The sequence below is a fragment of the Flavobacterium sp. ov086 genome, from assembly GCF_900187965.1.
Lineage (GTDB): Bacteria > Bacteroidota > Bacteroidia > Flavobacteriales > Flavobacteriaceae > Flavobacterium.
Map to the genome: position 1 here is coordinate 1 of NZ_FZNL01000020.1, position 57671 is coordinate 57671.

Below are 57671 nucleotides of genomic sequence, written 5' to 3' on the forward strand. Positions count from 1 at the left end.
CAGACCAAGGCTGGCAATACCAAATGAATCATTACCAACTTTTATTAAAACAAAAAGGAATCAAACAAAGCATGTCAAGAAAAGGAAACTGCCTAGATAATGCAATTATTGAAAACTTCTTTGGAATATTAAAATCTGAAATGTTTTATACCCAAAAATTTAAATCAATAGAACAATTAAAAAAAGAAATTAATAAGTATATAATATATTACAATAACGAAAGAATTAAATCAAATTTAAACAAAATGAGCCCGATAAAATATCGAGCTCATTATTATCAAACTTAATTATAAATTTGTCTAAACTTTTGGGTGCAGTCTATAAGAGAATTGGCTTTTTTATTTATAACTAGTAAATTTGCCGCTATGAATGATAACTTTATAAATGAATATTTTGGAATAGGAATACAAAATGGTAAAACACCTGAAAATTTGGGTGTCTTGTGGCGCTCGGCTCAAAACTTAGGCGCTACTTTTATATTTACCATAGGTAATCGATATGCCAAACAAGCTTGTGATACTCATGATGCAGTAAAGGCGATTCCTTATTTCCATTATGATACTTTTGAAGCTTTTTTTGAAAACTTACCAAAGGGAGCAAGATTAGTTGGTATTGAATTAGATGATAAAGCTGTTGATTTGGAAACCTTTGAACACCCAAGACGTTGTGTTTATTTATTAGGAGCAGAAGATCATGGTTTATCCAAAAAAGTAATGGATAAATGCCATCATTTAGTAAAATTCAAATCAGAAAAGAGCTTAAATGTGGCCGTTGCAGGAACTATTATTATGTACGACAGAAACTTGTCTAAACCACGTTCTTAAAGTAAAATCTTAGTTATTACAGTAAATATTCTTCAAAAAAAATGCGGTGATTATATAATTTTTTCACCGCATTTGTTATTTAGAGTTTACAATTTTTAGATGTTGGCATTTTTATAATAAAATACCGTTTTGTAATGTTTGCTCATTCCACTATTTCCCAATACAGAAATTAGCAGCCCAGTGTTTACAGGGGTTTCAGATTTTGAGGTACAAATAAGATACTAATCCGAACAAAACATCACAAAATAAAAACAAACAAACTTTTTATCTATTATCTCAATTAAAGTTCAACTTTTGTTAATTTGTGATAACATCTTTTCTAAGAACACATTAGACCAGTGGTTACTGCAAAAATATAAAATTTAAGTAATAAAAGACAATGTTTTTTAATGATATTTTATGAGCCACCGCTTTCATTTACCAATTTCCCTTCAAGCCTTCTTTTAGTGCACTATTGTATTTTTCTAAGTCAAAGCTATATAAGTCAGGTGCTTTATGAGCACCACCTTTACGTGATTCATCTAGTTTTGTCAAGATGTCGTAACGCAAAAATTTTCTATAAAAATTCCCTCGATTAAGTTTTTTACCTAAAATGGCTTCATATAATTTTTGAAGTTCAGGCATTGTAAATTTTTCCGGTAAAAGGTTATAGCCAATTGGATGATTATTTAATTGTTCACGTAACGTAAGAAGCGCTTTTTCAAAAATTACTCCGTGATCCATCATAAAGGGTTGTAAATTATCAATAGGTTGCCACTGACAGGCAGTTGAAAAATCATCGACAATTAAATTTACTTTTGGGTAATCTACAAGGGCGTAATAGCCTATAGAAACAAAACGCTGTTTATTCCATAAAGTATCTGGATATTCCTTAAAAAAATCTTCTGAACGGTTTAAGTTTCCAAAAGTATAAAATTGTTGTAGGTAAATATTTTCATTACCCGTTCTGTCTTTTAAGATACGAATTGCTGCATCATCTACATTTTCATCTTTTTGTACATATCCTCCTGGAAGACCCCATAGGTCTTGATCTTTCATTTTGATTGTTAGTACTTTAAGAGAAGTTTCGTGAAAACTAAAAATAGCACAATCTATAGAAAGTGTTGGGATATATTTTTCCCATGACTCTTCAGATCGTTTCTCTAGTATTTTTTTTAATTCCATTAGATATAATTATCCTCAAATTTAGTCTTTTGATATTTATGTGTCAACTTAATTAAATTTTTTCTGACATTTTTGTATTCATTCAAAATAAAAAAAATAGGCTTCTATTTCTTTTCTTACATCTGATTTTTATCTCTTACAAAATTTAAGGTAAAATAATTTTTCTCACTGATTTCAATACTTTCCGCAAACGTGATAGCAACTTTTTTGTGCAATTTTTTATATACAAGGATATAATCTATTTGTTGATTTTATCGAATTTATTGTCTGATATAAATACGATTATGAAATTTTTTAATGGAATTATTTGTTGATATGAGAAATAGTATTTAATATTGCTTCACAATGAAGCAATGAATTTTAATACAGACTTAACTAACTAACCACTCATGAAAAAATTATTGATTTCAGCAATTTGTATGACTCTTTATCCAACTTTTGAAGGTTTTTCTCAAGAGGAAAAAAAGCAACAAAAAGCTGTAGATTCGACTAAAACTAAAATTGTAGAAACAGACACTAAAGAAGAAAAAAACAGGAATGTCATGCTTAATGCGGCCAATAATACAGGGCCGCGTGACGTAAATATTGGTTTACCATCAACAGTTGGAGGAATTACAATTCAGGAAAATGATTTACCTGTTGTGTATTATTTTTGGCCAGAGTTGCCAAACAGAACCTGGAGACAAAGCAAAAGTTTAGGGCGCACAGGTTTATTAAAAATTGGAGAAGCAGCAATAACTACAGGCGATTTAGGTTTTGCAGTGAACTCCTATACAAGATTAGGAACGGACAAATTAGAAGTCAACGGTAATTTCTCCGGATCAAGTTTCGGATGGATGAAAGGCGATTTGAATGTTTCTGGTCCACTAAGCAAAGGTTGGTCTTACACTATGGGCGCTTATGCTAATTTTGATCCGAACTCTTTTGATCTAAAATTTGCCAAATATTCAGATCGAACTCAAATTTACAGAGCTGGATTAACCAAGAAATTTAATAACGGAAAAGGTCAAATTAGCTTTTTGTATAAATATGCAAACTCAGCTTCTTTAACCAATTATGCCGTTTTTAGATACAAAGAAGGTGGAAAAGTGGAAGAATACAATGATTTTAAAATTGGACGTGATTCGTATATCGTAAATGACGGAACATTGAAATTTAAAGACATTCTTAGCGGCGAAACTAAATTTGCCGATATGGGCGGAAGCGATGCCGCAACGACTTCTCACACCTTTGATCTCTTAGGAAATTATGATTTGGCAAACGACTGGAAATTTACTTTCTCAACTCGTTTTAGAACTTCAAAAGCTTCGCAGTTAATTGCAATTCCACTTAGTATTTTTCAGGGAACTGCAGCAGATAATTTTACTTACGACGCAACAGGTCAGCCTTATGTAGGCAACGTAAACTCAATGTTGGCGATGTATACAGACGGAACGCCAACAACAAGCGTATTGTCTCGATTTGAAATTAAAAAGAATGTAGAGAAACACAAATGGAGATTTGGATTGTTAGAGTACTACTACAATGTTGATGAGTTTACTTCGAGCCGTTCGTTCTTTAATCAAACAGTAAGTGCAAATCCGGATAAATTGGTTCGTAATACTCCGGGTGGAACTTCAAATACAGATGCCGACGGATTTTACAATTACAATGTTGGTGGTGAATACCACAATGGTTTCGAGAATAAATTATCAGGATATTTCTCTGATAACTGGACCGTTTCTGATCGTTTGACTTTGGCTTATGGTGTTAATTTAAGATATCACAAACTAAAAGGAGATTATTATCAAACGCCTAGAACGCCAAATATCGTATTTGATCCAAGTCAGAAATCATACTTCGATAACAACTGGTTTCATTTAGGAGGTTCTATAAATGCCGTTTATAAAGTAACAAAAAGCGCCGGAGTTTTGGCAGATTTCACGTATACTGAAAAAAATGGTCAGTTAGAAAGTTATTCAGGAGCTGCAGTGCCTAATTTATCTAAAACAAAAAGTCCTTTAGCCGCATTTGGATTGTACTACAATCAGGAAAAATTTAGCCTTGTTTCGCAGGCAACTTATTTAACGAGAAATAATTATCAGGCTAGATTAAACCTGGTAAACCCTGCAAATGCAAGTCAATCAGAAGTAGCAACTGTTTTTTATGATATCCAGACTCTGGGCTGGACTACAGACATTGTGGCAACTCCTTTTAAAGGGTTTAACCTTCATTACCTGATTACTTTTCAGGATCCTGTTTATAAGAATTATGATTTCTCTGCTTTTGGAAATAATTATTCTTATAACGATAAAAACGTTCTGGAAATTTCTAAAGTATTGATGGAAATTGATCCAAGTTATACTTACAAAGATTTCAAGGTTTGGGCAAGTTTCCGTTATTTCAGTAAACAATATGCAAACCTTACAAATGCTTTGTATTTTGCGCCAAGATGGGAAACTTTTGGAGGTGTAAACTATAAAATCAATGACCATTTTGATATTGGTTTAACGGCAGTAAACTTCTTAAACCAAACTGGTGCCAAAGGAACAATCAACGGAGCAGAGTTAATTACAGATGCTTCGGCTTATTACGACAAGCTTTTGGTGGGTTCTTACATTCGACCATTTACTCTAGAAGCATCTCTAAATTTTAGATTTTAATTTTACATATAATGAAAAAAACAATCATAACAGCCGGTTTCGCTTTTTTGATAAGTGTTGCAGTACAAGCACAACAAGAAAATTTTACCATAGTTAAGAATAATAAAGGTGCCGATTTGGGATATTCTCCCGAATCCGGTATCAAAATCCTGACCGTTAATGGAAAGAAATTTAAAGATTTAAACAAAAACGGGAAGCTGGATAAGTATGAAAATTGGCGCCTTTCGGCAGATGAAAGAGCCAAAGATCTAGCCTCGCAAATGACAGTAGAACAAATTGCGGGATTAATGTTATACAGTCGTCATCAGGCTTTACCGGCTGGTGTTGCAGGTTATAATGCAGGAACTTACAACGGAAAAATATTCCCGGAAAGTAATGCCAAAGCTTATGATTTAACAGATCAGCAAAAAGCATTTTTGAAAGAAGATAATCTTCGTCATGTATTAATTACAAAAATACAAAGTCCGGAAGTTGCCGCTTTATGGAACAACCAAATGCAGGCTTTTGTAGAAGGAATTGGACTCGGAATTCCGAGTAATACAAGTACAGATCCGCGACATACAGCCAATGTAACATCAGAATTTAACGGTGGAGCAGGAGGAGAAATTTCGATGTGGCCTGATGGTTTAGGAATGGCATCAACCTTTGACCCAAAAATTGTAGAACAGTTTGGACAAATTGCTGCCAAAGAATATCGTGCGCTGGGAATTGCAACGGCTTTATCGCCACAAATCGATTTGGGATCTGAACCAAGATGGTATAGAATTTCAATGACTTTCGGAGAAAGCCCGGCTTTAACTCGTGATATGGGAAGAGCTTACATCGACGGATTTCAAACTTCTTACGGAAAAGATGAAATCAAAGACGGCTGGGGTTACAAAAGTGTAAATGCTATGGTAAAACACTGGCCAAGTGGTGGAGCTGAAGAAGGTGGACGTGACGGACACTGGGCGTACGGAAAATTTGCTGTATATCCAGGAAATAATTTGCAGCAACATATTGATCCTTTTGTAAATGGTGCTTTCAAATTAAAAGGAAAAACAAGCAAAGCTTCGGCTGTAATGCCATATTACACGATCACTTTTGATCAGGATAAAAAATACAATGAAAACGTTGCTAATGGTTATAGCAAATACATTATTACTGATTTACTAAGAGATAAATACGGTTATGATGGCGTAGTTTGTACAGATTGGCTTGTTACTGGAGACGAAGGAAAAACACCTAATTTATTTGCAGGAAAACCGTGGGGAGTGGAGAATCTTTCGATTGTAGAAAGACATTACAAAGCCATAGTTGCCGGAGTAGATCAGTTTGGTGGTAATAATGATAAAAAGCCAGTTCTAGAAGCGTATCAAATGGGAATCAAAGAATTTGGTGAGCCCTTTATGAGAGCACGTTTTGAAAGATCGGCGGTTCGATTATTAAAAAATATTTTTAGAGTCGGACTTTTCGAAAATCCGTATTTGAATATTGCCGAAACAAAAGCAATTGTTGGAAATCCTGAGTTTATGAAAGCAGGTTATGATGCGCAGTTAAAATCGGTTGTATTGCTGAAAAATAAAGCATCAGTTTTGCCTTTGAAGGAAAAGAAAACCGTTTTTATTCCGAAGATTTACACCGCTTCAACCAAAGATTGGTGGGGAGTTGCGAGTCAGCCAAAATTAGATTATCCAGTGAATTTAGAATTGGTAAAAAAATATTATAATGTAACCGAAGATCCGTCAAAAGCTGATTTTGCGATTGTTTTTGTAACAAGTCCACAAAGTTTAGAGGGCGGTTATGATTTGAAAGACAGACAAAACGGAAGCAACGGTTATGTGCCAATTTCACTTCAATACGGAACTTATACAGCAACTGAAGCCAGAGCAAAAAGTATCGCTGCTGGAGATCAGGTTATTGACCCGACAATTAAAGACAGAACGTACAAAAATAAAACAGTTACTGTAGCCAATACAATGGATTTGAGAACAATTCTCGATACGAAAGACATGATGAACGGAAAACCGGTTATTGTTTCGGTTACAGCTTCAAAACCAATGATTTTTAATGAATTTGAAAAACAGGTTGATGGTATTGTTTTGAATTTTGGAGTTTCTTCGCAAGCTGTTTTAGATATTATCTCAGGAAAAACAGAACCTTCAGGATTACTACCTGTTCAGATGCCAGCCAATATGGAAACTGTCGAAAAACAATTTGAAGATGTTCCTTACGATATGATTCCACATAAAGACAGCGAAGGAAATGTTTATGATTTCGCTTACGGATTAAACTGGAAAGGTGTTATAAAAGATGCGAGAACTGAAACATACAAGAAGCAGTAGTTTTTAATTTCACAAAGACAATAAAGCGCAAAGCTTTTTTACTTGCGTTGCCATTACATTCAACAATAAACCACAAACAGATGAAAAATAAACTGACCTTATTATTTGCCTGCTTTATGATATTTAGCAGTACCTTAAAAGCCCAGGAAACGATAAAACTATACACTGGAAAAGCACCGGGATCTGAGAACTGGACACAAAAAGAAGCTCAAATGTACTCAGATCTTTTTAAGACAGAAGTAGTTTACAATGTGACAGATCCATCATTGTTAGTTTTCCAAGTTCCAAAAGGAGTAAAAAATACAGGAACTGCAATTGTTATCGCTCCAGGCGGAGGCTTTCAAAGTTTGTCAATTAATAGAGAAGGAAAAGAACTGGCAGAAATTTTAAGTCAAAAAGGAATCACAGCTTTTGTTTTAAAATACCGTTTGAATAAAACGGAGAGCAATGATCCAGCAAGAGAAATGATGGATAAATTGAAAGACAGAGCTGCATTTGAAAAAAACTCTTTAGCTACTATAAAACTTGCTGCACAAGATGGTAAAAAAGCTCTTAAATATGTTCGTGACAATGCTTCAAAATACGGAATCGATACTAAAAAAGTGGGTATAATTGGATTTTCTGCAGGAAGTACCGTGGCAATGGAAACAGTTTTGGATAATAAAGCAGACCAGCTACCGGATTTTGTAGCCAATATTTATGGAGGTCCAAGAGAAGATCTTTTGAAGCTAGCAACACCAGAAAAAAAGATTCCAATGTTTGTGTGCGCTGCAAGCGATGACCAGTTAAAATTGGCTCCAAGAAGTATTCAAATGTATACTAAATGGCTTGAAGCCGGACAAAGTGTCGAATTGCATATGTACTCAAAAGGTGGACATGGTTTTGGAACAGGAAAACAAAATTTACCCGTTGATTCATGGGAAATCCGCTTTGAAGAATGGCTGACACTACAAGGATTTCTAAACTAAAAACCAAGACTTTTTAAACTATCTATATTATGAAACAAAAAATTATAAAAACTGCGAGAGTATCACTTTTGACCGCTTTAGTACTTTCGAATTTATCTTGGAATACAATTCCAAATGATGAAACTAATCCACCGCTTTTAACTGTTAAAGGGTTTAAATTTTTTGATTTAAACAGGAATGGGAAATTAGATCTTTGGGAAGATACACGTCTTTCAACAGATCAAAGAATTGATGCCATCATCAAAGAAATGACCAATGCAGAAAAGGTAGAACTGCTTATAGGAACCGGAATGCCAGGAATCGAAGTTTTGACTGGTCCGGTTGGAGATTCTAAACAAGGTTTAGTTCCCGGAGCTGCTGGAGGAACTGCTGCCTTTGAGCGTTTCGGAATTCCTGCAACTGTTGTAGCCGATGGTCCCGCTGGTTTGAGAATTGCGCCAACGAGAGATAACGATACTAAAACGTATTATGCAACGGCATTTCCGGTTGGAACCGCTTTGGCTTCAACGTGGAATAAAACGCTTTTGGAAGAAGTTGGAAAAGCAATGGGAAATGAGGTAAAAGAATATGGTGTTGACGTTTTATTAGCGCCGGCTTTAAACATCCACAGAAATCCTTTAAACGGAAGAAACTTCGAATATTATTCTGAAGATCCATTGATTTCTGGAAAAACAGCAGCAGCGATTGTCAACGGAATTCAGTCTCAGGGAGTAGGAACTTCAATCAAGCACTTTGCAGTGAATAATGAAGAAACCAATCGTTTGACGATCAATGCTCACGTTTCAGAAAGAGCTATTAGAGAAATCTATTTGAAAGGTTTTGAAATTACGGTTAAAGAATCACAGCCTTGGACCATAATGTCTTCCTATAATAAACTCAATGGCGAATATACTTCAGCCAGAAAAGATTTACTGACTGAAGTTTTGAGAAACGAATGGGGTTTTAAGGGAATTGTAATGACCGACTGGTTTGGAGGTTTTCCAGGTTTTGAAACAATTTCAAAAGGCTCAAATTCTGATGTTGTACAGCAAATGATTGCCGGAAACGACCTTTTAATGCCAGGAATTCCAGTTCAGAAAAAAGCATTATTAGAAGCTTTAAATTCAGGTAAATTATCTCAGGAAGTTGCCAATACAAATGCAAAAAGAATTTTAGAATATATTTTCCGTACACCAACTTTTGCAAAATATAAATACAGCGATAAACCCAACTTAACTAAAAACGCTGAAGTAACAAGAAATGCTGCGGCAGAAGGAATGGTTTTGCTTAGAAATGAAAATAATGCATTGCCTTTTGCTAACAAACAGAAAGAAGTTTCGTTATTTGGTGTTACTTCTTACGCTTGGATTACTGGTGGAACAGGAAGTGGAAGTGTGAATAATAAACATACAGTTTCTCTTTTGGAAGGTCTGACAGCCTCTGGTTATAAATTAGACAAAGAATTGGTTGATCTTTATAAACCTTATGCTGAAAAAGAGGTTGCTGCTGAAAAAGAAAATAGAAAAGCTAAAGGAATTTTAGCTTTACCTCAAAGGCTATCAGAAATGAAAATGGATGATGCTTTTATTGCCAGAAAAGCAGCAAGTTCTGAAATTGCTTTTGTGACTTTAGGAAGAAATTCCGGAGAAGGCGGGGATAGAGTTGTAGATAATGATTTTAACATGGCAAATGAAGAAATTGAAATGCTGGATAAAATTTCGAAAGCTTTTCATGCAAAAGGGAAAAAAGTCGTAGCTATTTTAAATATTGGTGGTGTAATCGAAACAGCATCATGGAAAGATAAAGTGGATGCTATTTTACTAGCGTGGCAACCTGGTCAGGAAGGTGGACATTCTGTTGCTGATGTAGTTTCAGGAAAAATAAATCCATCAGGAAAACTAACCATGACTTTTCCGATGAAATATTCGGATACATCTTCGGCAAAAAACTTTCCGGGAATTCCTGTTGATAATCCAAAAGAAGTTACCTATGAAGAAGGTGTTTATGTTGGATACCGTTATTTTAATACCTTCAACATTAAACCCTCTTACGAATTTGGTTTTGGAATTTCGTATACTACATTTGATTATTCTGATGTAAAATTAAGTTCTCCAACTTTCAATGATAAAATGACAGTTTCAGTAACAGTGAAAAATACAGGAAAAACTGCAGGAAAAGAAGTTGTTCAATTATATCTTTCAGCTCCATCAAAATCTATTGATAAACCAAAAGAAGAATTAAAAGCTTTTGAAAAAACTAAAGAATTGAAACCAGGTGAAAGTCAAACTATACAATTGAATTTATCTCCAAAAGATTTGGCTTCATTCTTAGAGAGCAAAAGTGCGTGGATTGCTGAAACAGGAGCCTATAAAGTTTTGATTGGGTCTTCCTCTTTAAATATTAAAAAGACTGCTGAATTTTCCGTGCTAAATGAAATTACGGTTGAAAAAGTAAAGAAATCTTTTGAATTAGATTCAAAGTTTACAGAGCTAAAACCTTAAGAATTTAGTTAATGAATGTTAGTAAAAAAGCCTTCAAAATATATATTTTTTGAAGGCTTTTTTTATTTAATGTTTTCCGTTTCCGTTTCCATGACCATGACCATTTCCATGGCCATGATTACCATTATCTTTCCCTTCTTTGTTATTTCCTCTACCTGGTTTTTGTCCATAAGTTTTCTGAGGTTTTCCTTTGTAACCTTTACCATATTTTACTTTATGAACTTTATAATTATCATAAGGTCGATCTCCTCTATAATCAGTCAGTACTACTTTGTACTCATTATATAGATCATAGTTTCTATATCTAGAAGGTAATGATCTTGTTCTGACCCATCTTCCGTTATTCAAATAAATATAATATGATGCACTAACATCATAATAGGTTTCAAGATCCGGTAAATAGTAATAACGAGCATCATTATAACCTACAGGCCCCCATGAGGGTGGAGTGCCAATATTAACATTTACAGATACCTGAGCTTGAGAGTAACTAAAAGAAAGGAACAAGATTCCTATCAAAAAATATTTTGTAGTTTTCATGATTTTACTTTTTAATTCATTTAATGTATTTGGATAAAACAAAAAACGTGCCTAAAGTTTTAATCTTTTATAATAGGCTGATGGAATGTAAACCCCAATATCTACATAAAAAAGAGAAATTGAACCTAAGATCAATCCTATAAGATATGTTATCTATATAATTGAGATGTGTTTTAAATTAAGTAAATTGCAACCCATTAAATTACTTTTATAATGTCCAATTTTGAAGCATTTTTCGATTACATTCAAGAAATATCAGGCAAACTGTTATCAGAAGATGATAAGCATTTATTGACAACACATTTCAAACCCAGAAAACTTCGAAGACGGCAATACTTTTTACAGGAAGGAGACGTATGCAAATATATCGGGTTTATTGTGAAAGGATCCGCCAGGACCTTTACAGTAGATGAAAAAGGACGTGAACATATATTAAAATTGTCTATGGAAAATTGGTGGCTGACAGATTTTGAAAGCTTCTACCTATTAACGCCGAGCCGATTCAATATTGAAGCGCTGGAGGAATTGGAAATCCTTCAATCAACCAACGTGGAAATTGAGGATTTTCTTAAGCATATCCCTGCCTTTTTAGCGATGTCGAACGTAATCAGTCAAAACAACACCATTGCAGCTCAGAAAAGAATGCAGGCTATTAACTATTCAGCTGAAGAGCGCTATGAAGAATTGGTTAAAAGTTATCCTTATTTTCTACAGCGGTTTCCGCAAAATATGATTGCTTCTTATTTGGGATTATCATCTGAAACCTTGAGCAGGATAAAGAAAAACGCTTCAAAATAAATCTTTCAGCTATTTCATACTTCGCTATCACTACGCCCGTTAAATTTAATAGCCCAGGAATCTTCTTTCCCTGAATATAAATATTCTATTGATCAATGTCTGGATTACAAGGTAATTTGTAGATTACTTCCGCCAGGTACCCCAATTCGGTTACGCCAACTTTGCACCTTTTTGTATCGAAAACTACTGAACGTTGAAATTTATGCCCTTGTGATCCTCTGGAGGCCTGCATTTTTATTTATATTTTTTTTTATAGGTTGCTGTCTTGTAATTAGTTAATGTATTTATTTGATTTACTTCACCAATTTGAATTGACATTTATCATGTGTAATTAGTGATCCATGTCAAGATGTAGTTCGTTATGATGTCGCAACTTTGAATGTGCTTCAGAAGGGAAAAAACATGAAGGGCTTCAATATAATTAATAAAAATCATGAGAAAATTAGAAAACAAGGTAGCGGTAGTTACTGGCGCTTCCAAAGGAATAGGTGCAGCCATCGCTAAACACTTTGCAGCAGCAGGCGCAAAGGTTGTTGTAAATTATGCTTCCAGTAAAGAAGGGGCAGATAAAGTAGTTAAAGAGATAATCGATAATGGTGGTATAGCCATTGCGGTACAGGCAGATGTATCGAAAGAAGCTGATGTAACCAGATTGTTTAAAGAAACCGAGAAGTCTTTTGGCACGCTCGATATTTTGGTAAATAATGCGGTATCTCAGGGATATGCACCAATTGAACTCATTTCGGTAGTAGACTTCCACCAAAGTTTTAACGTTAATGTGCTGGGGCCAATCCTAACTATCCAGGCAGCTCTGAAACTTTTTGGAGATAAAGGAGGAAACATCATTAATATCAGTTCGGGTGCAAGTAAGTATCCGTTGCAAAATGCCTCTTTATACTCTTCAACTAAAGCTGCACTGGACGCCTTCACAATTGCTTTATCTAAGGAGTTGGGTGTTAAAAACGTTCGTATCAATTCTATTTTGCCGGGTGCTACCGAAACGGAGGGGGCAGTAAGCGCGGGTGTTACCGTGGGCAGTGAGTATGAAAAGATGTTTGTCGAAAAAACACCGCTTGGCCGTAGAGGACAACCCGCAGATATTGCCAAAGCGGCAGTATTTCTGGCTTCCAATGACGCGGCCTGGATCACGGGAGAGCAAATTTCCGTTTCGGGCGGTATGTATGGTTTTTAAAGTCATACCAAAAATGAAGTCAATATGATATTATCTCCAGGAGGAAGATAATTTGAAATAAGAAAGCTGAACGCATTAATGTGCTCAGCTTTTTGCTTTGTTTGACCTTAAGAGATTCAGGTACCAGTTTCAAGTTTTTAAATTATTAGGAAATAAGGGAGTTACTTAACAGCAGATTGGTTATAGTACAGATGATTCACCGAGTAACAAGTACAAAATTCTTGATTGTCGTATCTTCAGCTTATTAAGTGCATATCTCAAGTACAATTAGCTGCTTTCTTTGGTGTACCCCCGATTTAAGCAAATAGTGAAACTAGCGGAACAATGTTCTTCGAAATACTTAATCTAGATCAAGACTATTTCTTAAACTAAGTCATTGGAATATGGCTATCCATGGTCGGATATTTGTTTCTACAAATTATAGTTAACATTAAATAGAAATAGTTATGACACGAAAATCACAAGTTGCAGTTATCGGCCTGGGAAACATCGGAGCTGCAATTGTCACAAATCTGACAAAAGGAAAACGTTCAGTTATTGTTGCTGATAGAACAATTGAAAAAGCGAACCAGCTTTCTCAGAGATTAGGCAGTCTAGTGCAGCCAGCAACTATTGCTGATGCAATTAAACAAGCAGACATTGTTGTATTAGCTATTTATTTTGATCCAATCAAAGAGTTTTTTAAAACTTATGCAACAGAATTACAAGGTAAAATTATTGTAGATCCTTCCAATCCAATTGCTCCTGATGAAAATGGTGGTTTCAAAAAAATAATTGGTGTAGACGAATCAGCAGGACAAATACTCTCTACATTATTACCTTATGAGGCAAAATTGGCGAAAGCATTAGGAACATTAGGAGCAGAATCCCTTGCAAGTGCTTCTTTTCAGACACCTGAAAAAGCAGTGGAGTTTTATGCTACTGATGATAGTAGTATTAATAATAAAATTGAAGAACTAATTCGTGATAATGGTTTTGAACCATTAAGGATTGGAGGTCTTAATCAATCAATCCGTTTAGAAGTTTTTGGTGATCTTCATCAGTTTGGAGCTTTAGGAAAAACGGTTACTCTTGCTGAAGCAAAAAATATAATTAATAACATCTAATGAAAACAATTAAATTTTTAATGATTCTAAGCTTTACGGTAGGCTTAGGAAATCAATCCTTCTCACAAACTTCAACCGTTGGAACAATTAAACAAAATGAACTTAAACAGAATGAAAATATGAAAACTCCAAAAGAAACAGTAGAACTTTTTTTAGCTAATACAACCAATCCGGATGTTATAAAATCAGTAGTTGATCCGAACGCTACATACATTTCATTAAATTTCAATAACCCGGAATTACAAAAAGTTCTTCCTTGGACAGGAACACATCACGAAGGGGCAAAAGCTTTTATTGACACTTTTGCAGGTGTAAATGAATTTTGGACTATTCAAGATTTCGCAGTGCAAGACATATTCTCTGAAGGTGAAAAGGTAGCTGTTTTTGGAACTTTTACTTATACATCAAGAACTCTTAACAAGAAAGTAACGTCACCTTTCTCAATACTTGCCAAAGTTAAAGATGGAAAGATTTATCATTTTATGTTCATGGAAGATACATTCGCTACAGCTGGTACTTTCAGAATTACTCCTGCGGGTACATTTCACAGTGATCCAAAAGGCAAAGAATTTAAATCATAATTAAATTCACTAGAAATGAATATTTTTCACAGACACAGAAGGCAAAAATTGTAATAAGATAAAAAAAAATAAAAAATGAACAATGAAAAAGGGATTACAAGAAAACTGATATCAAAAGACGGTACCGAAATAGGTTATACTAAATTTGGCGAGGGACCCTCAATTGTAATTTGTCATGGTTCTTATACTGTACAAGAAGATTGGTTTGCTTTTGCAAATGAACTTGCAACAACACATACCGTATATGTTTACGACAGAAGAGGCAGAGGTCAAAGTATGGATACAGCAAAATATTCTCATGATAAAGAAGTAGATGATTTAGCGGCCATGGTAGTTTTAGCAGGAGTAGGTACTTCCATATTAGGGCATAGTTTTGGAGGTGGGGTCGTTTTAGCCTATATGATTCGTGATGGCTTCAGAGGAAAGGTGATAATGTATGAACCGATGAATTCTATTTTGCGTGAAGTAAGTGGTGGTTATTTACAAGAACTAAAAGCTTTAGTGAATAGAGGTGATTTAGATGCTGCTACATTTCTTGCTCAAACCAAATTAGTTGGCCTGCCAGCAGCTGGAGTAGAAACGTTTCGAAGTAGTCCCTATTGGTCTTCCTTTACTAAATATACGCCGATTTTTGTAAGGGAAGCTGAGGCATTGGATAACTTGAAGCCGACTGTCATAGATGCGGAAAAAATAAAAGCAAAAACTTGGCTGTTACTAGGTGATCAATCATGGGCGTCATTAAGAATCGCATCGGCAGGTGTGGTATCTATTATAAAAGGGCTTACGGTTTATCCCATAGTCGGACAACATCATATGGCTTTTTCTGAAAAGCCGTCTTTACTCAAGGATTTGGTAATTAGGTGCTTATCTGAAAAATTTTAATACGGAAAAAGGAAAAACATATATTTTTAAAGCAAAATAATAAATTACAATAAAATGATTTTTTAAATGGCCTTCATTCTTTCTTGCAACAATGCGAGTTATACATTGATTTTTAAGCAGTTGGATAAAAAGTGCGGGCCATTTTTTTATTAAAAGTAAGTACAATCAGTTATGTGTTTTTTTTATCGTGGTCTTCAGCTGGACGAATAATCATTCTAAGGTATTGATCTTTGGATATATATGCACTGATCCAACTAAAGAAGGTTTTTGTTTTATTTCGGAAATTAATAAGTGATAACAAGTGTACAAATAGCCACATTAGCCAGGCAGTTATCCCCTTAAAATGTAAATTTGGATTTGGCAAGTCAGCCACAGCCTTATTTCGTCCTATAATTGCCATTGATCCTTTATCATTATAATGAAAAGGTTTTTGCTCTTCTCTTTTAAGTTCAGCAATAATATTGCTTGCTAAAAGTTTTCCCTGCTGAATGGCTACCTGTGCAAGTTGTGGATGACCGTTAGGAAATGCAGGATCAGTTGCTTGATAAGAAGTGTCTCCGATGGCATAAATATTAGCAGTACCAATTACTTTATTATAGGAATCAACAAGCAATCGTTGTCCTCTTCCGTAATGTTCACTGGTAAGGCCTTTGAATACACTTGCTGTAACACCAGCTGTCCAAATAAGATTTTTTGTTTCGATAGTACTGTCATCTGCTAAGAAGACAGTATCATTGCTAAAATCTTTTACTAGCTGGTTGAGTTTTATTTGTATCCCCATTTTAGCGAGTGAATTGTAGGTATACTGCTGAGATGATTTACTCATTGGGGCCAGTAAAGTAGGTAGGCCATCTAAAATATAAATGTCAAATGGAAGTTCTTTGAGTTCGGGATAGTCTTTTGCAAAAATATTTTGTCGCAGTCCTCCGAGCATACCCGCGATTTCTACACCAGTTGGGCCACCTCCGGCAATTACTACTGTAGTAAGTTTTTTGCGCTCCAAGGGATCTTCAGTTCTTGTGGCAAGTTCAAATCGTTCAAGTAACGTATTTTTAAGATATATTGCATCAGCTATGGTCTTCATAGGCAATGCGTTTTTCGTTATATTCTCATTGCCAAAAAAATTGCTTTTTGTTCCTGTAGCAATAATTAGTTTATCATAGACAAGTTCTCCGGTTGTGAGCACCACAGTATTTATATCGGTCTTTATTTCAAGTAGTTCTCCCATATGAAAAGTGAAATTGGAATAACCTCTAAAATATTTTCTATAAGGATAACTTATATTTGAAACATCTAAAAATCCTGTAGCCACTTGGTATAACAATGGGGGGAAGAAGTTATAGTTATTTCGGTCTACTAAAGTAATGTGCAAACTTTTATTTTCTTTTAAAAGAGCTTTTGCGGTATTGATACCGGCAAAACCGCCACCGATAATGATAATGTTTTTTGTTTTCATAAAAATAGTATTATTGAAGAATTGGCATTACAGTATTTGCACTGCCTCATTTTTTTGGTTCTGATTCAATTTACAAGTACAAATTTCGGATTAAAGAATCTGTCTAAAAATGAACAGGATCAATAATTAAAATTGATCTAGATTAACTTTTGAAATATTTTTGAGGTTCTTAATAGGTTGTATTAGTATTGTTTTTTTTAGTATTAAAAGATATTTATCATTGATGTTGTAACGGTATATTAGTTCTTTACAGGTAGAAATGTTTCTTATATAATTAGTTGGTCTTAAACTTGTTTAAGTATTTTTCTTAAACAAGTTTAAGTGTCAATTTCATATTTTATCTTCAAATTTGTTTAATACTATGTTATGCTTTAGAAGAGAGATTCTGAATTGATCCTTTTTATAGTTATTATAAAATTGCCGTAATACACTTGTATAGACCATCTTTTAATAAAATGAACTTTGGAAGATAATACTGCCGCTACAGATACACTTATTAATTATTTTAATACTTTTTTTGCACTTACTGCTGAAGAGAAAGAACTTGTAGTTTCGTCCTTTCAATTACGTCGTTATCGTAAACATCAGTATGTATTACAGGAAGGGAACAATTGCCAGCATTTTAACTTTGTATTGCAGGGATGTTTGCGAATGTACCAGATCGATACTAGGGGAAATATTCACATTTTGCAGTTTGCTATAGAGCAGTGGTGGGTCAATGATTTGCATAGTTTTCATAAAAATATTGCTTCAAATCTTAATATTGATGCTCTGGAGGACACCCAGATATTACAAATTACCTATCAAAACCTTATTGACCTCTATGAAAAGGCACCTCGATTCAATCAGATTTTCAGGGTACTTACAGAGAATGCTTATATAGGTATTCAAAAACGACTATTGCTCAATATAAGCTCGACTGCAGAAGAGCGCTACATTCATTTCGCTACTACTTATCCCTATCTTCTTAACCGTATTTCACAGGTTCAAATTGCCGGTTATCTTGGTGTAACTCCTGAGTTTTTAAGTAGATTGAGAAAAAAAACAATAAAGTAAAGAGACAAAATCTTAATCTAGATCAATTTAATTTCTTGATTTGAATCATAGGCTTGTGAGAGCCCGGTTGCAGAACTTTGTCATTATAAAATTTTTAATAATCTGATTATTATTTTATCAATATAAAGTATTTATTAAGGTTACTTCAGGACAAAGAGTATTCTATAAATTTGAAGAGCTCTTGATTATACGTTTTTGAGATTAAACTTAAATGCGATGTTTTTATGTGGGTAAAGTAATTTGAATATAGAGATATTATTGATTAAAGATGCAATACTTAAATGGAAAATAAAAGATGAATGCAATTTTGATGGTACATTATAAAATAAGTACTAATGATTCGGATACCTTTGAAATATGGAAGGAAAAAATGGATTCTGTGATTCGTTCTTTTAATGGGTATTTAAGCACAACGGTTCTATACCCCATTAATAACAATGATCATCATTACATCATATTACGGTTTGATTCTCGTGAAAAAGCACAGCAATGGATGCAATCGGATTTCAGGCGTATTATGCTGGAAGATTCAGATACTACTTGGATGACAGAGAAGGAAGAAGTTGTACAGCAATGGAATAATTTCTGGTATAGCAATTTTAAAGAGGTGAAAAAATGGAAGCAGTGGACGATAACCTTCATTGCTGTGTACCCAATTACTTTAATAATGCCCATCTTGGTCCAATACCTGTCATTTTTTTGGGAAGGTATTGTTACTGCTGTGCTTATCTCAGGATGTATGAATTTTATTTTAATGCCCTACATAGTTAAAGCATTTAAAAATTGGCTATCAAATTAAATTAAGAGGGATAAACTAGAGCAAAAACTTATTTTTTATTCTGGGAAGCTTAAATTTATTGTTCAATTAGTTCTACAGATTTAACTTCTCCGTTATCATTTTTATATGTCAAATTGAGCTTAGAATTTTTATAAAAGTCTTCTAAAAAGAGAATACAATCATTCTCAGGAGTTCTGGTTGTAAGGTCTTGGTTATTGATTTTTAGGATCTGAAATCCATTTTTTAATCCAATTTTTTCAGCTTGGGTATTGGTCCAAACAATACCAATTGAATAAAAAGTTTCTTCGGTTGTATCTTTAAAACCAAAGGTTCGCTGATTTTCATAATTTTGAATTTGTTTAAAAGGAACAAAGTAAAAAACTTTATTGATAAAATCCAGTGTAATTGTTCCATATTGGGCAAGTTGCATTCCAATTGCATTTTTTGTTTTTTCTGATTGAATTGTAATTATATTATTAATTTGGGCATCGCCAAATTTTATTTGATTGATTAAAACCCTATTCTTTTTTTCAGGTTCTATCTTGCCATTTATACCAATTGATGTTACTCCAAAACCTTCATTTAGGATCTTTGCAGTACCTTTTTTAATAACCTTGTCCAATATTTTACTCGAGAGGCTTATAAATTTGTCTGCACCACTATCAAAAAGTGCTTCAAAACTTATTTCATTGCTTAAGTTTATTTTTATATAAGGCTTTCCTATTTGATTTATTGAAATTGGGGTTTGGTAAGGATTCTGCAAGGCTAGTTTTTGTAAGTTGTCAGTTAAAACAATCTCTTTCTTTTTCAGATCAATATTGACGATACAATTTCTAAACAAATTACTTCCCACTATGCCATCAATATTAAGGCAATTTAGGGGATAACTTTTTTGAGTATTAATTACAAGGGAAGGAATATCTTGAAATGTTAGCTTGCCTATTTGTAATTTTTTTACACTCACTATTTTTGAATCACTTGATTTTCCGTTTACATCATCTACAGCTGCAGAACCAAGTTTTATATAATTCATAGTGCTTTGTATTTCTTCTGAAATTACCAGTACTGAACCTGTATCGAATATGAATCGTTTATCTACACCATTTACTTTAACAGCAATAATTATTTTATTTTTTACAAACTCAAAAGGAATAGTATCACAGAAATTTTTCTGTAAAATAGTACCATTTTTAAAATCTGATTTTTGACCAAAACTAACGGTTACCATAAGTAAAGAAACAATGAGCAGAAAGATTTGTTTACAATTCATAATTGATGTTGATTTAATTCTAGAGAAGCTTCTTCAAAATTACACAAATAGTGATGCGAGTTGATAAAATTATAGGTTTGAATATTTTTTTCTACTGAACTAAAATTGATACTTCGCGTAGAACTCAATTTTCAGTGTTGTTTCATTGTGTCAAATTATTTAGATTCAAGAGAGATAATTTGTCCTATAGTTGTTGTTACATCATAGACATAAACATTTTTCAAATCTTGAGATTCATTTAAATTATTGTGTAAAATGGGAGTTGGTATTTTAGGTACGCTGAAAAACGGATTACTATTCTCAGATGTATTAGCAACTTCTTTTATAGATACATTGTAAGATTTAAGAGGGACATAACTTCGTATACGACAATTACCTCCTAAAAGTGATTTTACTTTAAGGTTTTTAAGTGTTCCATTGTTCCAAGTCATATCAATGATTTCAAAACCTCCTCTGGCACGCAATCCTTTGACCTGTCCATTTTTCCATTGCTCTGGCAAGGCGGGAAGAAGATGAATAGCACCATCGTGGCTCTGTAAAAGCATCTCTGAAATACCCGAAACAAATCCAAAATTTCCATCAATCTGAAATGGAGGGCAGGCATCCATTAGATTAGGATAGGTTCCACCAGCCTCAGAGTCTTCACCCGCAACAGGTAGTTTTGCAGGGGTAATTTGGTTTTTGATCAATTTTAGTGCATGGTCGCCATCGAGTAATCTTGCCCAAAGATTTATCTTCCAATTCATGGACCATCCCGTGGATGGATCTCCCCGATGCAATAGTGATGTTTTTGCTGCACCAAAGAGTTCTGGTGTTCTGTAGGGAGAAATTTGGTTTGAAGGGAATAATCCATACAAATGAGACACATGTCTGTGATGGTCATCGGGATTGTCCCAATCCTCGAGCCATTCCTGTAATTGGCCAAATCGACCAATTTGCATTGGAGCTAGTTTGTCTCGTGTAAGGAGCAAAGTATTTACAAATTCATTATCCTTACCAAGTATTTTAGCTGTATTAATTGTTTTAGAAAAAAGATCGAATATAAGTTGATTATCCATCGTAGCACCTGCTGTAATAACCTTCCACTGCTTTCTTACTGAATAAGGTGCATTTTCAGGAGAAACAGAGGGTGAGATTACAAGCCATTTGTGAGTGGGTTCTTCTACAAGAAAATCAAGGTAGAAGAGGCAGGCTTCTTTAAGGGTTGGATAAACCGATTTTAGGAATTTTTTATCTCCATTGTAGGCATATTTTTCCCAGAGGTGCTGAGAAAGCCACGCAGAACCCATTGGCCATATACCAGTGGGACCATCTATGGCTCCGGTTGAACGCCAAATATCAGTATTGTGATGTGCCACCCAGCCGTTGCAGTTATACATGGAGCGGGCTGTTTGTCTCCCAGTTATAGAAAGGTCTTTTATCATATCCATTAAGGGTTGATGCATTTCTGCTAAATTGGTTACCTCGGCCGGCCAGTAGTTCATTTCTGTATTAATGTTAATGGTGTATTTACTATCCCATGCAGGAAAAAGCTCGTTGTTCCAAAGACCTTGTAAAGTGCTGGGTTGCCCCCCAGGCTCAGAGGAGGATATTAATAAATACCTTCCAAACTGAAAATATAAAGCAACGAGTTGTGGATCATCAGTAGATGTAAATTCTTTTACTCTTTGATCTATGGGTTTGGTAGTTTGCTCAGTGGTACCCAAATCTAAGGCTACTCGGCCAAATAAATTGGAATAGTATGCAATATGATCACTCTTGAGTTTTTGATAATCTTTTTTGAGCGCGAGTGCCAAGAATTTTTCTGCTTTTTGAGACGCATTATTGGAAAGATCATTGTAAGACTTAAAATTAGTACCAATAGAAATATATAGTATAGCAGAATCGGCATTAGAAACTTCCAGAGTAGTACCCGATACGTCAACTTTTCCTCCTTTTGAAATTATTTTCAGACGTGTTTCAAATGCAACTTTTCCTTCTATTGTCTCGTGATTAGATGTAATACCCGACATGCCGATTTGATCATTGGCGTACGTTTTATAATTTATGGGAGAATCCCTGTTAGTGAAGGCACTAAAATTTAAAGTTCCAGGAGTAGAAGCAATGATATGCATAACAATTACCTGATCTGTAAATGAGGTAAAGGTTTCGGTAGTATAAGTATTCTCACCAATTTTATAAGATGCAAGAGCCACAGCATTATCCAAACTGAGTTGACGTTTGTAATGGGTATAATTTTCATGACCCGGAAAGTGAAGATGTAATTCACCAGCCGTTTGATAAGGCATACCATGTGCTTTTTGGGTAATCATTTTTTGGCAGGCAAGTTCTTCAGCCCGAGCAAAATCCCCTTTAAAAATAAGCTCCCTGATTTTCTCCAGAGATCCTAGCATTAGCGTATTATCATTACGATAGGGCCCACCGCCCCAAATAGTCCCCTCATTGAGCTGGATTGTTTGATTTACTGGATCGCCGTATAACATTGCTCCGAGTCTTCCATTGCCTAATGGAAGCGCTTCAAACCAATTAACTGCGGGTGTATTATAGCGAAGTATATTATCATGATACTGTGCCAGTACAGGGGAAATTGAAAAGAAAAGAGGCAAAAATAGGAGAAAGGTGGTTAGACTTACCGATTGCAATTTTGGTAAAAGCAATACATTATAGGAATGAAATTTTAGTAGCAGACTCATAATTATATATAATGGTTAGAATGACTACAAGTATACGTTTTTTTTAAATATTGCTTGAGTCGAAATTCAGTTTTAAATGACAAATAAGTAATGTTTTCAGAGTTATTCGTTTGATTAAGTGATGTTTCGGAATTTTGACAGATTAAAATCAGAAAAGGCTGTCCGGAAATTGACAACCTTTAATGACTAATAAAATAAAAATAAAATTAAACTAATTATTCTCCGGTATATCCGGATCCATAATTACTTCAACGCTGCTGGAACTATCCAAGACATGCTTACTTAATTGCTGAATAGTTTTTTGATTAATTTTTGAAATTAAATTTTTATAATCAGAGTCCTGCATATTGGGTATTTGATTCATACTGATATTATAAATGATACTTCCCCAATAGGCGTTGGTCTTGATTGATTCTTCCCTGTTTTTTATAATGGCTTTTTTGATATCTTCCAAGTCACTGGCACTGGCTGGTTTTGATTTAAGATCGTCGAGTTCTTTGTAGACAATCTGCATTAGTTTGTGTTGTTTCTCTGGATTACAGTCAAAACTAAGGCTAAGATCATAACGGGAGCTAGGAAGTGTTTGTAGGCTTCCTTTAACAGTTACACCGTAACTTCCTCCTTCTTCCTCACGAATGGTCTGCAGAAAACGTTTTGATAACAGTTCTCCGATGATATACATTCCGATGGCATTTTCTTCACTATACTGTATTTTTCCCGTTAAATGTAAATAGGCAGTACTTTTAGGTGTTTGCATTTTGCGTTTAAAATGAACCACTGTTTTACCCTTTTTAGGCTCGAGATTATGATCTGTAAAGGATGAGGTGACCGTAAGATCAGACGGGATATTTCCAATGTATTTTTGTATTAATCCAAGAGCAGACTCCGGGATGTTTCCAACAAAAACAAAAGTGAAATTGGCAGCATTTCTAATGCGGTCTCTGTAGATTTTTTCTGCTTTTTGTAAATTGATATTCTCAAGGAATTTTTTATTAAAAATGAAGGTACGCGGGTTGTGATTTGAATTAGCCAAAGCTACAGTATCGTTAAATGCATTATCGTTATCCTCTTTGAGATTTTCCAAACGATTTTTATATTGTGTTTTTAAGATATCATAGATATTAACATCAAAACGGGGCGCTTGAAAAGAAAGATAAAGCAATTGTAGCATGGTCTCGAAATCTTGTCCATTTGAACTTCCCTGGAATCCTTGGGTGTTCTCTGTAATATAGGGACTTACTTTTGCTACTTTGCCAGTTAGTTTTTCCTTTAAAGCGGTTGTATCAAAATTACTAAGTCCGGAAGATCTTGCAAGGGTAGTTGCAATTTCAGCAGAGGCTAAATCTTCCTGTTTTACTAAAGATTTACCTCCTTTGCCAAAAGCGGTAAAAAGGACCTGATCTGGAGAATAATTTGTTGGAAGAATGATTATTTTAGCTCCATTCTCCAGTATATATCCTTTTGCATCGGCTAGCTCAGGGACGTTGAAATTTTCTTTAATTCTAACTGGCTTTAGCTCTTTTTGTATTAAAGGATCATTATTGACCTCTTTTTTATAAGGGGCTAAAGGCATCGTTTCTACCTTTTTCATCACATCGATAACGGCTTGTTTTGTAGGGAACTCATTTTTGTCTTTGTCAGAACCCGTAACTAAAACTACCTGATTAGTGTTTTGTTGTATTGTTTTTAGGTAGTTGTTTAATTCTTCTAATGATAAATTTTTTATAATTCCCACTACAAGATTATAATCATCCTCAGGACTAAGAAAAGGTTTTGCCTTTAAAAAGTACCCCGTTAGTTTATCGGCCCAGCTATCGCTGTCTACCTTGTCTTTATTTTTAAGAAAGTCATCATAAGAACTTATAAAATCTTTTTTAATACGGTCTAATTCTGCCGGAACTGCGCCGTATCTTTTCAAACGTTCCGCTTCGGTATAGACCTCTTCAAAAGACTCTAACAGCTGGTCTTTTTGAGCTGTAGCCGAGAGGTTGAAAGAGGTGTTTAATCTTGAAATCGGTTCAAAATAAGCTTTTAGATTCAGGCTTGATTTTTGATTTTTCAGCAATAGCTCTTTTAAGCGGCTGTTAAGTATACTGGTATAAAAAGAGTTCATTACATTTTTTCGGGTAAGGATTGAATCTTTAACCATTGGCTCATCGAGCACATATTGTAATGTGATCTGTGTATTTACTGCTTCTTTATCGCTTGCGGTTCCAAAATACAATTCATTATGTTTAGGGATATCGTAGTACTTGCGCGGCGTTGCTTTTTTTGCCAAAGGTATATTCGAGAATATGGTTTTAATCCTTTCCTCCATAGCTTTAACGTCAATATCTCCCACTATAATTACGGCTTGTAAATCAGGTCTGTACCATTTTTTATAGTAGTTTCTAAGTTCTGGATATTTGAAATTATTAATGATATTCAAATCACCAATAACATCTCGTTTACTGTATTTTGATCCTTTGTATAAGATTTGGTCCGTTTGGTTTTTTAAACGAAAACCGCTGGTTCTTCTTGTTCTCCATTCTTCTGTGATGACACCTCTTTCAGCATCAATTTCTTCGTTGCTAAGCGAAAGAGAGCCAGACCAATCGTGCAATACCCAAAGCGTAGAATCAATGAGTTTTTCATTGTTTACCGGAACACCACTGATATTATAAACGGTTTCATCCTGGGCGGTATAGGCGTTGATGTCTTTTCCAAAACTCACTCCGTTTTTTTCCAGCATTTTAATGATTCCTTTACCTTTAAAATGTTCTGTTCCGTTAAAGGCCATATGTTCGAGAAAATGAGCAAGTCCATTTTGGTTGTCTTCTTCTAATATGGCACCCACATTTTGAACAAAATAAAAACTCGCCCTGTCCTTTGGTTCCTCGTTATGGAGAATGTAATACGTTAATCCGTTTTTAAGTTTGCCTGTAGTAACATTTTTATCTAAGGCAATGGTGGTTTTGAACTGAGAAAACATAACGTGACAAGATAAGATCATCATCGCGTTTATGATTTGCTTTTTATGTGAATTATACATGTTTCTTGTATTTGTTATCTTCTGTTTCTTCTAATGAGTATAAAAGCTCCACTTAGGATGATCAGTAAAGGGAAAATGCCAATGAATATAATTTTACTGAAAAAAATCTGGTTTGCATTTACTGTTATAAGGTTGTCAACACTTTTGGGACGTGTTGTATCAATTGGAAACTCGTAATTACTGAACCATCTAAAAATGTCGGTAACAAATTGAAAGGTACCCGAACCGCCACGGCTGAGTTCAGCATTCCCCATTAAATCAGCGTCCCCTGAAAGAATTATTTTCTGCGTTTTTCCTTTAATATTTCTAGTGAGCGCAGTCACGAGTGGGACCCCAGTTAAAGAGGATTCTTTTTTGAGTTCTTCAGGTATGGTATTAATACCCAAAGGCGCTTCCCAGGCGGGTAAATTATTGGTTTGTAATAATGTTGTTACTTTAAAATTGGTTATCGAATCGATTTTAATTCCACTGGCACCTAAAAGCGGAATCGGATTATCATTTTTATTTAATTTTATGATGCTTGTATCGATGGCTTTTGCCATTTGGGTTACCAAATAATCAGGGGCATTTTCTGCACTTTGCTGTACTATGGATTGTTTGGTAAAACTAACGCCTAATTTTTGTGTGATCTTTGCCAAAGCGCTGTTGGTTTCAGGTTCTGCCAGAATCATTACGTTTTTTCCCTGATCAATATAGTTGTTGATACGATTAATTGCCCCTTGACTTAATTCCGTTTTAGGGTCAGCGATAATTAAAACAGAGGTCTCCTCAGGAATATTCTGTGCATTGATATCTATTGAGGAAACATCAAATCCCTGATTGATTAAAGAATATCGGAACGATATTTCATTAAAGCCTGTCTTATAGTTTTTATCTCCCTTTTTATCTATACTGCGCTCCATATTTCCTGTGGCAAACACAATTTGTACAGGAGACACAACAAGGCGTTTTAATGAGGCAGAAATTTCTTTTTCCATTGGTATTTTAAACATATCGTCAAAAATCCTCAGGAATGTTTTCTTACCATTGTACTCAACGATTCTCACGACTCTGTTTTGTTCCGGTTTTAAATTGATTATTTTGCTGATTTCTGCCGGTGTATATAATTTTTTTAGCTTTAGGTCTTGTGTTTCCACCATTTTCTGAGCAAGCTGTTTGTCATTTAATCCCGGATTTTGATTGTATAGTTCGACATTATTGGAACTATCATAATAATACACATAATCCATTTTAATTTGAGGCAGAAAACGCGAGTACTTTTCAAAACTTGAAATATCCTGGTTCTGCGAGACTGGAAGCCCTAAAAAATAGTTTACATCCAAGAGGTTAACATAGGTAGTTATGGTTATTGGCCCCTCTATTTTTTTTACGACTTCAAGGCTGTTTTGTGTGAGTGTTCTGCTTTTTGTATGGGTCATATCACAATAAAAAGTCAGCGGGGCCCTTGAGGTTATATAGCCCAGTGCCAAAACCAAACTTACCAGGGCCGTATATTTTAAAACACGTTTAGAAGTGGTCTGTGCATCTCTTCCGGTTTGCAGTTTATAAATGCTCAGTCCAATGAAAAGACTGCTTACCAAAATAAAATAAAATACATCTTTACTTATGATAAGTCCTTCGATCATTTCGTTAGCACGACCGGCAATAGAAAGGAAATAAGTAATATCTTTTACATAATCGACACCCTGCCATAAGGTTCCAATGAAATTTAAACCCGCCAAAACAACCAAAGTACTGATTGCCGCTACGACTTGATAGGAGGTAAGACAAGACATGAAAAGCCCTATTGCGGCATAGGTACAAATTAATAAATACAATCCAATAAGGCCCGAGAGAACAAATTTTATGTCTAAGTTGTCAATAGAGAAGTAGGCATAAAGTGCCAGAATGCCCAGAATACCCATAAATAAAAGACAATAACTGGCAATGGCTAAAAACTTTCCCAGTACAATATCTTTAATTTTTATAGGAGAAGAGAGTAAGAGTTTGATTGAACCACTGTTTATTTCTCGGCTTATCAGTCCCATTGTCAAAAGTGGGACATAGAGGTATAAATAATTTTGCATCTCAGTGTAGAGCCCGCTAAAACCTGAAAAAACAGTCTGTGATAAATTCTCTAAGGTCATCCCCAGTTTTTGGGCTTTTTCGAAACGTTCGATCGAATCGAAGAATTTCCAGCTCGACTGGATGGAAAAAATAACTAAAACTACCCATGCAACAGGGGAGTAAAACATGGTGCTCAGTTCTGTTTTAGCTAATCTATATATTGTTTTCATTTATTTTTTTTTAGAGTAGAGTTTTTAGAAGGTGCTTTTTTAGATAATTGTGCAAAAATTTCATCCAGAGATACTTTTTCGAATTGAATTTCACGCAACTTCCAGTTGTTATAAACACTAAGGGCTACTATTTTTTCAGCAATTTCCTGTGTACCGGTAAAGGTGATCTGTATTTTATTTGAAGTAAGAAATACAGCATCTGTAACTTCAGGGATATCTCTTATTGTTCTGATCTGAGGAGGGGCTTCAAATCTTACCGTTAGTGTATTTGCCTGAATATAATTATTAAAAGCCTCAAGGGTATCGGCAAAAACCATATGTCCATTTTCAATCATTCTGATATCCTGGCACGTAGCCTGAACCTCAGAGAGAATATGCGAGGAGAATATTACGGCTTTATCTTTAGAGATTTTTTTAATTAAGTTTCGAACTTCTAATATCTGATTGGGATCCAATCCGTTGGTTGGCTCATCGAGTACCACTAGTTTTGGCTCATGAATAATTGCCTGGGCAATACCTACACGTTGCCTGTAACCTCCTGAGAGGTTTCTAATGAGACGGTTGCTAAAATGTGCAATTCCACATTGCTCTTTTGCTTTTTCAACGGCATATTTTAAATCTTCTTTTTTTACAAGACGTAATTGGGCACAGTGAATTAAATATTCATTTACAGTTAAATCCAGATGTAAAGGCGGTGTTTGCGGTAAAAAACCAATAAGTTTTTTAGCCTCTACCGGATTTTCCTTTAAATTAATTCCATCGATAAAAATATTGCCTTTGGTTTGGTTTAAAACCCCGCACAGAATATTCATCGTTGTAGATTTTCCTGCTCCGTTTGATCCTAATAATCCTAATATTCTATTTTCTTTGATTTCAAAACTTATATTTTGTATTGCCCAATCCTTGCTGTATTGATGTGACAAATCCTCAACTCTTACAATTGTTGTTTCCATAGTGAATTTTAAAACCTCAAGAATGTTTTTTCACTGAAAAAACATTCTTGGGTTATTTTTTATTTAGTATCCTGTATTTTGGCGCAAAAAGGGATTAGAACGTATAGCAGCATCGGGTATAGGGTACAGACTGTCTGTGGCGCTCCATACTTTACCCGGTACTGTTGCAAGTACCTGATCTATTGTACCGCTTCTTTTAAGATCCAGCCATCTATGGCCAAACTCGGCAAAAAGCTCACGTTGTCTCTCAGTGGCAATTAAGACTAATAATTGATCTGGGCTTGCCTGGGTAGTTGAAGGTAATAAAGCCCTGTTGCGGATTACATTGATATCTTGTTGGGCTCCGGTAATATCATTTAATTTCACCCTGGCCTCTGCTCTTATCAGGTAAAGCTCTGCTAAGCGCAGGACTGTTGAGCGTTCTACTGGGGCTGAATCATAAGCATTTTTGTATTTTCTAGGAGCTAAATAAGTATTTCCATCTTCGGCTTCTATACTCATAGTCCAGTTGTCTTTTCTGGCATCACCTTCTTCAAAGAGCGTATTTCCGTTTCTTAGTAAATAGGTTCCTGCATCTGTAAATACAACACTTCCTTCGTATGAATAATCTACATTAAAATAAGGTATTTGCCATATAGCCTCATCATTATCGGCAACAAAGGGACTGTTAGTGTCTGTTAGCCCGGTAATCATTTTATAAGTTCCACTCTGGCTGATAACGGCTGAGGCACTAGTTGCGGCATCACTCCATTTACCAAGATAAAGATTTACTCTGGCCAGTAAAGTTTCTGCAGCCCATTTGGTAGCTCTGATTCTTTGTGATTTATAATTGTCATAATCATCAGGAAGGTCAGCGGAGGCCTCTTTCAGATCCGTTACAATCTGATTGTAAACCTCAGTTTGAATTGTGCGTGGAGCCAGTGCACTTTGATCTACATTTGTAGTTAAAATCAAAGGAACATCTCCCCATAAATTAGTCAGATAAAAATAGCAGTAGGCTCTTAGGAATTTACCCTCAGCAATCCACTGTTTGCTTTTAACGGCGCTGAGTGTTTTACTCTGGCTAACTCCCTCAATAACACTATTGGCATTGTAGATGGTTTTGTAAAAACTGCCCCACATCGTATTGATGTTTCCGTCTTCTGAAGGGATTTCATTTGAGGTGTAGACTTCAGAGAGAAGTGAACTAGGGAGTAGCTCATCTGAGGTTTGCCCCAGAACAGTATGTAAAGAGGCGTAATAGGTGTCGGTTACCATACTTTGATAAATTCCGTTTACAGCAGCTTCAGCAGTAGGATCAGAAGCATATACAGTTGAGGAAGATAATTCATTACTAGGAAGGTCAACCTCAAGCATAGAATCGCAGCTTGTAAGCCCTGCCAAAAGTAAAAACGACAAGATAAATTTATATGTTATATAATTATTTTTCATGTTCTTTTAGATTTAAAATGTAAACTGAGTTCCAAGGGTTATTGTGCGCATTGGAGGTAAAACGATACCTTGAGTTTCCGGGTCAAAACCTTTATATTTTGTAAAAGTCACTAAGTTTTGTCCTTGCAGGGAAAGTCGAACGTTTTGGATGAAATTACGAGTAGTTTGATCCAGGGGAATGGTATAAGAGGCACTTACATTTTTTAATTTGATGTAAGAAGCATCAACTATAGTAGCGTTTGATCCGGCGTAGTTTGCAAAACTAGGAAGGTAGTTTGACTGCAGGGTATGACCTTGGGCCAGGTATTCATTATATTCATCCACCTGATAATTGGCAATACCATATGGATATCCTGGCTGTAGAGCAGTAAATGACATTAGGTTTCTGCCGTTTTGTTTTACAAATTGGAATAAAAAGTCCAAAGAGAATGCTTTATAACTGATTGAGTTTTGCAATCCTCCATAGTATTTAGGATAAGAAGCTCCAAAATATTGGCGGTCCCCATTTCCTGTCTGAGCAAAACCCGAAGAGATTCTTCCATCACCATTAGCATCTGTAAATTGCGAAACGCCATTGGCATTAACCCCGGTGTAATTGTACAAATAGATACTGCTTAGTGGATTTCCGACAACATAAGTAGTGTAATAACTTGAGTTTTCAATGTTATTAAATGATAACAGTTTATTGGAATTGGTTGAAATATTAAAAGAAGTACTCCAGTTTAGGTTTTTAGTGTGAACATTGGTTGTATTTAGGGTAAACTCCCATCCTTTGTTTTCAACTTCCGCTGCTAAATTTGCCTGATAAGAAGTAAATCCTGCCTGTGGGCTAAGGGTTGCGTTGACCAACTGATTTCCTGATAAATTTCTATAGTAGGCAGCGCTAAAGGAAATACGGTCGTTTAAAAAACCAAAATCTAATGCGGCTTCGAATTTCTTGGTTACTTCCCATTGATAGTTTGGGTTAGCAATTCTGGTTGCCTGCATCGATGCATTTCCAACCCCGTAGGTACTTGTTGAATAGGTATTAGCGTAACCGTAATCTCCTATGGCATCACTTCCCACTTCTCCGTAGCTTGAGCGAAGCTTCCCAAAACTAAGCCAAGAGTTTCCTTTTAAAAAGTCTTCTTCTGTAAAGACCCAAGCAGCACCTACTGAACCAAAATTCCCATAGCGGTTGTTGGCTCCAAAGCGTGATGAACCATCTCTTCTGAAATTGACATTAAGAATGTACTTGTTTAAAATATTATAATTTACCCTACTAAAAATAGAGGCATATTTATATTCAGAAGAACCATTATAAGCAGTAACATTAGTTGCTGTACCCATAATACCAATGAGGTTGTCTGAGCTATATCCCGAGGAACTTACATAAGAAGGCATTTCGGATTTTCTATTCTGCCAAGAACCACCAACTAAAGCGGTAAGATTACCTTTCCATAAGGCAGTGGTATAGTTTAATTGAGGATCGATGGTGAAGTTATTGGTATTGTTGGTGGAAACCGTATAGCTTCTGGAGAAGTCAAGATCAATACCAAAGTTTTCATAATAGACATGATTCATTCCTGAGGCTGGCAAAATTTGTTTGGATATCATTTGCGCTCTTCCGTATCCAAGATCGGTTTTAAAAGAGAAGCCTTTGGCTATTTGATATTGAATACTAAAACTGGTAATTAAATTATTGCCTTTGTCTTCTACACTTCTGCTCAAAGCACCTATAGGGTTGATGTCTGTAAAATAGGTAGGGGACCAGTATAATGTTCCGTCTTCATTGTAAATGGGACGATTAGGAGCAGTGCTTACGGCATAATTGGTCATATCAAAGAACGGCAGCTTGTTTTGATCGGTTGAAAATATCACTGAGGCTCCTAGTTTTAGTTTTTTATTTAAGGTACTGTGGTTGATATTAAAGTTGGTAGAGAATTTATTATAACCAAAATCTCCGGGTAAAACGGTTGTTTCTTTGTGATAAGCAGCGCTTAAAAGAAAATTAGTAGTTTCACTTCCGCCTTTTAAACTCGCAGAGAAATCATTAAAGTTAGCAGCCCCACCAATTAATTTTTCCTGCCAGTTGGTTTGAGCCGTTTGATCCCACTGAGTAAGAGCGATTCCATTGCTGAAATTACTAGGGCTGGCTTTACTATTAGTTAAGGCTGTACTTAACATATTGAGATAGGTTGGGGTGTCAAGTGTTTTTATCTGATGAGCTACTTCTGATATTCCTGAATTGGTATTGATGGTAAAAACTGTTTTTCCTGATTCTCCCTTTTTGGTGGTAATAAGCACTACACCATTGGCACCTCTTGACCCATAGATTGCAGTAGCATCGGCATCTTTTAAGATTTCAATACTCTCGATATCATTGGGATTTAAAATATTAAGAGGACTTGTAGATTTTTGAGCTCCTCTTATGATTTGATCCGATTGAACCTGCTCCTTTATATCATCCCCTATATATGGGACACCGTCTACAACATAAAGAGGTAAATTATCTCCCGCAATAGAATTTCTTCCACGAATACTAATATTGATATTGCTTCCTGCATAACCTGAGGTCTGGGAAACAAATACTCCGGGAGTTCTTCCCTGAAGACTTTGCAGGATGTTGGTTATAGGCTGTTTTTCAATATCGCTTGAAGTGATTTTAGTTACAGATCCGGTAGAGGTTCTTTTGGTTGTTGTACCGTAACCGATGATCACAACCTCATCTAATTTAGCTAAATCAGACTGCAATTTGATGGTGATGCTTGTTTGATTCTCAATTGTGACTTCCTGGGTTTTGTATCCCAGATACGACACTTTTAGAACGTGTTTTCCAGAAGGCAGGTCCAGGTAAAAGTGTCCATCGAAATCAGAAACGCCCTGTTTATTACTTCCAACAAGCAAAATAGACACACCAGGTAATGGATTTCCATTTTCATCTAAAATTTGTCCGGTGAGTGTGCGCTCATTCTCTGATAAATTTTCTGCTTTTGATAAACCAGAGGATGTGCTGGCTTCTTGTTTTTTGTAGATCACAACATTCTTATCCACCTGTCTGTATGCCAGATTACTTCCCTGTAATACAGTGGTCAAGATTTCACTTACACTCCTAAAGCCTTTGGGTGTATTTATTTTCGGAAAATCTTTTATAAGCTGCGGCTGGTAAGCAAAGAGTAATCCGGTTTTTTTCTCAATGCTTTTAAAGAGCGTTTTTATATCCTGATTGTGAAGTTCCACATCAACGGATATTGTTTCAAGACTCTGGCCACTCATTTCATTGGCGAAAACCATATGGGTGCCGCAGGTCAGTAAGAAAAGGTGGAATAAACTGATTCGCATGATCTTTAGAGTTTTTTTTGAAAGACGGAATAAAGAAGTTTTCTTTTCCCTTTCAAACGTGGTTGTTTTACAGCGTAATTTCATAAATTTGCATGTTTTTTAATGGTTACTAGGATTAATTATTAAGATTCACTGCCATCTGGTGTCGGAGCCAGGTGGCAATTTTTTTGGTATTCGTTTTTTTACTGACAACCTTTTCCTTCCAGGACAATAGAGCCATTTGAGTTATAATGGTAATTTGCCTCGATAACACTGCATACTACCTTAAGAATATGCTCAAGATCTTCATCGTTTAGGAAACTGGCTGTTATTCTACAATTTTTAATATCTTGATTTGAAAGTGTAATAGAGACTTTGTATTTTTGGGATATAAGAGAAGTGGCTTCTTCCATGTTGATATTGTCAAGAATCAGGTAGTTACTTTTCCATGCTGTTGCAATTTCAACCTTAACCTTCTTTTGTTCAAAGTCCAGCGTGTTCTTATTTACCGTAATTTGCTCGTTAGGGGTAATCACACCGTATATTTTCTGGGTATCTCCAACTTGTACTTTTCCACGTTCTACGGTAACTTTGATCTTATCGGATTCTCCATAGGCATTTATATTAAAAGCTGTACCCAAAACTTTGGTACTTACTTTTCCAGTGTGTACAATAAATGGCTTTTTCTCATTTCGTTTAATATCAAAATAAGCTTCTCCTAAGAGGGTAACTTCTCTGATTGTATCATTAAAAGCTTTTTGATCGTACTCAATACTACTGTTATCATTAAGAATGATAGTACTTCCATCGGGCAGATGTATAACTTGTTTTCCGTTAAATGCAAGTATGTCTTTTTTAGCAATTGTATTTTCCTTAATGGTTATACTTGGAAGGGAGGACTGCTCTTTATAAAAAAAGACACTGCCAAGGGCTATCAGCACTGTAATAGTTGCAGCGGCATAGATAAAATACAAAGATGATTTTCTTTTTTTCCTTTTTTGCTGTATGGAAATTATTGGAGGTATAGCTGTAGGTTGAGATAAAATTTGCTTTAGGATGTGCTCATCTTTTTGCTGGTCAATGCTATCGGTGGCTACATTTTCTTGTAATAAGGCATAAATTTTTTCTTTTATAAAATCATCATGCTCGTCGGATTTTATCTCCTGCATGAGTCGATTTAGTTCTGCTTGGGAAAGGGTATTTTGCAGATAACCTTCAACTAATTTTTCGAATATTTCTTTTTTCATCTCCTTATAATTACTTTTTTAAAACTTAGTTTGAGCGATTTAATTGAAAAAAAACGAGCAATATTTACTGTATCGTTTTAAATATTAATGTTTCAATTAAGGGCGCTTTATTAGGTAGACTATAAAAAAGTAAAAACGGAGTAGTTAGAAGTTAAAAAAAAGTAAATAAATTTTAAAATAAAAGATAGTGTACTGGTAGTTAAGGTTTTGAAAAGTTAATTTTGTGTAAAAAAATACCCTAAAAGGATAAAGCTAATGTGGTTGGTAAGCTTAATTCGGATAAATTTTAAGGCTAGTGCTAGATGTTTTTTAGCGGTCGTTGCCGAGATGTTAAGAAGTTCTCCTATTTGCTGGTAATTTAGGTCTTCCTCTTTGGCCATTCGATATACTTTTTGCTGTTGGGGAGGAAGTTGTTTAATTATTTCATTTAAAAGCGACGTAAATTCTTCTTCCTCTAAAGGGGCATCTGTATGGTCAAATGAAATATCAGTATAATTAAATTTACTTTTTAAAGTAGTTTCTTTGGCAATTTGTTTTAGCATACTAAAAATATGATTGCGGGCTACAACAAAAATGTAACTTTCAAAATGAGCAATATCGGTTAACGTTTCTTTTTTTAACCAAATTTTTAGAAATACATCTTGCACTACCTCTTCGGATAAGGTTCTTGATTTGGTTATTTTTAAGGCGCAGGAATAAACTACATTTTTATAGCGATTGTATAAGTCTGTAAAGGCCCGCTCGCTTCCTTTAGATAACTCATCTAGAAGTTGGTTTTGGTTAGAACTGGAATCTACAGACATTGGTTATTTAATTTTGTAAAAGGCTAATTAGGATATCATTTTTTGATTTCAGGTCTCTATAGTTATTTTTTGGTTCTATTTTTTTATTGATAATTCTTTTTGGTCACCTGCCAGGTAAATGGCCAAGACTACCAGATTCGTTTTTTCATTATTAGTACCTTTATGATAGATGTTATAAGACTCAGCAAAGCAGGTATTTTCCTTGTATTGTGTCACTTTGTGGTCCTCTGTTTCAACTGTCAGTGTACCTTCTAGGATATAGGAGAATACGGGAATCTCGTGCTTGTGCCAACCTGTGGTCTCTCCGGGAGGAAAGGTAATTTTCATCACACTTACCTTGGCATCTTTGACATTAGGATATTGAATTTTCTGGCCCATGCTGTTCAGGTCTGACTGTAATAGTTTTTCGATGATTAGTTTGTCGCTATATTGGGCTTTGGCACCAAAACTCAGCATTAAAAAAAGCGCTGGAAATAACTTGTGTGTCATGTTTGTAAGTTTTTAATTATGAATAGGTTATCAAAGGTCTTTTTTTACTTTGAAGGTTTTAAAGGTCTTTAATATTTTCAAAGATGAGAAAATCTCTGCCTTTGAAGTATTGAACTAATTTAAGATTTACTCTTAATCTATGTTAAGGTTGTTTATTGAACACCACTTAAGATTTTGTGAGATTTACTGAGCCAAAAATATAGGCTATGTTCTAAAAAAATACCCACTCTGTAGTAAAGCGGGTATCTTTTAGGATGTACTGGAAAGTAGGAAATTTTCAGTGGTCTAAATTTGTTTTCAGCCACAGGTTTACATCATCAAACATCTGCTTGTTTATTGTATGACCTTCATCGTAGGGATGAAAATCGGGTTTTATACCCTTTGACTCAAGATATGCCAGAGCATCAGTTGCAAATGGAAAATGAAGTACTGCATCTTGTTTGCCGTGTGAAATGAAAACCTTAAGTTTTTCAAGACGTTTTGGATCTGCAACAAGAGGCTTAACCTCGGGAAGTAGTCTGCCACTCATTACGGCAATCCCTTTAATTTTTTCAGGTTCGGTAAGTGCTACGCTGTAACTCATTATGCCTCCCTGACTAAAGCCCATCAAATAAACCTGTTTATCGTCAAAATCGTGTTCATTTTTAAGACTTTCAATAAAATTCAAAATACTTACTCTTGCCGCCTCGGCCTGTTGTTCATTGATTTGTGGATGTCCACTTGTAAAGTTTACCTGAAACCAGGCAAAACTCTCAGAGCCAAGGGTAAGGGGGCCACGTGCTGATACTACTAAAAAATTATCCGGGAGATCATTGGCAAAAGAAAAAAGGTTTTGCTCATTTCCTCCCACACCATGTAGTAGTAAAAGTAAAGGAGGGTGTGCTGTTTTGATCTTGGGCTGTCTTACCAGATAATGTAATGTTGTTTTTTCTTTGCTGGAATTCATAATTGTAAAGCTAAAGATTGAAATTAAAATAAGGATACCAATGGATATCCATAAAGATGTATTGCGGATCATGCCTTGTCTATTTTTACAGAGAGCATATTGAGTGATCCCGCGACTATGGCATCATTAAAAACAGTTGCTTTTTCATCTTTTTCACGAAGTGCTAAGGTGTAGAGCAGTGGAATATAATGTTCCGGAGTAGGTACGGCAAGCTGGAATTCACGACCTTGTTTATCAAAATCGATAAGAGATTGATGGTCCCCTTCGATAATCATTTTTTTCATTTTTTCATTGGCAATATGTGCCCATTCGAATGCATATCCCGGGGTCATCATTTTATCCCATGCTGCGAGTTGCAGATTGTGCACAGAGTTACCGCTTCCTACAATAAGAACGCCTTTGTGTCTTAATGCGGCAAGTTCTTTTGCAAGTTCATAATGATAAGAAGCAGGCTGGGTATAATCAATACTCATTTCGACCACTGGAATATCAGCGTTGGGATACAGGAATTTTATCACCGACCAACAGCCGTGATCAAGCCCCCATTCATTACTTAGTCCAACAGAAGTAGAAGTTATGAGCTGCTGCGTTTCCAGGGCAAGTTCAGGACTTCCAGGTGCTGGATATTGAACATCAAAGAGCTTTTGTGGGAAGCCACCAAAATCATGGATAGTTTGGGGCTTTTGCATTGCTGTGACAAAAGTTCCTTTGGTTTCCCAGTGTGCCGATATACAAAGAATAGCCCTTGGTTTTGGTAATGTTTTTGCGATTTGCTCAAACCCTTGGGTAAAACTATTATCGGCAAGAGCATTCATGGGATTCCCATGCCCGAGAAAAAGAACCGGCATTCGCTCTGTTGCACCAAAAGCATCGGTTGCTGTTTTAAGGGAGCTGAGCTGCATTGCTGCAGCTCCCAATGGTAAAATGGCCATGGTTTTAAGAAAATTTTTTCTGTCCATTTTTCACCTTATTTATTTGCCTAATATCTGATCCATATAGGATTTATTATCCCAGAAAAGATATTCTTCCTGCATTACACCATTTTCCCAAACTCCAATGGTTGCCATCGGAAGCTTGAATTTTTTACCTGTAGGCTGTATAAAAGTACCATCTCCTGCGGGCATAGGGGCTGTGAAAGTACCTTCCATGTAACCCATTACAGCGGTAAGATTGCCTGAACCGATTTTATATGGGTGTTCTTTAATACGGGTGTCAGGAGCATAGACAAACATAGCATCAAGAGTTTTGATATGCTGTTCCAAACCTACCTCAGTATGACCGTCAGGAAAATGTACTTTAATGTTCTTTGCATGACTCTCGTGCAAACGTTTCCAATCACGGTTACTAAAGACCGTATAATCTAAAGTGTCAAAAGTTTCAAGGTGTTTGGCTACTTGAGCATTGGCAGCTGTAAGTTCCTTAATTTGTTTTACCAAATCAGCCTTATCTTCTTTTTTTTGTGCAAAAACACTAGTGCTTAGAGCTGTAAATACTAGTACTGCACCTACTAATTGTTTTGAAATTGAATTTTTCATAATGTATCATTTTTTTATTAATGCAAAATTGCAATTATTGGAAAGAGTAACGGTAACGCTTTTGGGAAGAATGGTTGTGTTTTTAGGAAAGAAGTTTCTGCATTTCTTCTCTAAACTCAGTGGGAGTGAGTCCCGCTTTACGTTTGAAGGCATGTGTGAAATAAGTTTTTTCATTAAATCCTAATTCATAACCTATTTCAGCTACATTTTTATCGGTGGAGATCAGTAGGTTTTTGGCCTGGGTAAGCTTTCGTATTTCGATAATTTCAGAAACGCTTTGCTGGAGGATATTCTGGCAGATAAGATTTAGATTTCTGGTGGTCATAAAAAGGCGGTCAGCATAAAAATTGACATCTTTTGCTTCTGTATAATGTTCTTCTAAAAGTCTTAGGAAATTTTTAAAAGTTGTACCTTGTATCTTCTTAGACTCATCATCATTCAAATTGAGCTTTCGCCTTTCTGATTCCACGATGGTAAAAAGGGCACTTAATAATTGCCTGATTACGGCAAAGTCAGGAGCATCTTGTTGGTATTCATCAAAGATTATTTTACAGATGGTGTCTAATTTGTTAAAACAGATATTGCTTTGCATTGAAATATTGGCCTTTTCGTGGAATGATGCATAAAGACTGAAGGTAGTCTCTGCAATAAATTCACTTTTGAATCTCAGTACCCACATATCGCACTGGTTGTCCTTTACAAGGGGCCTTACTCGATGAATTTTTCCCTGTGTTACAAAACTAATAAAAGGGGCATCCATCAAACGGGATTTAAAATCGATAAAATGTTCAAGCTGGCCTTTTCCACCTATGATTAATTCTTCAAAATTATGGGCATGGGGCTCATTTACAGAATGCATGATTTTCTGGGATTCTGCAGCAGTAATACGAAACATATTAAATATTTCAGTCATAGTATGCTTTTTAAGAGTAGGTTAAAGGTAATTTTTTTTTAGATAGATCGCATAAAAGCAGCACTGTAAAGCGTGGTGAGCAAAGTGTACTATTGGGATTAAGAATTATGTTATAAAATTATAAAATTATAAGATTGCGAATGCTTAATATAGATTAAGAAGTAGTATTGAACTAGATTAAGAGTATTTCTTAAACTCGTTTATAAGTGGCATGAGCAGTTTTGTTGCAATTTTGTATCACAGAATAATCATTATAAAGACAATGATCAGCTGTAAAATTAAAGTCAAACATTTAAATAAGAAAAACATGCCACACGTAGTTGTAAAATTGTATCCCGGAACTTCTGAGGAACAAAAAGAAAAAATAGCACAAGAAATAACTCAGGTAATCATGAAAGGTGCCAACAAACCCGAGGCAGCTGTTTCTGTTGCTATCCTTGAGGTAGCCGAAGATATATGGATGCAGGAGGTATACGATAAAGAAATAAAGCCTAATATGGAAAAGCTTTATAAAAAGCCAGGGTATTAAATACCTGTTTGTACAAAGGTTTAATTAAACGAGCCATAAAGATATGAATTATCAAAAAGAAAAAGAAGCTGTAAGTGCAGTATTGGGTGATTTTGCCCAAGCATTAAATACAGGCCAGTCGATAGCTATCCCGGAGTTTTTTGCTCAGGATGGTGTATTTATACCCGAGGGTATGAAAACGATTCTTGGACGAGATCAATTAGGGAAAACTGATAAAGGTTATCTCAGACGATCTGATTTTAAAATTAGCTATACTCTTAAGGACATTACAATAGACGGTCAATATGCTTTTGTAGAAGCCCTGGCTACTACAACGGAAAAACGGGTTTCGGATTTAAAGCTTGAAAAGAAAACCAGCACGGATTTTTTTGTTCTTAAATTCACAGAAGAACATTGGAAAATTTACCGTTATGTTTTTAATAATGTTCGTTATGCGTAGCTAATTAAAATAAAGGGCGAATGAAGGCAGTTGTATTACAAAAGGCAGGAGGGGCTGAAAACTTTTCCCTTGAAGAGCGAGCGATTCCTATCCCAGGAAAGGGACAGGTCCTGATAAGAGTCAGGGCCTTTGGGCTGAATCGTTCCGAACTAATGACCCGAAAAGGGTTGTCACCGGATGTTGTTTTACCCAGAGTACTAGGTATTGAATGTGTTGGAGAAGTAGAAGAAGATCCAGAGGGCAACTTTGTAAGAGGGCAAAAAATTGCCGCTTTTATGGGAGGAATGGGGCGTGATTATGACGGCAGTTATGCCCAGTATACGGTTGTTCCTGCGGCTATTCTAATTGCTTTTGATAGTACACTTTCCTGGGGCACACTTGGAGCTCTGCCTGAAATGTTTCAAACAGCATATGGATCACTTCATCGGGCTCTTCATATCAATGTAGGGGAAACACTGCTGATCAGAGGCGGTACATCCTCTGTAGGTCTGTTGGCGATACAATTGGCCAGAGAAGCCGGGCTTTTTGTGATTGCAACCACCCGAAGTGAAAGTAAAAAGGCTTTACTACTGGCAAATGGTGCTGATGAGGTTTTGATCGATAATGGTAGTCTTGCTGAGATTCTCGAAAAAAGATTTCAATTTAAGTTCGATAAGGTTTTAGAATTAATAGGAACCTCTACACTAAGAGATTCACTTCAATGCACAATGCCAGGAGGAAGTGTCTGTATGACTGGTATGTTATCCGAAGAGTGGTCTATTGCTGATTTTGCTCCTATGGAGTACATTCCAGCAGCTGTAAATCTTACGGTTTATGATAGTGGACAGATTCGTATAGGGGGAGAATTCTTTCAGAAATTTGTTAAGGATATTGAAAAAGGATTCCTAAAGCCAGCCATAAAACGTATCTTTAATCTTGATGAAATAGTTGAAGCACACCGTTTTATGGAAAGCAGTTCAGGCGGAGGTAAAATAGTAGTACTGCCTTAGTAAGGCTTACATAAGTTCAAAGTTCAGGTTTTTCCTTTGGGATTGATCTGACTTTTTGTGTATTGTATAAAATAAAAAATAAAAAAAATGGATTTACAGTTAAAAGGGAAAACAGCTTTTGTGAGTGGTTCAACAGGTGGCATTGGTTATGCAATTGCACTTGGACTACTTCGCGAAGGAACAAAAGTTTATGTGAACGGAAGAACTCAAGAGAAAGTAAAGTTGACTGTAGATAAGCTAAGAAAGGAAATTCCTGGTGCATTTGTGGAAGGTCTGGTTGCTGATTTTGCCAAGGTAGAAGAAGTCAATTCTCTTTTTACTTTGTTGCCAGAGGTTGATATTTTAGTCAATAATGTTGGGGTATATGGCGAGCAGCCTTTTGAAACAACTGGGGATGATGTATGGTTTAATGATTTTGAAGTAAATGTACTAAGCGGTGTTCGCCTTTCGCGTCATTATGCACCTCTTATGAAAGCCAAAAATTGGGGACGGATTATTTTTATATCCAGTGAATCTGCTATAAATATTCCAGATGACATGATTCTTTACGGTGTAACAAAAACAGCCTATCTTTCTTTGAGTCGTGGATTGGCCAAATATCTCAAAGGTACCAACGTGACGGTAAATGCGATTCTTCCCGGCCCGACTTTAGCTGAGGGTACTGAAAAAATGTTTGAAGAAATTTCTAAAGATAAAGGCATTAGCATTAAAGAGGCTCAAATAGAATTTATTAAAGAAAAACGTCCTTCGTCTATTATTCAGCGATGGGCTGAAACTCAGGAAGTCGCCAATATGGTAGTTTATATAGCAAGCCCATTGTCATCGGCAACCACAGGTGCCGCCCTTCGAGTGGATGGTGGTGTTGTAGACAGTGCTTTTTAAATCCAATACAACAATAAATTAGCCAAACCAGCCAGGCTTATTTTAAGATCTAATTTGGGAAGGTTTGTGAAGAAATTTTTAGAAGCCTCCTGATAAAAAGCAAGATGTTTTAGTATTATTTAGTAATCTAGGATAAGCGTGGTAAAAACAGTAATAGCATGATATTAAAAACTGAAAAAACGATATACGAAGAATTTTCAAGCCATGAAAATGCAATTGATCAATTTCGTTCTGATGTACTTGAAGGTTTGACAAACACACCCAAAAAACTGCACTCTAAATATTTTTATGACACTATAGGAGATCGGCTATTTCAACAAATTATGGCCATGCCCGAATATTATCTTACCAATTGTGAGATGGATATATTTCAAAATAAGACTTCGGAGCTTGCTCAGATTATCTTAGAGAGTGGTACTGCATTCGATCTGATTGAACTTGGAGCAGGTGATGGGACCAAATCTGCATTTTTACTTAAGGACCTTTTAGAGAAACAGGCCGATTTTAATTATATGCCCATCGATATATCGGCAAATATATTGTCTGTTTTAAGTAGTAAACTAAAGGCAGATCTCCCTGAGCTTACCATTACTTGTTTGGAAGGGGAATATTTTAAAATGCTCGAAAAAGCAGCAAATTTATCTTCAAGACGCAAAGTGGTTCTTTTTTTGGGCGGTAATATCGGTAATATGGAAAAGGGGGAAGCCCTTGCATTTTGCAGCGATCTGAGTAGTTATCTTTCCCCTGGGGATATAGTACTGATGGGATTTGACCTTAAGAAAAATCCACAAATGATACTCGATGCTTATAATGATAAAACCGGGATTACAGCGGCATTTAATCTTAATTTGCTCACCCGTATTAACAGGGAACTCAGCGCCGATTTTTGCATCGAGAAGTTTGAACATTACCAGACCTATGACCCGCTATCTGGCAGCTGTAGGAGCTATTTAATCAGTTTGGCAGATCAGGTAATTACCATAGAGGAACGGTCTGTCGATTTTGAAAAAGATGAATTGGTTTATATGGAACTTTCACAGAAATATTCTCTACCCGAGATTGAAGCATTGGCAGAAAACTCCGGTTTTGTAACTATAAATCATATTATGGATTCCAAATCATGGTTCACCGATGTGGCCTGGGGCGTAGTATAACCTTAAAATAGAATAGTATGCAAGAGAAAGCAGCTAAAGTAAATCAGGAAATAATAAAGAAATTCATTAGCATCAGAGCACATTCTGAGCATATTTGTAAACCACTGGAAATAGAGGATTATGTTGTACAGCCTGTTGTGGATGTGAGTCCCCCTAAGTGGCATCTGGGGCATACTACCTGGTTTTTTGAAACCTTTATTCTAAAACCACATGATAAAAATTATAAAGTTTTTAATGAGCAGTACGATTTTGTTTTTAACAGTTATTACGAAAGTGTGGGGGCCCGTGTGGTACGTACAGACCGGGGTAATTTAAGCCGTCCTTCAGTGACGGATGTTTATCATTATCGTACTTATGTAGATCAGCACATGGAAACTTTTCTTAAAAGTAATCCCCTTTGCTCTGAAGTAATAGAACTACTGGAACTTGGACTTAATCATGAGCAGCAGCATCAGGAATTATTATTTAGTGACATAAAATACATATTGGGTCATAATCCGCTTTTTCCGGTTTATAGCCCTGCTGCTGTTTTGGACGAGTATACCGATCTAAGTAGTGAATTTATAGAAATAGCCCCGGGTATTTACGAAATTGGATATCAGGGAGAAGGTTTTTGTTTTGATAACGAACTTGGTCGCCACAAGGTGTATTTAGAGCGTTTCGAAATTGCCAAATATCCTGTAACAAATAGGCAATACCTTGAATTTATTGCCGATGGCGGTTATACCGATTTTAAATTTTGGCATTCTGAAGGATGGGAATGGGTCAAAGAAAATGCAGCTCAATCACCTCTATATTGGCATTACATCGATCAGAAGTGGATGAATTATACCTTGGCAGGTTTAAAAGATATAAACCTAAACGAACCGGTATGCCATATTAATTTTTACGAAGCCGCCGCATTTGCTTCCTGGAAAGGCATGCGTCTGCCTACCGAGGAAGAGTGGGAAGTAGCTTCCCCTGAGATAAAATGGGGAGAGCGCTGGGAATGGACCAATAGTGCTTATCTGCCTTATCCAGGATTTGAAAAAGCGGCTGGTGCCATAGGAGAATACAATGGTAAGTTTATGGTAAGTCAAATGGTGTTGCGCGGCGCCTCTGTTGCCACACCAAAAGGGCACAGCCGAGCTACTTACCGTAATTTTTTTCATCCCCGTCATCAGTGGCAGTTTATGGGTATACGTCTGGTAAAGTAATTAAATAGCAGTATAATATATGATCAGTATAGAAGGAGTTTCCAAAAGTTTTGGCCCAAACAAGGCAGTAGAGACGATTTCATTTCAGGCCAACGATAGAGAAATTCTAGTGTTACTGGGTACTAGTGGTTGTGGTAAAACCACGACCCTGAAAATGATCAATCGTCTGATAGAACCCGATAGTGGGACTATCTGTATTGATGGCAAGAATATCAGGGATCAAAAACCAGAAGCGCTTCGCAAAACTATCGGTTTTGTTATGCAGCATGCAGGACTTTTTCCTCATTATACAGTGGAGCAAAACATTGCCACAGTACCCAATTTACTCAACTGGGAAAAGCAAAAAATTAGGAAAAGAACTTCAGAACTTTTAGAGAAACTGCATCTTAATGAAAATATTCTGGGGTTATATCCTTATGAGCTAAGCGGTGGTCAACAGCAGCGTGTTGGTGTAGCCCGCGCACTTATGACTAATACTCCGCTTCTTTTAATGGATGAACCTTTCGGGGCTTTGGACACTATTACAAAGTCAGCTATTCACAATGAATTTAAGAATCTTGATGAGCTCAAAAACAAAACCACTATTTTGGTAACACATGACATTGTAGAAGCCTTTGAACTTGGACATCGGATTTGTCTTATGGACAAAGGACAGATCGTTCAAATTGGGTCTCCAAGGGAATTTTTATACCATCCTGTAAATAGTTTTGTAAAAGAGTTCTTTGCCAGCAATCGCTTAATGCTGGAATATAAAATTGCTTCAGTGAAGACAGTGGAGCCTTTTTTGAAAATGTCCTTGTCTTTAAAAGGGCAAAAAGAATTAAACAAAAGTGCCAATCTTTGGGAGGCCCTGCAAATTTTTAGTGGAGAGCAGAGTTTTAATGAAGATTATGAGATACTGGTACAGGCTTTTAATCAATACAGAAAACTCCAAAGCGTATGACACAGCAGCAAAGCCTTTGGCAATTTATGGTATCACAGCATGAAAAGCTGTTCTTGCAGATTGGACAACATCTGGGGCTTACTTTTTTATCGTTGCTTCTGGCTATTGTAGTTGGAATTCCCTTAGGTATCCTGATTTCCCGAAGACGCAGGTTATCTAGTCCTGTGTTAGGGGCGGCGGGCATATTGCAAACAGTTCCCAGTATTGCCCTTTTGGGTTTTATGATACCGCTTTTTGGTATTGGTATGGCCCCGGCAATAGTGGCACTTCTTATTTATGCACTGCTTCCCATTATCCGAAATACCTATACCGGAATTACAGGGGTGGATCCCACAGTTATAGAAGCTGCTACAGCCCTTGGAATGAATAAAACCCAGCGTTTGTTTAAAGTGGAATTTCCATTGGCTTTGCCGGTAATTATAGCCGGTATTCGTACCGCGGCTGTGATCAATGTTGGGGTTGCTACTCTTGCCTCTTTTGTGGCAGCGGGAGGACTTGGCGAATTTATCTTCGGCGGTATTTCCCTGAACAACACCAATATGATCCTGGCCGGGGCTATCCCTGCGGCTCTATTGGCTGTGATTCTTGATCTGGTAATTGGTTATCTTCAAAAATCCAGATTGCAAACCCTTAGAAGGACCCTTTGTATTATCGGTGGTATGTTTGTTCTCACAGGTCTTTTTTTTGTAGTTTCTTCAAAGCCAGAAGGTAAAATAATTGCCGGATTTACGCCTGAATTTATGGGGCGTCAGGATGGTGATTTAGGGCTTCGTTCTGTGTATGGCTTAAAATTGAATCCGTTAGTGGTCTCAGATGCTATTATGTATGAGGCTGCTTATCAGGGAAAGCTGGATTTAATTAGTGGCTATTCGACCGATGGAAGAATTAAAGCTTTTGACTTAGTGGTGCTTGGGGATGATAAAACCATATTTCCGCCTTATTATGCCGCTCCGATAATTAAAACCCAGACATTGAAAAAATTTCCGGGACTCGAGGGGATCCTAAATCTTCTGGCTGGGAAGATTAACGACAGTATTATGACAGGGCTTAATTATAAAACAGAACTTCTTAAGCAGACTCCGGAGAAAGTAGCTAAAGATTTTTTAGTTGAAAACGGACTGTATAAAAAAGCAAATCCAGGTACTGGGGAAACCATTAGAATCGGTTCCAAGATTTTTGGGGAACAATATATTCTGGCAGAGATCTATAAAATGCTCATTGAGGGTTCTAGCAATTATAAGGTAGAAACAAAAACCGGACTTGGCGGAACAAAAATATGCTTTGATGCTTTAATGAATGATGCTATTGACTTCTATCCCGAATATACCGGTACAGGATTGTTGGTTTTATTAAAACCTTCTGCACAGACCATCGAGGAAGTCTCAAAAGACAGTAGGAAAACCTTTGATTATGTTCAAAGAGAATTTCAGAAACAATATCAATTGCAGTGGCTCAAACCTATTGGGTTTAATAATGCCTATGCACTGATGATGCGAAGGGATCAGGCAAAGGAATTGCATATCAGCACGATTTCAGAGCTTAGTGAGTATTGCGCTAAAAAATAAGATTCAAACCAAAATGGCGTATCATGAAATATAATTTTGATGAAGTAATATCGCGTAGCAGTAGCGATTCCATTAAGTGGGACCAGATTCCCTTTGGTGAGGTACTCCCGATGTGGATTGCAGATATGGATTTTAAATCGGCACCTGCAATTCTAACTGCTTTGCAGAAAAGGGTTGATCATGGTATTTTTGGCTATACAGAGATCCCTGAAGCATTTTACGATGCCATAACCAGATGGTGGGAAAGAAGATATGGTTTCACTGTTGAAAAACAGTGGCTGGTACCGGTTTCAGGTGTTATCCCCGCATTATCGGCAGCCGTGCAATCGCTGTGCAAAACAGGCGATAAAGTAATCATACAATCCCCGGTTTACAATCATTTTCATACCAGTATTTTAAATAGCGGTCGGATTGCCATTGAGAATAATTTGATTTACAATAACGGCAGCTATACTATTGATTTTAAGGATTTGGCACAAAAGGCTGCTGATCCTAAAGTAAAACTTTTGATGATCAGCAACCCGCACAATCCTGTTGGTCGGGTATGGACAAAAGAAGAATTACAAACCATTGGAGATATTTGTATCACTTATAATGTGGTGGTGGTATCCGATGAAATTCATGCTGATTTAGTGTTTGAGGGGCATATTCATACTCCTTTTGCTTCACTTGGAGAAAAGTATAGTCTTAATTGTCTGACCCTGAGTTCTCCTAGCAAAAGTTTTAATTTAGCCGGATTACAGGTGGGGTATTTTTTTACCCAAAACGATCAGTTACGAAGAGCAATCCAATCTTCTTTTAAACTTATGGGAATAGAATTACTGAATTTATTTGGTATCACAGCGCTCATTGCAGCGTATGACCAATCAGAAGAGTGGCTTGACGCATTAAAACAATACCTTTACAAGAACTATCTCTTTCTTATAGAATTTACGGCCTTGTATTTACCCGAAATTAAAGTGACCCCTTTGCAGGGAACCTATTTGGTTTGGATGGATTGCACAGCCTTGGGAAAAACGGCAGATGAATTGACTCATGATCTACTGGAACAACAAAAACTTTGGATTAATCCAGGTAGTATGTATGGTGTCTCAGGTGAAGGTTTTATAAGAATTAACATTGCGGCTCCAAGAGCAGTTTTACAAAAAGGTCTTGAAAGGCTTTTAAACGGATTGTCTTAAAAAGCAATGTTAGTTTTATTACGTATAAATTAAAGATAATCTTATTGTAGATTTTTGCGATTTAGTGTGACCCTTTACAGGGAAGACAATCGGCCAGAAAAAAAAGCTGTCCAATCTGGACAGCTTTTTAAGAATAATAATTAACCCTTGGGTTTTATTTTTTAGCAGCGCTCACATCAATACCAATCTCGATATCTTTGCTAATCATCCATTCTGCTGGATCTGCTTCAGAGGCTCCAAATTTGATGTCCCAATCGGTACGGTTAACCGTAAATTTCGCTTGCAGTGTAGCAGTCCCGTCCACTATAGTAACTTTTGCAGGGAAAGTCACATTAAGGGCTTTTCCTTTAAGGGTAAGGTTACCGCTTATGGTTTTATTAGCCCCTTCTACAGCCCCTTTTACAGGAGTATCTAAGTTAGTAACACCGGTAATTTTAAAGTCTGCAGTTGGATTTTTTTCAACATCAAAAAAGTCAGCGCTTTTTAAATGAGCTTCTAATTCAGAGTATTTTTTGTCTTTTTCAGTTACCGATGCCGGGTCTACTTTTAGTGACTGCATATCTATTACAAAGTCACCTGCAGTCAGCTCATTGGCTTCAACTGAGATTTCCCCTGATTTAATGGAAAGTGTGCCCCAACGAGGCGCAAAACCTCCTTTATGAAATGCTTTCCAGTCTACTTTAGACGTTTGTAGGTTTACAGCTAATACTTCTCCCTTTTTTTCGGCAACCTGCTGTTCTTCACCAGTTGTTGTTTCATTAGAGGATTTTCCACCACATGCCGTTAAAAATAAAGTAACTGCGGCCAAGGTTAATACATTTAATTTTTTCATTTGTTTATGTTTAATTAGTTAAAAGGTCTATTATTTACAAAGCCTTATTTTAATGCAAAGTTCCTTTATTAAAAACAGAGAGGGTTATAATAATCGGAAATTTAGTGACAATTTAAGGAAAAAAGTTTTAATAATAATTTTACTTAGGATGATTTAAGGGGATAACAAAAGGATAGTTGTTGTTTTTTAACGGATATGCCCTTAGGAATATAAAGATAAATACTCTATGCTTTTTCTCAAAGAGGTATTGCACAAAAAAAGTGAATTAGAGCCCTGTCAAATTTTTTTAATCTTGTCATATGTGTCTTTAAGCGGGGATCAATCACTTTTTAGAGATTCTTATTTTTTTGTGAATTCTATGATCTGAATTTAAGTGTATTACTTAAACTAGGTTAAGAGTATTTCTTAATATAGTTTAAGGGCATAAGTTTATAATTATAGAGAACTTTGATAGGAAGATTTTATGCCTCATTTTTTATCTCAACTAATACGGGCATATATCAAGGCTATTATTTTCATCTTAAGGCTTTTCTTTTGAAAAAGTAATAGTGTCTTTTTATTAAAATATTTAATTATAACTTATCGGTATGGGTAAACAAACATACCAAATTTAGCAACCTTAAAATTTAAATTTATGGAAATTACAGCAGCAATAGTTGGTGAAAAAGGCAGTGATTTTAAACTTAGTAAAGTGCTTCTTGATGAGCCGGGCTTAGAGGAAGTATTAGTTAGAATTGTAGCAACGGGTATCTGTCATACAGATTTGGTAGCACGTGATTTTATCATGGGGTCGCCAAATTTTCCGGTTATACTTGGCCATGAAGGTGCGGGTATAATAGAGAAGATTGGTGAAGATGTGCATCACCTCAAAGTGGGTGACCATGTGGTGCTTACTTATGGTTATTGCGGAGAATGCGAGATATGCCGCAGCGGAACTCCTGCGTATTGTTATGAATTTTTCCAAAGGAATTTCTCAGGTGCCCGCGTTGATGGATCCCACAGCCATCATGATCATGACCACAAACCAATTAATGATAATTTCTTTTCACAATCCTCTTTTGCAACCTATTCTATTGCTCATAAAAATAATGTGATTGCAGTGCCTAAAGATGCGCCTTTAGAAATTTTAGGTCCCTTGGGCTGTGGTATACAAACAGGATCCGGAGCCATAATCAACACCTTAAAAGTTAAAGTAGGGAGCTCGGTGGTTATATCGGGTACTGGCGCGGTTGGACTTTCTGCTGTTATGGCGGCAAAAGCCAGTTCTGCAACTACTATCATCGCAGTAGATATCAACGATGAGCGATTGGAATTCTCTAAAGAGCTGGGGGCAACCCATACGATAAACAGTATGAGAGAGAATGTCCAGGAACGCATTAGAGAAATACTGCCCAATGGTGTTCAATATGCTGTAGATACTACAGGGCGCAATGAGGTTATTAATAACTCACTGGCTGTTTTGGCTCCCGTAGGCGAAATAGCCATAATTGGGGTTGCTACAAAACCATTAGAACTTGAAACCAATATCTTTTTGACAAAAGGCTACAAAATTAAATTTGTAAACCAGGGAGACAGTGTGCCACAGGAATTTATTCCTAAACTGATAAAAATGTATCAGCATGGCCAGTTTCCTTTTGACAAGCTTATTAAAACATATGCTTTTGAAGATATCAATCAGGCGGTTGAAGATTCTGAAAAAGGAAGGACTATTAAATCGGTACTTTTAATAGGTGATTATAAAGGATAATTAATTGAAAGAATGCCGGGTCACCGGCATTCTTTTGTAAATACAATAAGTAAACCATAGTATTGAAAAATACTGCCCAGAGGTTATTAATAAATAAAAACACTAAATCATGAGCAAAGTAATTGGTATAATCGCAGGAAGCCTGCGTAAAGAATCGTTTTCAAAAAAATTAGGTAAAGCTATATTGGCTATGGCACCCGAAGGTTATGAGTTTAAAACAATCAGGCTCGATGACCTGCCGGTATACAATCAGGATTTTGATGATGATCATAAAGTCCCGCCAGCCTATAGCTCTTTTAGGGATGAGGTAAAGCAACTGGACGGCTTTATTTTTATTACACCCGAATACAACAGGTCTGTACCGGCTGTACTTAAAAATGCGCTTGATGTTGGCTCACGTCCTTATGGTAAAAGTGTCTGGGATGGTAAGCCAGGGGCAATTTTTAGTAATTCCCCGGGTGCCGTAGGAGGTTTTGGGGCCAATCATCATTTAAGACAAAGCCTTGTATTTTTAAACATACCTGTTATGCAGCAGCCCGAGGTTTACCTTGCCAAGGTTAATGAACTTTTTGATGAAGACGGGATAATTAAAGAAGGGGGGACAAAAGACTTTATTAAAAACGCAGTTGATAGTTACATAGTATGGTTTAATCAAAACGCAAAATAATTCTAAAGACCATAGGCACAGGTTATAACCTGGAGTAGATAATAGCCATAAAATAACAAGTATGAAAATAAAGGATGTAGTAATTATAATCTTTGTGTGCCTTATAAATAATGGGGTTTTTGCTCAGCAAAACATAACCTTAACCATTCAAGGAAAAACGGCGGAGAAGTCCCAAAACAAAGAGCAGACCATAATACCTGATCCTAAATCAGGAAGCAGGATCGTATTTAATGTAACGAGCCCCTCGCTTAGTATTTACAAGCCTGAGAAGGGTAATTCAAATGGTATAGGTGTTTTAGTGTGCCCTGGAGGAGCATTTCATATACTGGCTTATGATGATGAAGGTGTCACTATCGCAAAGGAATTAGCTGCTAAAGGATACACAGCGGCAGTATTAAAGTACAGGCTGGTACCGGTGGATTCAAAAGATCCTTTTGGCAAGTTAAGTCAATACGCTAAGAATTTTGAGGTCTTGGAGTCCATTATGGCCCCTGTGGTACCTCTGGCAATTGAAGACGGTAAAACTGCGATGAAGTATTTAAAGCAGAATGCGGGGGCATTAGGCTTTGAGGCTACAAAAGTAGGGGTTATTGGCTTTTCTGCGGGCGGGACTATAGCGGCAGCCCTTGCAGTAGACCCAGATCCACAAGTTCAGCCATTATTTAGCGCTCCAATTTATCCATATTTAAACCCTGTAATCGATACAGCAGTTCCGGCTCTTGCACCACCTTTGTTTGTTGCTGTTACCCAGGATGATGATTTTGGTTTTGATCTCAATTCCCTTAAATTATACCAACGATGGAAATCTGCCAATGGGCTTGCTGAATTGCATGTGTATTCTAAAGGACATCATGGCTTTGCGAGCAAAAAACAGCAGCTTCCTGTTGATCAATGGATGGATAGCTTTACAGGGTGGCTTGTATCGATGGGATATGGTTCTAATTAATAATTATAATTTTTTATATTCTGTAGGAGAGACCCCGGCATATTGTTTAAAGAATCTGCTAAAATGAAATTGATTTTCAAAGTGGAGCCTGCTGGCGATCTCTTTTACAGAAAGTATATTTTCATTTAGGACTACTTTGGCCTCAAGAATTACCATCTCAATGATAAATTGGCGTGCTGTTTTACCGGTTTTTCGTTTTAGTAATTGGGTCAGGTACTTTTCATTGATATTTAACTTTTCTGCATAAAAGCTTACTTCCCTATGCGAAAGGTAATGTTGGGATAACAATTTTATAAATCTGTAGATTAGGCTTGCAGAGAGTTTCTTATCTACGGGGATTTCGTCATAGTACTGTTTAACTTTTAAAAGTGCTGCTCTGAAAAGATTTCGGATTACCTCATCATCATTGATGCGGTATGAATCTGCGTTTAACAGGGTATGGATTATTTTAGTTAGTTCAAGGAGCAAGGCATGGTCGCTTTGAGTTACTTTACTCAAAGCGACCATGCCTTCTTTGAGAAAGTTAGCCACATTAAAGTATTTACCTAGTATTCCGGCCTCAGTGAGGAATTCTGATGTAAAGAGCAGTGAGATAAAATGTACATTATCACCTTCCCAGAGCATTTCACGAATAGCGTAAGGGGGAACAATGAGTACTTCTTTTGCAGTCAATTCGTATTCAAAGAAATTGACTTTTATTTTCATGCTGTCCTTAATGACAAGTATTACCGAAAAATGGCCTGAACGGAAAGGCTTGTTTCGTATGAAATCACTATTGTGGTGGCTTGAATCATATACCAGAAGATCCGGCTGCCGGTGTTGTAAACCAATGTCCTGGCGGATAGCGGGAATATCTATGTTTCTATATGTACTTTCAGTAGGGATCTCCATTAGGTAATCTATATTATTTATATATCCTTTGTATATTTTTTATTTTCCTTTACAGTATGATAAAAGTAACTATCTTGCTGTTATGTTGGTTTTTATTTTAAAATATACTTAAAAACAAAGTTACTAATTTTTGATGAATAATAACTTTTAGATATATTATTGTTTCTTTTAGCTATTGCCCAGAGCCATTAGTATGGTGAACTTTGCCTATTAGAAAACTATGATGATGCAGCTATATTCTATAACTAAAAAAGTAGTCCTTTATTTATTTCTTTCACATGGCTCAATGGTGATGGCTCAACAAGATTCGCTAAAAATTTCATTGGGAGAGCTATTCAAAATGGCCGATGCTGGCAATAAGCAAATTAAGTTAAGCAATGCGCTTTTGGAGAGATCCCAGGTGGTAGTGCGTGATAAGAAAAATGACCGCCTCCCTACAGTAGGTGTAAACGGGTCAGTAGGCTATCTTACAAATGTGGGTGTTATTGGCTTGGGTACTATGAATTCCGGTTTTTATGACATGCCTCATTTTTCAAATTCGTATGCCCTTCAGGCAGGTTTGGTACTTTATTCGGGAGGAAAAGTTACAACTGCCATTGATATGGCAAAAATTGAAAATCGTATTGCCGGGCTGGACTTAACAAGAGACAGTCAAAGTATCAGATTGATGCTAACAGGATATTTTCTTGATCTTTATAAGGGATACAACCAAAAAAAAGTATTTGAGAAGAATATCACTTTAGGGCGTGATCTTTTAAAGAAGATTACCAACCGCTACCAATCAGGTGCTGCTTTAAAGAGCGATTTGATACGCAATGAATTACTGGTTTCTACTTATGAACTGGCGCTTTCCAAACTAACGGACCGTATTGCCATTACCAACTATAATATTATCAGTATGCTTGCCCTTGCCCAGGGTACGGTTTTGATTCCTCAGGCTGTAGAAATACCCCAGGCATCGGCTGAGCTCATAGGCAACGATAGTATTGAAAAAGTTATAAAGACTGCACTTGCCGGCAATGCTGATTATCAGAAATATGCCCTGCGTGTTGCTTTGGCTCAAAAAAGAAAGCAACTGGTAAAATCTTCTGATTATCCTCAAATTGATCTTTTTGTCAATTCTACTTTTGCCCGACCTTATACCTTTGATATACCGGCAAAAGATATTTATGCCTATAATAATGCTATTGGCTTAAGGGTAAGCTATTCTCTTAGTAATTTATATCAGAGTGGCAGAAAAAAAGATATTGCCCAGAGCGATATCAGTATTGCAACACTTACGCAAGAGTTAGCCAAAGAATCTTTAAGCAGGGAGGTAAATAGTGGTTTTATAAACCTCAAGCAGTCATTTAACCAACTCAATACTTTATACAAACAACAGGAACTGGCACAGGAAAACTACAAAAGGATAGCTGATAGTTATCTGGAACAGCTAACGCTTAACACAGAGGTTACCGATGCCAGCAATCAAAGGCTGGAAGCCGATCTTAGGGTTACTGATGCGCAGGCTGAGATACTGTTTAATTATTTCCAGCTCTTAAAAAGCCTGGGACAACTTTAATCTTATTTTATGAAGAATCATCAAAGACAGGCAATGAACAAGACCACCATTATTTTTCGCCTTTTTATGGGTTTGTTGGCTATAGTAGTACTTATACTTACAGGGGTTTATTTTCTTAATTTTGATCAGGGACGCTCTACGGATGATGCCCAGGTACAACAGCTTTTAACACCGGTTAATGCCCGGGTGGGCGGTTATATAAAAAGGGTTTATTTTAAAGAATTTCAGTGGGTAAATAAAGGCGATACTTTGGTTGTAATCGATGATACCGATTACAGAGCGCAGAAGGAGCTTGCCCAGGCCGCACTGATGGACGCCGAAGCAGGGAAAAAGGTAACTGTATCGGGTGTTAATACACTTGCCAATGGGGTTGCTGTTTCTGCAGCACGTACAGCCGAGGTAAAGGCAAAATTATGGAATGCCGAGAAAAACTTTAAGCGATATGCGACATTGCTGGAAAAGGAGTCGGTAACACAGCAACAGTTTGATCAGGTGAAGAGTGATTATCAAGCCTTGAAGGCTCAGGTTGAAACATTGGAAAGAGCTCGTGTTGGCAGCACTTTGACGGTTCAGGAAGGTAATGGCAGGGTTTTGGTTAACCAGGCTGCACTTAAGAGGGCGCAAGTGCAATTAAACATAGCCAGTATTAATCTGGGTTATACCGTTATTACTGCAGCCTGTGATGGTTATCTGGGCAGAAAAACCATAACCGAAGGACAGTTGGTACAAGCCGGCCAGCAACTCAATACAATAATTGACAACGAGAATAAATGGATCACGGCCAATTTTAAAGAAAGACAACTATCGGGGATAAAAGTGGGACAAAAGGTTAAAATTAGTATAGATGGGATACCCGGGACTATCATATGGGGAAGGATAGGGGCATTTGCCTCGGCTACCGGAGCGGTATATTCCATGGTACCGGTTGATAACGCAACAGGCAATTTTGTAAAGATACAGCAGCGCATACCGGTACGTATCGAAATAGAACGTAATACCAGTGCCGGTATCCTTTCACAACTCAGAGCCGGTATGAACGCAGTAGTAACAGTACAATAGCAATTTATGGATACTCTTTCAAAACCTACCATTGCAGCTTTTCATAGTTTTGTCCCACGTCTTGTCAGGATAACATTATTTGTGCTTTTTGCCTTAATATTTCAGTTTTCCAATACCGTCTACCTTAATCTAACGGGTACCCTTACAGGTGCGAGCCAGATGCTTAAAGAAGACCTGACTTTTTTCTTCCAGATGACTATGGCAGGGCTTTGTTTGGTATTTCCGATGCTTTTTCGGTTTAAGTTACGGTTTACCTCACGCCAAATTATCACCACAAGTGCTCTAATTGTGGCTGGTATGATGGCCATAGCAATGTACTCAGATTCTATTATACTACTTGCAACAGCTTCATTTATATTGGGGGCAGCAAAGATGGTGGGGACTTTTGAAACCCTGGTTTCTATTCAGTTGATCATCACTCCTAAAAAAGATTATGGTGTTTTCTTTAGTGTAGCATTAGGACTTGTGCTGCTCAGCGGACAAGTATCAGGTATCTGGGCTGTGCAGCTTAATTATGATTATGACTGGAGGGCTATATATCGCATTTTACTGGCAGCTCATGCTGTAATGATTTTACTGGCACAACTGGTATTGCACGATGTACGCGTAGCCAAAAAGTTGCCCTTGTACGGTATTGACTGGCTTGGTGCATTGTTATGGAGCCTTTTGTTTACTTGTATCACCTACATTTTTAGTTACGGACAGATCATGGACTGGTTCTGGGCAAAGCAGATTAGGGTTGCTGTTTTCTTATCCTTACTTTTTGCAGTAATTACTTTATTTTGGATGTTTCGCGCTGGAAGGCCCTATATTCACCCGGAGGTATTTAAGATTAAAAGTGTAAATACAGCAATTTTCATGATCCTGCTCATGCAGCCTTTTTTATCGGCAAGCGTTAGTGTTATGGGCCCCTTTACCATGGGGGTATTACAACTTGATGATCTTAACAATGCAGCCTTAAACTGGTATATTGCCTTAGGTATTCTTACAGGCAGCCTCTTTAGCTATGGCTGGTTCAGATGGTATAACGGGCCATTTAAGCTTTTCTTTGTAATAGCTTTTTCTAGCCTGAGCCTGCATTACATTCTTTTGTATTTTTCCATTGGAAGCTTAGCTGATTCTTCGGTGATTGCCCTGCCTTATTTCCTAAGAGGCTTTGGTAATATTCTTTTGTTTACAGGCACCGGAAAGTACATTACGCGTGATGCCGGTCCGGCTATCTTTACACAAGTGCTTTGTTATCTGGCTATGGCCAGAAATGCGGTGGGCAGCCTTATTGTGGCCTCGCTTTTGGGTTATGGACAATATACCAGCACCATGGACTTTCATACAAAACTCGCCGGCAATACCGGTACGTATTCTCCTGAAGTTGCGGCTTTTTATTCTGCCGCTTACAACAAGGCAATCCTTGG

At 36.5% G+C, this 57671-nt stretch carries 47 protein-coding genes (1 of these 47 running past the window's edge); 28 read left to right on the forward strand and 19 right to left on the reverse strand.

The window, feature by feature from the left end; all coding sequences use genetic code 11:
• Nucleotides 1–287: IS3 family transposase (locus CHB81_RS19430; RefSeq protein ID WP_141130429.1), on the forward strand; the 287-nt coding region annotated here is incomplete at its 5' end.
• Nucleotides 288–365: 78 nt separating this feature from the next.
• A complete protein-coding gene (locus CHB81_RS19435) occupies nucleotides 366–824 on the forward strand; it encodes an RNA methyltransferase (RefSeq protein ID WP_089353504.1) in 459 nt (152 codons plus the stop codon).
• Between the two features lie 417 nt (nucleotides 825–1241).
• Here CHB81_RS19435 and CHB81_RS19440 read toward each other — a convergent pair whose 3' ends face one another.
• Entirely contained in the window at nucleotides 1242–1988 is a 747-nt protein-coding gene (locus tag CHB81_RS19440; protein ID WP_089353505.1) for an NUDIX domain-containing protein, read from the reverse strand.
• A gap of 389 nt (nucleotides 1989–2377) precedes the next feature.
• On the opposite strand from CHB81_RS19440, the gene CHB81_RS19445 reads away from it, so the two are divergent.
• From CHB81_RS19445 to CHB81_RS19460, 4 genes are all read left to right on the forward strand, one after another.
• On the forward strand, nucleotides 2378–4630 hold the full coding sequence (locus CHB81_RS19445; protein ID WP_089353506.1) for a TonB-dependent receptor: 2253 nt from the start codon (nucleotides 2378–2380) through the stop codon (nucleotides 4628–4630).
• A gap of 11 nt (nucleotides 4631–4641) precedes the next feature.
• Nucleotides 4642–6954, forward strand: coding sequence for a glycoside hydrolase family 3 N-terminal domain-containing protein (locus CHB81_RS19450; protein WP_089353507.1), 2313 nt, complete (start codon nucleotides 4642–4644; stop codon nucleotides 6952–6954).
• An 80-nt stretch (nucleotides 6955–7034) separates the two neighbouring features.
• Nucleotides 7035–7922, forward strand: a complete 888-nt coding sequence (locus CHB81_RS19455; protein WP_089353508.1) for an alpha/beta hydrolase — start codon at nucleotides 7035–7037, stop codon at nucleotides 7920–7922.
• Between the two features lie 29 nt (nucleotides 7923–7951).
• On the forward strand, nucleotides 7952–10402 hold the full coding sequence (locus tag CHB81_RS19460) for a glycoside hydrolase family 3 N-terminal domain-containing protein (RefSeq protein WP_089353509.1): 2451 nt from the start codon (nucleotides 7952–7954) through the stop codon (nucleotides 10400–10402).
• Between the two features lie 66 nt (nucleotides 10403–10468).
• On the opposite strand, the gene CHB81_RS19465 is transcribed toward CHB81_RS19460, so the two are convergent.
• The gene (locus CHB81_RS19465) at nucleotides 10469–10942 is read right to left on the reverse strand and encodes a hypothetical protein (protein ID WP_089353510.1); all 474 of its coding nucleotides are present in this window, start codon (nucleotides 10940–10942) and stop codon (nucleotides 10469–10471) included.
• Nucleotides 10943–11155: 213 nt separating this feature from the next.
• Here CHB81_RS19465 and CHB81_RS19470 point away from each other — a divergent pair, with 213 nt between their 5' ends.
• The 5 genes from CHB81_RS19470 (at nucleotide 11156) to CHB81_RS19490 (ending at nucleotide 15501) form a co-directional block, all read left to right on the forward strand.
• The gene (locus CHB81_RS19470) at nucleotides 11156–11740 is read left to right on the forward strand and encodes a Crp/Fnr family transcriptional regulator (RefSeq protein WP_089353511.1); all 585 of its coding nucleotides are present in this window, start codon (nucleotides 11156–11158) and stop codon (nucleotides 11738–11740) included.
• 433 nt (nucleotides 11741–12173) lie between these two features.
• The gene (locus tag CHB81_RS19475) at nucleotides 12174–12932 is read left to right on the forward strand and encodes an SDR family NAD(P)-dependent oxidoreductase (RefSeq protein WP_089353512.1); all 759 of its coding nucleotides are present in this window, start codon (nucleotides 12174–12176) and stop codon (nucleotides 12930–12932) included.
• A 446-nt stretch (nucleotides 12933–13378) separates the two neighbouring features.
• The gene (locus CHB81_RS19480; RefSeq protein ID WP_089353513.1) at nucleotides 13379–14038 is read left to right on the forward strand and encodes an NADPH-dependent F420 reductase; all 660 of its coding nucleotides are present in this window, start codon (nucleotides 13379–13381) and stop codon (nucleotides 14036–14038) included.
• Nucleotides 14038–14619: a nuclear transport factor 2 family protein gene (locus CHB81_RS19485; RefSeq protein ID WP_199232492.1), complete on the forward strand. Its 582-nt coding sequence runs from the start codon at nucleotides 14038–14040 to the stop codon at nucleotides 14617–14619. The genes CHB81_RS19480 and CHB81_RS19485 overlap by 1 nt, the downstream gene beginning before the upstream one ends.
• A gap of 75 nt (nucleotides 14620–14694) precedes the next feature.
• Nucleotides 14695–15501, forward strand: coding sequence for an alpha/beta fold hydrolase (locus CHB81_RS19490; RefSeq protein WP_089353514.1), 807 nt, complete (start codon nucleotides 14695–14697; stop codon nucleotides 15499–15501).
• Nucleotides 15502–15670: 169 nt separating this feature from the next.
• On the opposite strand, the gene CHB81_RS19495 is transcribed toward CHB81_RS19490, so the two are convergent.
• Nucleotides 15671–16957: an NAD(P)/FAD-dependent oxidoreductase gene (locus tag CHB81_RS19495; protein WP_089353515.1), complete on the reverse strand. Its 1287-nt coding sequence runs from the start codon at nucleotides 16955–16957 to the stop codon at nucleotides 15671–15673.
• Nucleotides 16958–17419: 462 nt separating this feature from the next.
• Here CHB81_RS19495 and CHB81_RS19500 point away from each other — a divergent pair, with 462 nt between their 5' ends.
• Together CHB81_RS19500 and CHB81_RS19505 are read left to right on the forward strand one after the other, a co-directional pair.
• Nucleotides 17420–18013, forward strand: a complete 594-nt coding sequence (locus CHB81_RS19500) for a Crp/Fnr family transcriptional regulator (protein WP_089353516.1) — start codon at nucleotides 17420–17422, stop codon at nucleotides 18011–18013.
• 295 nt (nucleotides 18014–18308) lie between these two features.
• Nucleotides 18309–18812 (forward strand): hypothetical protein, encoded by a 504-nt coding sequence (locus tag CHB81_RS19505; RefSeq protein ID WP_089353517.1) that lies wholly within the window; start codon nucleotides 18309–18311, stop codon nucleotides 18810–18812.
• Nucleotides 18813–18867: 55 nt separating this feature from the next.
• On the opposite strand, the gene CHB81_RS19510 is transcribed toward CHB81_RS19505, so the two are convergent.
• From CHB81_RS19510 to CHB81_RS19575, 14 genes are all read right to left on the reverse strand, one after another.
• On the reverse strand, nucleotides 18868–20061 hold the full coding sequence (locus tag CHB81_RS19510) for an aspartyl protease family protein (protein WP_089353518.1): 1194 nt from the start codon (nucleotides 20059–20061) through the stop codon (nucleotides 18868–18870).
• A 155-nt stretch (nucleotides 20062–20216) separates the two neighbouring features.
• Nucleotides 20217–22754: a glycoside hydrolase N-terminal domain-containing protein gene (locus tag CHB81_RS19515; RefSeq protein WP_089353519.1), complete on the reverse strand. Its 2538-nt coding sequence runs from the start codon at nucleotides 22752–22754 to the stop codon at nucleotides 20217–20219.
• Between the two features lie 211 nt (nucleotides 22755–22965).
• Nucleotides 22966–25785: a pitrilysin family protein gene (locus CHB81_RS19520; protein WP_089353520.1), complete on the reverse strand. Its 2820-nt coding sequence runs from the start codon at nucleotides 25783–25785 to the stop codon at nucleotides 22966–22968.
• Nucleotides 25786–25799: 14 nt separating this feature from the next.
• On the reverse strand, nucleotides 25800–28061 hold the full coding sequence (locus CHB81_RS19525; RefSeq protein WP_089353521.1) for a Gldg family protein: 2262 nt from the start codon (nucleotides 28059–28061) through the stop codon (nucleotides 25800–25802).
• Entirely contained in the window at nucleotides 28058–29014 is a 957-nt protein-coding gene (locus CHB81_RS19530) for an ABC transporter ATP-binding protein (protein WP_089353522.1), read from the reverse strand. Before CHB81_RS19530 ends, CHB81_RS19525 begins: the two co-directional genes overlap by 4 nt.
• Before the next feature lie 63 nt (nucleotides 29015–29077).
• Nucleotides 29078–30445, reverse strand: coding sequence for a RagB/SusD family nutrient uptake outer membrane protein (locus CHB81_RS19535; RefSeq protein ID WP_089353523.1), 1368 nt, complete (start codon nucleotides 30443–30445; stop codon nucleotides 29078–29080).
• 12 nt (nucleotides 30446–30457) lie between these two features.
• Complete coding sequence (locus CHB81_RS19540; protein ID WP_158283884.1) at nucleotides 30458–33766, reverse strand: TonB-dependent receptor; 3309 nt, start codon at nucleotides 33764–33766, stop codon at nucleotides 30458–30460.
• A 182-nt stretch (nucleotides 33767–33948) separates the two neighbouring features.
• Complete coding sequence (locus CHB81_RS19545; RefSeq protein ID WP_089353525.1) at nucleotides 33949–34992, reverse strand: FecR family protein; 1044 nt, start codon at nucleotides 34990–34992, stop codon at nucleotides 33949–33951.
• A 215-nt stretch (nucleotides 34993–35207) separates the two neighbouring features.
• On the reverse strand, nucleotides 35208–35795 hold the full coding sequence (locus tag CHB81_RS19550; protein ID WP_089353526.1) for an RNA polymerase sigma factor: 588 nt from the start codon (nucleotides 35793–35795) through the stop codon (nucleotides 35208–35210).
• 75 nt (nucleotides 35796–35870) lie between these two features.
• The gene (locus tag CHB81_RS19555; protein ID WP_089353527.1) at nucleotides 35871–36284 is read right to left on the reverse strand and encodes a cupin domain-containing protein; all 414 of its coding nucleotides are present in this window, start codon (nucleotides 36282–36284) and stop codon (nucleotides 35871–35873) included.
• 277 nt (nucleotides 36285–36561) lie between these two features.
• Entirely contained in the window at nucleotides 36562–37302 is a 741-nt protein-coding gene (locus CHB81_RS19560; RefSeq protein WP_176427554.1) for an alpha/beta hydrolase, read from the reverse strand.
• On the reverse strand, nucleotides 37299–38189 hold the full coding sequence (ygiD, locus tag CHB81_RS19565) for a 4,5-DOPA dioxygenase extradiol (RefSeq protein WP_176427555.1): 891 nt from the start codon (nucleotides 38187–38189) through the stop codon (nucleotides 37299–37301). The genes CHB81_RS19560 and ygiD overlap by 4 nt, the downstream gene beginning before the upstream one ends.
• Before the next feature lie 12 nt (nucleotides 38190–38201).
• Nucleotides 38202–38765 (reverse strand): ester cyclase, encoded by a 564-nt coding sequence (locus tag CHB81_RS19570; protein WP_089353528.1) that lies wholly within the window; start codon nucleotides 38763–38765, stop codon nucleotides 38202–38204.
• Between the two features lie 82 nt (nucleotides 38766–38847).
• On the reverse strand, nucleotides 38848–39678 hold the full coding sequence (locus CHB81_RS19575; RefSeq protein WP_089353529.1) for an AraC family transcriptional regulator: 831 nt from the start codon (nucleotides 39676–39678) through the stop codon (nucleotides 38848–38850).
• Nucleotides 39679–39985: 307 nt separating this feature from the next.
• Between CHB81_RS19575 and CHB81_RS19580 the strand changes: the two genes are divergently transcribed.
• From CHB81_RS19580 to CHB81_RS19620, 9 genes are all read left to right on the forward strand, one after another.
• On the forward strand, nucleotides 39986–40207 hold the full coding sequence (locus CHB81_RS19580) for a tautomerase family protein (protein WP_089353612.1): 222 nt from the start codon (nucleotides 39986–39988) through the stop codon (nucleotides 40205–40207).
• A gap of 43 nt (nucleotides 40208–40250) precedes the next feature.
• Nucleotides 40251–40646, forward strand: coding sequence for a nuclear transport factor 2 family protein (locus tag CHB81_RS19585; protein ID WP_089353530.1), 396 nt, complete (start codon nucleotides 40251–40253; stop codon nucleotides 40644–40646).
• A gap of 20 nt (nucleotides 40647–40666) precedes the next feature.
• Nucleotides 40667–41635 (forward strand): zinc-binding alcohol dehydrogenase family protein, encoded by a 969-nt coding sequence (locus CHB81_RS19590; RefSeq protein ID WP_089353531.1) that lies wholly within the window; start codon nucleotides 40667–40669, stop codon nucleotides 41633–41635.
• Nucleotides 41636–41722: 87 nt separating this feature from the next.
• The gene (locus CHB81_RS19595) at nucleotides 41723–42517 is read left to right on the forward strand and encodes an SDR family NAD(P)-dependent oxidoreductase (protein WP_089353532.1); all 795 of its coding nucleotides are present in this window, start codon (nucleotides 41723–41725) and stop codon (nucleotides 42515–42517) included.
• Between the two features lie 158 nt (nucleotides 42518–42675).
• Complete coding sequence (locus CHB81_RS19600) at nucleotides 42676–43671, forward strand: L-histidine N(alpha)-methyltransferase (protein WP_089353533.1); 996 nt, start codon at nucleotides 42676–42678, stop codon at nucleotides 43669–43671.
• 17 nt (nucleotides 43672–43688) lie between these two features.
• Nucleotides 43689–44867, forward strand: coding sequence for an ergothioneine biosynthesis protein EgtB (gene egtB, locus CHB81_RS19605; RefSeq protein WP_089353534.1), 1179 nt, complete (start codon nucleotides 43689–43691; stop codon nucleotides 44865–44867).
• Nucleotides 44868–44886: 19 nt separating this feature from the next.
• Nucleotides 44887–45810 (forward strand): ABC transporter ATP-binding protein, encoded by a 924-nt coding sequence (locus tag CHB81_RS19610; protein ID WP_089353535.1) that lies wholly within the window; start codon nucleotides 44887–44889, stop codon nucleotides 45808–45810.
• Nucleotides 45807–47375 carry an ABC transporter permease/substrate-binding protein gene (locus CHB81_RS19615; protein WP_089353536.1) on the forward strand — a complete coding sequence of 523 codons (1569 nt, stop codon included), beginning with the start codon at nucleotides 45807–45809 and terminating at the stop codon, nucleotides 47373–47375. Before CHB81_RS19610 ends, CHB81_RS19615 begins: the two co-directional genes overlap by 4 nt.
• A 23-nt stretch (nucleotides 47376–47398) precedes the next feature.
• Nucleotides 47399–48556 carry a MalY/PatB family protein gene (locus tag CHB81_RS19620; protein ID WP_089353537.1) on the forward strand — a complete coding sequence of 386 codons (1158 nt, stop codon included), beginning with the start codon at nucleotides 47399–47401 and terminating at the stop codon, nucleotides 48554–48556.
• Nucleotides 48557–48710: 154 nt separating this feature from the next.
• On the opposite strand, the gene CHB81_RS19625 is transcribed toward CHB81_RS19620, so the two are convergent.
• The gene (locus tag CHB81_RS19625; protein ID WP_089353538.1) at nucleotides 48711–49388 is read right to left on the reverse strand and encodes a YceI family protein; all 678 of its coding nucleotides are present in this window, start codon (nucleotides 49386–49388) and stop codon (nucleotides 48711–48713) included.
• A 634-nt stretch (nucleotides 49389–50022) separates the two neighbouring features.
• On the opposite strand from CHB81_RS19625, the gene CHB81_RS19630 reads away from it, so the two are divergent.
• The 3 genes from CHB81_RS19630 to CHB81_RS19640 all read left to right on the forward strand — a co-directional run bounded on the left by CHB81_RS19630 (nucleotide 50023) and on the right by CHB81_RS19640 (nucleotide 52748).
• On the forward strand, nucleotides 50023–51135 hold the full coding sequence (locus CHB81_RS19630; protein WP_089353539.1) for an NAD(P)-dependent alcohol dehydrogenase: 1113 nt from the start codon (nucleotides 50023–50025) through the stop codon (nucleotides 51133–51135).
• A 109-nt stretch (nucleotides 51136–51244) separates the two neighbouring features.
• Nucleotides 51245–51802, forward strand: coding sequence for an NADPH-dependent FMN reductase (locus CHB81_RS19635; protein ID WP_089353540.1), 558 nt, complete (start codon nucleotides 51245–51247; stop codon nucleotides 51800–51802).
• A 61-nt stretch (nucleotides 51803–51863) separates the two neighbouring features.
• The gene (locus tag CHB81_RS19640; protein ID WP_089353541.1) at nucleotides 51864–52748 is read left to right on the forward strand and encodes an alpha/beta hydrolase; all 885 of its coding nucleotides are present in this window, start codon (nucleotides 51864–51866) and stop codon (nucleotides 52746–52748) included.
• 3 nt (nucleotides 52749–52751) lie between these two features.
• On the opposite strand, the gene CHB81_RS19645 is transcribed toward CHB81_RS19640, so the two are convergent.
• The gene (locus CHB81_RS19645; protein WP_089353542.1) at nucleotides 52752–53639 is read right to left on the reverse strand and encodes an AraC family transcriptional regulator; all 888 of its coding nucleotides are present in this window, start codon (nucleotides 53637–53639) and stop codon (nucleotides 52752–52754) included.
• 220 nt (nucleotides 53640–53859) lie between these two features.
• On the opposite strand from CHB81_RS19645, the gene CHB81_RS19650 reads away from it, so the two are divergent.
• The 3 genes in view from CHB81_RS19650 to CHB81_RS19660 are tightly spaced (at most 9 nt apart) and all read left to right on the forward strand, a layout consistent with a single transcriptional unit that may run on beyond the window.
• Nucleotides 53860–55200, forward strand: coding sequence for a TolC family protein (locus CHB81_RS19650; RefSeq protein ID WP_089353543.1), 1341 nt, complete (start codon nucleotides 53860–53862; stop codon nucleotides 55198–55200).
• 9 nt (nucleotides 55201–55209) lie between these two features.
• Entirely contained in the window at nucleotides 55210–56259 is a 1050-nt protein-coding gene (locus CHB81_RS19655; RefSeq protein WP_089353544.1) for an HlyD family secretion protein, read from the forward strand.
• A gap of 6 nt (nucleotides 56260–56265) precedes the next feature.
• On the forward strand, nucleotides 56266–57671 hold the 5' portion of the coding sequence (locus CHB81_RS19660; protein ID WP_089353545.1) for a hypothetical protein. It continues 214 nt past the right edge of the window; the window shows 1406 of its 1620 coding nt (coding positions 1–1406); the start codon lies at nucleotides 56266–56268; the stop codon falls past the right edge of the window.

What these genes read in the sequence shown, in the direction of transcription:
- CHB81_RS19520 (WP_089353520.1), bottom strand. Translation starts at nt 25,785, where the DNA reads ATGTATAATTCACATAAAAAGCAAATCATAAACGCGATGATGATCTTA.
- CHB81_RS19525 (WP_089353521.1), bottom strand. Translation starts at nt 28,061, where the DNA reads ATGAAAACAATATATAGATTAGCTAAAACAGAACTGAGCACCATGTTT.
- CHB81_RS19535 (WP_089353523.1), bottom strand. Translation starts at nt 30,445, where the DNA reads ATGAAAAATAATTATATAACATATAAATTTATCTTGTCGTTTTTACTT.
- ygiD (WP_176427555.1), bottom strand. Translation starts at nt 38,189, where the DNA reads ATGGACAGAAAAAATTTTCTTAAAACCATGGCCATTTTACCATTGGGA.
- CHB81_RS19550 (WP_089353526.1), bottom strand. Translation starts at nt 35,795, where the DNA reads ATGTCTGTAGATTCCAGTTCTAACCAAAACCAACTTCTAGATGAGTTA.
- CHB81_RS19445 (WP_089353506.1), top strand. Translation starts at nt 2,378, where the DNA reads ATGAAAAAATTATTGATTTCAGCAATTTGTATGACTCTTTATCCAACT.
- CHB81_RS19625 (WP_089353538.1), bottom strand. Translation starts at nt 49,388, where the DNA reads ATGAAAAAATTAAATGTATTAACCTTGGCCGCAGTTACTTTATTTTTA.
- CHB81_RS19435 (WP_089353504.1), top strand. Translation starts at nt 366, where the DNA reads ATGAATGATAACTTTATAAATGAATATTTTGGAATAGGAATACAAAAT.
- CHB81_RS19490 (WP_089353514.1), top strand. Translation starts at nt 14,695, where the DNA reads ATGAACAATGAAAAAGGGATTACAAGAAAACTGATATCAAAAGACGGT.
- CHB81_RS19510 (WP_089353518.1), bottom strand. Translation starts at nt 20,061, where the DNA reads ATGAATTGTAAACAAATCTTTCTGCTCATTGTTTCTTTACTTATGGTA.
- CHB81_RS19580 (WP_089353612.1), top strand. Translation starts at nt 39,986, where the DNA reads ATGCCACACGTAGTTGTAAAATTGTATCCCGGAACTTCTGAGGAACAA.
- CHB81_RS19590 (WP_089353531.1), top strand. Translation starts at nt 40,667, where the DNA reads ATGAAGGCAGTTGTATTACAAAAGGCAGGAGGGGCTGAAAACTTTTCC.
- CHB81_RS19570 (WP_089353528.1), bottom strand. Translation starts at nt 38,765, where the DNA reads ATGAAAAATTCAATTTCAAAACAATTAGTAGGTGCAGTACTAGTATTT.
- CHB81_RS19560 (WP_176427554.1), bottom strand. Translation starts at nt 37,302, where the DNA reads ATGATCCGCAATACATCTTTATGGATATCCATTGGTATCCTTATTTTA.
- CHB81_RS19545 (WP_089353525.1), bottom strand. Translation starts at nt 34,992, where the DNA reads ATGAAAAAAGAAATATTCGAAAAATTAGTTGAAGGTTATCTGCAAAAT.
- CHB81_RS19650 (WP_089353543.1), top strand. Translation starts at nt 53,860, where the DNA reads ATGATGATGCAGCTATATTCTATAACTAAAAAAGTAGTCCTTTATTTA.
- CHB81_RS19555 (WP_089353527.1), bottom strand. Translation starts at nt 36,284, where the DNA reads ATGACACACAAGTTATTTCCAGCGCTTTTTTTAATGCTGAGTTTTGGT.
- CHB81_RS19440 (WP_089353505.1), bottom strand. Translation starts at nt 1,988, where the DNA reads ATGGAATTAAAAAAAATACTAGAGAAACGATCTGAAGAGTCATGGGAA.
- CHB81_RS19645 (WP_089353542.1), bottom strand. Translation starts at nt 53,639, where the DNA reads ATGGAGATCCCTACTGAAAGTACATATAGAAACATAGATATTCCCGCT.
- CHB81_RS19655 (WP_089353544.1), top strand. Translation starts at nt 55,210, where the DNA reads ATGAAGAATCATCAAAGACAGGCAATGAACAAGACCACCATTATTTTT.
- CHB81_RS19455 (WP_089353508.1), top strand. Translation starts at nt 7,035, where the DNA reads ATGAAAAATAAACTGACCTTATTATTTGCCTGCTTTATGATATTTAGC.
- CHB81_RS19595 (WP_089353532.1), top strand. Translation starts at nt 41,723, where the DNA reads ATGGATTTACAGTTAAAAGGGAAAACAGCTTTTGTGAGTGGTTCAACA.
- egtB (WP_089353534.1), top strand. Translation starts at nt 43,689, where the DNA reads ATGCAAGAGAAAGCAGCTAAAGTAAATCAGGAAATAATAAAGAAATTC.
- CHB81_RS19530 (WP_089353522.1), bottom strand. Translation starts at nt 29,014, where the DNA reads ATGGAAACAACAATTGTAAGAGTTGAGGATTTGTCACATCAATACAGC.
- CHB81_RS19450 (WP_089353507.1), top strand. Translation starts at nt 4,642, where the DNA reads ATGAAAAAAACAATCATAACAGCCGGTTTCGCTTTTTTGATAAGTGTT.
- CHB81_RS19475 (WP_089353512.1), top strand. Translation starts at nt 12,174, where the DNA reads ATGAGAAAATTAGAAAACAAGGTAGCGGTAGTTACTGGCGCTTCCAAA.
- CHB81_RS19505 (WP_089353517.1), top strand. Translation starts at nt 18,309, where the DNA reads ATGAATGCAATTTTGATGGTACATTATAAAATAAGTACTAATGATTCG.
- CHB81_RS19480 (WP_089353513.1), top strand. Translation starts at nt 13,379, where the DNA reads ATGACACGAAAATCACAAGTTGCAGTTATCGGCCTGGGAAACATCGGA.
- CHB81_RS19515 (WP_089353519.1), bottom strand. Translation starts at nt 22,754, where the DNA reads ATGAGTCTGCTACTAAAATTTCATTCCTATAATGTATTGCTTTTACCA.
- CHB81_RS19635 (WP_089353540.1), top strand. Translation starts at nt 51,245, where the DNA reads ATGAGCAAAGTAATTGGTATAATCGCAGGAAGCCTGCGTAAAGAATCG.
- CHB81_RS19640 (WP_089353541.1), top strand. Translation starts at nt 51,864, where the DNA reads ATGAAAATAAAGGATGTAGTAATTATAATCTTTGTGTGCCTTATAAAT.
- CHB81_RS19495 (WP_089353515.1), bottom strand. Translation starts at nt 16,957, where the DNA reads ATGAAAACAAAAAACATTATCATTATCGGTGGCGGTTTTGCCGGTATC.
- CHB81_RS19600 (WP_089353533.1), top strand. Translation starts at nt 42,676, where the DNA reads ATGATATTAAAAACTGAAAAAACGATATACGAAGAATTTTCAAGCCAT.
- CHB81_RS19465 (WP_089353510.1), bottom strand. Translation starts at nt 10,942, where the DNA reads ATGAAAACTACAAAATATTTTTTGATAGGAATCTTGTTCCTTTCTTTT.
- CHB81_RS19540 (WP_158283884.1), bottom strand. Translation starts at nt 33,766, where the DNA reads ATGCGAATCAGTTTATTCCACCTTTTCTTACTGACCTGCGGCACCCAT.
- CHB81_RS19620 (WP_089353537.1), top strand. Translation starts at nt 47,399, where the DNA reads ATGAAATATAATTTTGATGAAGTAATATCGCGTAGCAGTAGCGATTCC.
- CHB81_RS19470 (WP_089353511.1), top strand. Translation starts at nt 11,156, where the DNA reads ATGTCCAATTTTGAAGCATTTTTCGATTACATTCAAGAAATATCAGGC.
- CHB81_RS19610 (WP_089353535.1), top strand. Translation starts at nt 44,887, where the DNA reads ATGATCAGTATAGAAGGAGTTTCCAAAAGTTTTGGCCCAAACAAGGCA.
- CHB81_RS19575 (WP_089353529.1), bottom strand. Translation starts at nt 39,678, where the DNA reads ATGACTGAAATATTTAATATGTTTCGTATTACTGCTGCAGAATCCCAG.
- CHB81_RS19630 (WP_089353539.1), top strand. Translation starts at nt 50,023, where the DNA reads ATGGAAATTACAGCAGCAATAGTTGGTGAAAAAGGCAGTGATTTTAAA.
- CHB81_RS19585 (WP_089353530.1), top strand. Translation starts at nt 40,251, where the DNA reads ATGAATTATCAAAAAGAAAAAGAAGCTGTAAGTGCAGTATTGGGTGAT.
- CHB81_RS19615 (WP_089353536.1), top strand. Translation starts at nt 45,807, where the DNA reads ATGACACAGCAGCAAAGCCTTTGGCAATTTATGGTATCACAGCATGAA.
- CHB81_RS19485 (WP_199232492.1), top strand. Translation starts at nt 14,038, where the DNA reads ATGAAAACAATTAAATTTTTAATGATTCTAAGCTTTACGGTAGGCTTA.
- CHB81_RS19460 (WP_089353509.1), top strand. Translation starts at nt 7,952, where the DNA reads ATGAAACAAAAAATTATAAAAACTGCGAGAGTATCACTTTTGACCGCT.